Annotated in this window: 55 protein-coding genes and 1 pseudogene (1 of these 56 running past the window's edge); 30 read left to right on the forward strand and 26 right to left on the reverse strand. The window is 63.3% G+C overall.

The annotated features are described in order from the left end of the window. Both BGP85_RS05655 and BGP85_RS05660 read right to left on the reverse strand, forming a co-directional pair. Positions 1-637, reverse strand: the 5' portion of a protein-coding gene (locus BGP85_RS05655) for a hypothetical protein (protein ID WP_181004457.1). It extends 212 nt beyond the left edge of the window; only the first 637 of its 849 coding nucleotides appear in the window; the start codon lies at positions 635-637; the stop codon falls past the left edge of the window. A gap of 341 nt (positions 638-978) precedes the next feature. Then, positions 979-2,649, reverse strand: a complete 1,671-nt coding sequence (locus BGP85_RS05660; protein WP_258035842.1) for a hypothetical protein — start codon at positions 2,647-2,649, stop codon at positions 979-981. A 570-nt stretch (positions 2,650-3,219) separates the two neighbouring features. Between BGP85_RS05660 and BGP85_RS05665 the strand changes: the two genes are divergently transcribed. Together BGP85_RS05665 and mqo are read left to right on the forward strand one after the other, a co-directional pair. After that, complete coding sequence (locus BGP85_RS05665; protein ID WP_027918621.1) at positions 3,220-3,411, forward strand: DUF4223 family protein; 192 nt, start codon at positions 3,220-3,222, stop codon at positions 3,409-3,411. A 338-nt stretch (positions 3,412-3,749) separates the two neighbouring features. Next, on the forward strand, positions 3,750-5,387 hold the full coding sequence (gene mqo, locus BGP85_RS05670) for a malate dehydrogenase (quinone) (protein WP_103446301.1): 1,638 nt from the start codon (positions 3,750-3,752) through the stop codon (positions 5,385-5,387). Positions 5,388-5,435: 48 nt separating this feature from the next. Here the strand turns inward: mqo and BGP85_RS05675 are convergent, their stop codons facing one another. From BGP85_RS05675 to BGP85_RS05695, 5 genes are read right to left on the reverse strand one after another with little or no spacing between them, the layout of a single operon-like run. After that, positions 5,436-5,879: a hypothetical protein gene (locus tag BGP85_RS05675; RefSeq protein WP_103446302.1), complete on the reverse strand. Its 444-nt coding sequence runs from the start codon at positions 5,877-5,879 to the stop codon at positions 5,436-5,438. Positions 5,880-5,905: 26 nt separating this feature from the next. After that, a complete protein-coding gene (locus BGP85_RS05680) occupies positions 5,906-6,226 on the reverse strand; it encodes an AzlD domain-containing protein (protein WP_103446303.1) in 321 nt (106 codons plus the stop codon). Beyond that, complete coding sequence (locus BGP85_RS05685; RefSeq protein WP_258035843.1) at positions 6,205-6,906, reverse strand: AzlC family ABC transporter permease; 702 nt, start codon at positions 6,904-6,906, stop codon at positions 6,205-6,207. The genes BGP85_RS05680 and BGP85_RS05685 overlap by 22 nt, the downstream gene beginning before the upstream one ends. After that, entirely contained in the window at positions 6,903-7,385 is a 483-nt protein-coding gene (locus BGP85_RS05690; protein ID WP_103446304.1) for a GNAT family N-acetyltransferase, read from the reverse strand. Before BGP85_RS05690 ends, BGP85_RS05685 begins: the two co-directional genes overlap by 4 nt. After that, positions 7,369-8,115 carry a 2OG-Fe dioxygenase family protein gene (locus BGP85_RS05695; RefSeq protein ID WP_103446305.1) on the reverse strand — a complete coding sequence of 249 codons (747 nt, stop codon included), beginning with the start codon at positions 8,113-8,115 and terminating at the stop codon, positions 7,369-7,371. Before BGP85_RS05695 ends, BGP85_RS05690 begins: the two co-directional genes overlap by 17 nt. A 203-nt stretch (positions 8,116-8,318) precedes the next feature. Between BGP85_RS05695 and BGP85_RS05700 the strand changes: the two genes are divergently transcribed. After that, positions 8,319-9,188 (forward strand): LysR family transcriptional regulator, encoded by an 870-nt coding sequence (locus tag BGP85_RS05700; RefSeq protein WP_103446306.1) that lies wholly within the window; start codon positions 8,319-8,321, stop codon positions 9,186-9,188. Positions 9,189-9,265: 77 nt separating this feature from the next. Next, positions 9,266-9,499: pseudogene (locus BGP85_RS05705) on the forward strand (helix-turn-helix transcriptional regulator); the annotation flags it as partial. A gap of 96 nt (positions 9,500-9,595) precedes the next feature. On the opposite strand, the gene BGP85_RS05710 reads toward BGP85_RS05705, so the two are convergent. Further along, entirely contained in the window at positions 9,596-9,931 is a 336-nt protein-coding gene (locus BGP85_RS05710; protein WP_103446307.1) for an ArsR/SmtB family transcription factor, read from the reverse strand. 48 nt (positions 9,932-9,979) lie between these two features. Between BGP85_RS05710 and xenA the strand changes: the two genes are divergently transcribed. Then, the gene (gene xenA / locus BGP85_RS05715; RefSeq protein WP_103446308.1) at positions 9,980-11,071 is read left to right on the forward strand and encodes a xenobiotic reductase XenA; all 1,092 of its coding nucleotides are present in this window, start codon (positions 9,980-9,982) and stop codon (positions 11,069-11,071) included. A gap of 46 nt (positions 11,072-11,117) precedes the next feature. Here the strand turns inward: xenA and BGP85_RS05720 are convergent, their stop codons facing one another. Further along, on the reverse strand, positions 11,118-12,221 hold the full coding sequence (locus tag BGP85_RS05720; RefSeq protein WP_103446309.1) for a DmpA family aminopeptidase: 1,104 nt from the start codon (positions 12,219-12,221) through the stop codon (positions 11,118-11,120). Positions 12,222-12,251: 30 nt separating this feature from the next. Beyond that, positions 12,252-13,601, reverse strand: coding sequence for an APC family permease (locus BGP85_RS05725; RefSeq protein WP_103446310.1), 1,350 nt, complete (start codon positions 13,599-13,601; stop codon positions 12,252-12,254). A gap of 219 nt (positions 13,602-13,820) precedes the next feature. On the opposite strand from BGP85_RS05725, the gene BGP85_RS05730 reads away from it, so the two are divergent. Then, entirely contained in the window at positions 13,821-14,594 is a 774-nt protein-coding gene (locus BGP85_RS05730) for a helix-turn-helix transcriptional regulator (RefSeq protein ID WP_374755312.1), read from the forward strand. A 22-nt stretch (positions 14,595-14,616) separates the two neighbouring features. Here the strand turns inward: BGP85_RS05730 and BGP85_RS05735 are convergent, their stop codons facing one another. The 5 genes from BGP85_RS05735 to BGP85_RS05755 form a co-directional block, all read right to left on the reverse strand. Next, positions 14,617-15,864, reverse strand: a complete 1,248-nt coding sequence (locus BGP85_RS05735; RefSeq protein WP_103446312.1) for an NAD(P)/FAD-dependent oxidoreductase — start codon at positions 15,862-15,864, stop codon at positions 14,617-14,619. A gap of 2 nt (positions 15,865-15,866) precedes the next feature. Beyond that, positions 15,867-17,444, reverse strand: coding sequence for an aldehyde dehydrogenase (NADP(+)) (locus BGP85_RS05740; RefSeq protein ID WP_103446313.1), 1,578 nt, complete (start codon positions 17,442-17,444; stop codon positions 15,867-15,869). 166 nt (positions 17,445-17,610) lie between these two features. Next, positions 17,611-18,558 carry a dihydrodipicolinate synthase family protein gene (locus BGP85_RS05745; RefSeq protein ID WP_103446314.1) on the reverse strand — a complete coding sequence of 316 codons (948 nt, stop codon included), beginning with the start codon at positions 18,556-18,558 and terminating at the stop codon, positions 17,611-17,613. Between the two features lie 43 nt (positions 18,559-18,601). Continuing rightward, the gene (locus BGP85_RS05750; RefSeq protein WP_103446315.1) at positions 18,602-19,528 is read right to left on the reverse strand and encodes a 4-hydroxyproline epimerase; all 927 of its coding nucleotides are present in this window, start codon (positions 19,526-19,528) and stop codon (positions 18,602-18,604) included. A 23-nt stretch (positions 19,529-19,551) separates the two neighbouring features. Continuing rightward, positions 19,552-21,162, reverse strand: coding sequence for an APC family permease (locus tag BGP85_RS05755; protein ID WP_103446316.1), 1,611 nt, complete (start codon positions 21,160-21,162; stop codon positions 19,552-19,554). A gap of 380 nt (positions 21,163-21,542) precedes the next feature. Here BGP85_RS05755 and BGP85_RS05760 point away from each other — a divergent pair, with 380 nt between their 5' ends. Further along, positions 21,543-22,325 carry an AraC family transcriptional regulator gene (locus BGP85_RS05760; RefSeq protein ID WP_103446317.1) on the forward strand — a complete coding sequence of 261 codons (783 nt, stop codon included), beginning with the start codon at positions 21,543-21,545 and terminating at the stop codon, positions 22,323-22,325. Here BGP85_RS05760 and BGP85_RS05765 read toward each other — a convergent pair. Beyond that, entirely contained in the window at positions 22,313-23,200 is an 888-nt protein-coding gene (locus BGP85_RS05765; RefSeq protein WP_103446318.1) for a LysR family transcriptional regulator, read from the reverse strand. The two genes, BGP85_RS05760 and BGP85_RS05765, sit on opposite strands and share 13 nt — an antisense overlap. A 140-nt stretch (positions 23,201-23,340) precedes the next feature. On the opposite strand from BGP85_RS05765, the gene moaB reads away from it, so the two are divergent. After that, positions 23,341-23,880, forward strand: coding sequence for a molybdenum cofactor biosynthesis protein B (gene moaB / locus BGP85_RS05770; protein ID WP_103446319.1), 540 nt, complete (start codon positions 23,341-23,343; stop codon positions 23,878-23,880). 87 nt (positions 23,881-23,967) lie between these two features. Here moaB and BGP85_RS05775 read toward each other — a convergent pair whose 3' ends face one another. Then, entirely contained in the window at positions 23,968-24,867 is a 900-nt protein-coding gene (locus BGP85_RS05775; RefSeq protein WP_103446320.1) for a bestrophin family protein, read from the reverse strand. 20 nt (positions 24,868-24,887) lie between these two features. Further along, positions 24,888-25,892 (reverse strand): GTP 3',8-cyclase MoaA, encoded by a 1,005-nt coding sequence (gene moaA / locus BGP85_RS05780; protein WP_103446321.1) that lies wholly within the window; start codon positions 25,890-25,892, stop codon positions 24,888-24,890. A 268-nt stretch (positions 25,893-26,160) separates the two neighbouring features. Between moaA and BGP85_RS05785 the strand changes: the two genes are divergently transcribed. Beyond that, positions 26,161-28,491: an FdhF/YdeP family oxidoreductase gene (locus BGP85_RS05785; protein ID WP_103446322.1), complete on the forward strand. Its 2,331-nt coding sequence runs from the start codon at positions 26,161-26,163 to the stop codon at positions 28,489-28,491. A 56-nt stretch (positions 28,492-28,547) separates the two neighbouring features. Here the strand turns inward: BGP85_RS05785 and BGP85_RS05790 are convergent, their stop codons facing one another. Further along, positions 28,548-29,009, reverse strand: coding sequence for an Lrp/AsnC family transcriptional regulator (locus tag BGP85_RS05790; protein WP_103446323.1), 462 nt, complete (start codon positions 29,007-29,009; stop codon positions 28,548-28,550). A gap of 125 nt (positions 29,010-29,134) precedes the next feature. Between BGP85_RS05790 and BGP85_RS05795 the strand changes: the two genes are divergently transcribed. Continuing rightward, positions 29,135-30,319, forward strand: coding sequence for a trans-sulfuration enzyme family protein (locus BGP85_RS05795; RefSeq protein ID WP_103446324.1), 1,185 nt, complete (start codon positions 29,135-29,137; stop codon positions 30,317-30,319). A gap of 106 nt (positions 30,320-30,425) precedes the next feature. Here BGP85_RS05795 and BGP85_RS05800 read toward each other — a convergent pair whose 3' ends face one another. Next, entirely contained in the window at positions 30,426-30,662 is a 237-nt protein-coding gene (locus BGP85_RS05800; RefSeq protein ID WP_103446325.1) for a YdcH family protein, read from the reverse strand. A gap of 117 nt (positions 30,663-30,779) precedes the next feature. Between BGP85_RS05800 and BGP85_RS05805 the strand changes: the two genes are divergently transcribed. From BGP85_RS05805 to BGP85_RS05825, 5 genes are all read left to right on the forward strand, one after another. Continuing rightward, positions 30,780-31,145: a 5-carboxymethyl-2-hydroxymuconate Delta-isomerase gene (locus BGP85_RS05805; RefSeq protein WP_103446326.1), complete on the forward strand. Its 366-nt coding sequence runs from the start codon at positions 30,780-30,782 to the stop codon at positions 31,143-31,145. Positions 31,146-31,312: 167 nt separating this feature from the next. Then, on the forward strand, positions 31,313-32,950 hold the full coding sequence (locus tag BGP85_RS05810; RefSeq protein ID WP_103448209.1) for a phosphoethanolamine transferase: 1,638 nt from the start codon (positions 31,313-31,315) through the stop codon (positions 32,948-32,950). Between the two features lie 89 nt (positions 32,951-33,039). Next, the gene (gene rnd / locus BGP85_RS05815) at positions 33,040-34,173 is read left to right on the forward strand and encodes a ribonuclease D (protein WP_103446327.1); all 1,134 of its coding nucleotides are present in this window, start codon (positions 33,040-33,042) and stop codon (positions 34,171-34,173) included. Then, positions 34,170-34,463 (forward strand): YcgL domain-containing protein, encoded by a 294-nt coding sequence (locus BGP85_RS05820; RefSeq protein ID WP_103446328.1) that lies wholly within the window; start codon positions 34,170-34,172, stop codon positions 34,461-34,463. Before rnd ends, BGP85_RS05820 begins: the two co-directional genes overlap by 4 nt. Positions 34,464-34,465: 2 nt before the next feature. After that, entirely contained in the window at positions 34,466-35,398 is a 933-nt protein-coding gene (locus BGP85_RS05825) for a D-2-hydroxyacid dehydrogenase (protein WP_103446329.1), read from the forward strand. 114 nt (positions 35,399-35,512) lie between these two features. Here BGP85_RS05825 and BGP85_RS05830 read toward each other — a convergent pair whose 3' ends face one another. Next, positions 35,513-36,106: a nitroreductase family protein gene (locus tag BGP85_RS05830; protein WP_103446330.1), complete on the reverse strand. Its 594-nt coding sequence runs from the start codon at positions 36,104-36,106 to the stop codon at positions 35,513-35,515. 146 nt (positions 36,107-36,252) lie between these two features. Here BGP85_RS05830 and BGP85_RS05835 point away from each other — a divergent pair, with 146 nt between their 5' ends. Both BGP85_RS05835 and BGP85_RS05840 read left to right on the forward strand, forming a co-directional pair. Further along, positions 36,253-36,702: a YcgN family cysteine cluster protein gene (locus BGP85_RS05835; protein WP_060510309.1), complete on the forward strand. Its 450-nt coding sequence runs from the start codon at positions 36,253-36,255 to the stop codon at positions 36,700-36,702. A gap of 40 nt (positions 36,703-36,742) precedes the next feature. Beyond that, a complete protein-coding gene (locus BGP85_RS05840) occupies positions 36,743-37,951 on the forward strand; it encodes a hypothetical protein (RefSeq protein ID WP_103446331.1) in 1,209 nt (402 codons plus the stop codon). Positions 37,952-38,009: 58 nt separating this feature from the next. Here the strand turns inward: BGP85_RS05840 and BGP85_RS05845 are convergent, their stop codons facing one another. Then, positions 38,010-38,351: a DUF2892 domain-containing protein gene (locus BGP85_RS05845; protein WP_103446332.1), complete on the reverse strand. Its 342-nt coding sequence runs from the start codon at positions 38,349-38,351 to the stop codon at positions 38,010-38,012. Between the two features lie 462 nt (positions 38,352-38,813). On the opposite strand from BGP85_RS05845, the gene BGP85_RS05850 reads away from it, so the two are divergent. From BGP85_RS05850 to BGP85_RS05870, 5 genes are all read left to right on the forward strand, one after another. Further along, positions 38,814-39,530: a GntR family transcriptional regulator gene (locus BGP85_RS05850; protein ID WP_103446333.1), complete on the forward strand. Its 717-nt coding sequence runs from the start codon at positions 38,814-38,816 to the stop codon at positions 39,528-39,530. Positions 39,531-39,590: 60 nt separating this feature from the next. Continuing rightward, complete coding sequence (locus tag BGP85_RS05855) at positions 39,591-40,910, forward strand: NAD(P)/FAD-dependent oxidoreductase (protein ID WP_103446334.1); 1,320 nt, start codon at positions 39,591-39,593, stop codon at positions 40,908-40,910. A 182-nt stretch (positions 40,911-41,092) separates the two neighbouring features. Continuing rightward, positions 41,093-42,421 carry an MFS transporter gene (locus BGP85_RS05860; RefSeq protein WP_103446335.1) on the forward strand — a complete coding sequence of 443 codons (1,329 nt, stop codon included), beginning with the start codon at positions 41,093-41,095 and terminating at the stop codon, positions 42,419-42,421. A gap of 75 nt (positions 42,422-42,496) precedes the next feature. Beyond that, positions 42,497-43,390: a dihydrodipicolinate synthase family protein gene (locus BGP85_RS05865; protein WP_103446336.1), complete on the forward strand. Its 894-nt coding sequence runs from the start codon at positions 42,497-42,499 to the stop codon at positions 43,388-43,390. Between the two features lie 13 nt (positions 43,391-43,403). Further along, the gene (locus tag BGP85_RS05870; RefSeq protein ID WP_103446337.1) at positions 43,404-44,894 is read left to right on the forward strand and encodes an aldehyde dehydrogenase; all 1,491 of its coding nucleotides are present in this window, start codon (positions 43,404-43,406) and stop codon (positions 44,892-44,894) included. A gap of 87 nt (positions 44,895-44,981) precedes the next feature. Here BGP85_RS05870 and BGP85_RS05875 read toward each other — a convergent pair whose 3' ends face one another. After that, entirely contained in the window at positions 44,982-45,452 is a 471-nt protein-coding gene (locus tag BGP85_RS05875) for an RNA methyltransferase (RefSeq protein ID WP_079229290.1), read from the reverse strand. A gap of 85 nt (positions 45,453-45,537) precedes the next feature. After that, the gene (locus BGP85_RS05880; protein ID WP_060510327.1) at positions 45,538-45,909 is read right to left on the reverse strand and encodes a YajD family HNH nuclease; all 372 of its coding nucleotides are present in this window, start codon (positions 45,907-45,909) and stop codon (positions 45,538-45,540) included. A gap of 132 nt (positions 45,910-46,041) precedes the next feature. Between BGP85_RS05880 and BGP85_RS05885 the strand changes: the two genes are divergently transcribed. Further along, on the forward strand, positions 46,042-46,320 hold the full coding sequence (locus BGP85_RS05885) for a hypothetical protein (protein ID WP_103446338.1): 279 nt from the start codon (positions 46,042-46,044) through the stop codon (positions 46,318-46,320). An 18-nt stretch (positions 46,321-46,338) separates the two neighbouring features. Here the strand turns inward: BGP85_RS05885 and BGP85_RS05890 are convergent, their stop codons facing one another. Beyond that, entirely contained in the window at positions 46,339-48,381 is a 2,043-nt protein-coding gene (locus BGP85_RS05890; RefSeq protein WP_103446339.1) for a S9 family peptidase, read from the reverse strand. 91 nt (positions 48,382-48,472) lie between these two features. Between BGP85_RS05890 and BGP85_RS05895 the strand changes: the two genes are divergently transcribed. Genes BGP85_RS05895 through BGP85_RS05905 form a run of 3 tightly spaced genes read left to right on the forward strand, consistent with a single transcriptional unit; the run spans position 48,473 to position 50,291 of the window. Beyond that, on the forward strand, positions 48,473-48,973 hold the full coding sequence (locus BGP85_RS05895; protein WP_103446340.1) for an MFS transporter: 501 nt from the start codon (positions 48,473-48,475) through the stop codon (positions 48,971-48,973). A gap of 13 nt (positions 48,974-48,986) precedes the next feature. Further along, positions 48,987-49,760, forward strand: coding sequence for a class II glutamine amidotransferase (locus tag BGP85_RS05900; protein ID WP_103446341.1), 774 nt, complete (start codon positions 48,987-48,989; stop codon positions 49,758-49,760). Between the two features lie 9 nt (positions 49,761-49,769). After that, on the forward strand, positions 49,770-50,291 hold the full coding sequence (locus BGP85_RS05905) for a DUF2937 family protein (protein ID WP_103446342.1): 522 nt from the start codon (positions 49,770-49,772) through the stop codon (positions 50,289-50,291). Between the two features lie 4 nt (positions 50,292-50,295). Here the strand turns inward: BGP85_RS05905 and BGP85_RS05910 are convergent, their stop codons facing one another. Continuing rightward, positions 50,296-51,207, reverse strand: a complete 912-nt coding sequence (locus tag BGP85_RS05910) for a LysR family transcriptional regulator (protein ID WP_103446343.1) — start codon at positions 51,205-51,207, stop codon at positions 50,296-50,298. A gap of 129 nt (positions 51,208-51,336) precedes the next feature. Between BGP85_RS05910 and BGP85_RS05915 the strand changes: the two genes are divergently transcribed. The 4 genes from BGP85_RS05915 to BGP85_RS05930 are packed head-to-tail and all read left to right on the forward strand — an operon-like array spanning position 51,337 to position 55,009. Continuing rightward, positions 51,337-52,623 (forward strand): MFS transporter, encoded by a 1,287-nt coding sequence (locus tag BGP85_RS05915; RefSeq protein WP_103446344.1) that lies wholly within the window; start codon positions 51,337-51,339, stop codon positions 52,621-52,623. 9 nt (positions 52,624-52,632) lie between these two features. Then, entirely contained in the window at positions 52,633-53,412 is a 780-nt protein-coding gene (locus tag BGP85_RS05920; protein WP_103446345.1) for a 5-oxoprolinase subunit PxpA, read from the forward strand. Next, positions 53,409-54,095 carry a 5-oxoprolinase subunit PxpB gene (gene pxpB / locus BGP85_RS05925; RefSeq protein ID WP_103446346.1) on the forward strand — a complete coding sequence of 229 codons (687 nt, stop codon included), beginning with the start codon at positions 53,409-53,411 and terminating at the stop codon, positions 54,093-54,095. The genes BGP85_RS05920 and pxpB overlap by 4 nt, the downstream gene beginning before the upstream one ends. Continuing rightward, entirely contained in the window at positions 54,092-55,009 is a 918-nt protein-coding gene (locus BGP85_RS05930; RefSeq protein WP_103446347.1) for a 5-oxoprolinase subunit C family protein, read from the forward strand. The genes pxpB and BGP85_RS05930 overlap by 4 nt, the downstream gene beginning before the upstream one ends. Positions 55,010-55,035 lie beyond the last annotated feature (26 nt).

The following is a 55,035-nucleotide window of genomic DNA, read 5'->3' on the forward strand; positions in this document are numbered from 1 at the left end:
AGAACATGTCGAGCTTTCGATGCGTGGACTGATGAAGCTTTAGGTACTCGCCGTTGACGAACGCTTCGGCCTCTTGTGCTCCGGTGAGGCCATCCTTGTCAGCGATCTGGTTGAGCTCGACGATGCTGAAAATTCGGCCTTTCCGACCTGACTTCGATTCGTGAGAGGCATACTGACGGCCGTAAATCGCCACCAATACGCGAGCGAGGTCGACTTTCCGGTCGTCTTGGAGTTCGAAGGGCTGGCCTCCGAGAGTCCGGAACCTGTGTTCCAGGGCGAAAAAACCGTAGTTCTCATCCCGCATATTCCAGTGCAGGAACCTGCAGCTGCTGTGCTGCCGAAGGAAATCGAAATATCCTGCGAGCATCGCCTTTTCCAGCTCGGGGAAGTTTTCGTTGATCTTGTCAAGGCAATTCTGAAGCTCGGCTGCCTTGTGAATGGACCACGATCTGGTCTGAGCCGACTGCAGATTACGGACCGCGATCGAGGTTACCCTGGTGGAGCCGCCCGTGGAGTTCTCGTAGAAGGACTCGCACGAGTAGTGCACCACGTACACCTGCTGCGAATTATCGTATAGATCCTCAACCAGCTTCCGGTTCGCTGCTCGTTGTTTGACCCGCGCTACCTCAGAACCCATGCCTCACACCGCTCCATCGTTGGTGGCCTCGCCGAGAATGGGCAGACAGCCAGCTTTTTAACGGGTGAGATCCTACCAATTTCCCTGGGGGAATTTTGGGGGAATCGCTCCCCCGAACGGTGTGGAGTTCTGCTACGTTAACATGCGTTGAAGTCCTTGATTTTACTGGGTTGGGAAAAATGATCCCAAAAAAATATAGTCTCGAAAACGGATTCGAAATCCGTTGTACTGGCAACAGTACCTAGGGTTCAAATCCCTATCTCTCCGCCATACAAGATGAAGCCCCGCAGATTAACGTCTGCGGGGCTTTTTCGTTTCCAGCGCTTTAGCTGCGTTTCAAGTTACCAAGGCGTTGGTTCCAGCGCGCCGACACCGGTAGGGGTGGTGCTGCCTTCGCCATTGCGCAGGAATGCCAGGTGCCAGAAGTCGTTGGGTACAATCTCGTCACCTGGCTTGACGTTTTCCGGGAAGATGAACTCGAACACCGGTGCCACGTACTGCCCGGCAGTCAGGCCGTTGGCGACGGTCAGGCGGCCGGCGTTCTGCAGGCAGCTATCGACCCCAGGTTGCGGCAGGGTATTGGTGGGCACGCACAGTGAGCGAGCGACCACCCGCAAGGTACGGCTTGGCTGGCTGAGCAGGCCGGTCGGTGCCTTGGAGGCACGCAACCGTGCGCGCTGTGGCTGGGGGCCAACGTTTTGCGTGGTGATCCCGCCGGAAGCGCCGGCACAGGTAGCCGCCAGCACGCTGGCAGGGTCGCATTCCCCCGTCATTTCAAACGGCGTGATCCAGCGGTTGCGTTGTACGCCGGTGGCAGGGTCGACATCGATCAGGTAGATGTCCACCGGGGTCTTGACGTCGGTCGTCTCGGCTTCGAGGAAGATCCGGTCCTGGGTTTCCTGAGCTGCACCGTTGACTGCGACCGCGGCCGGGTCAGCAGTGCCGACGCCGAATTCGCCAATGGCCAGATAGCTGGGCTGAGAGCCCGGCTGGGTGTAGATGCCGAGGTTGGCCTCGATGGTGTGGGCGGAAATGAAGTCCGGCACACCGGCCGTGTTCGATTTGAACAGTGTGCCGGAGTAGGTGATGAAGTCGCCGACTTCAAACGGTACCTGTTGCGTCGGGTCCGGGTCGGTTGCGGTCCGGGTCGGGTCACTGAAGCGCTTCATGACGAACTGGCTGCAATACAACTGGCCTGCCTTCGGGGGTGTCAATTCACCTGAGGCAGGCAACGCCACGCCAGCCTGGGCAAAGTTGCGGCAGTTGTTGGTGGTGGTCGGTGTCACCACTTTAGGCCGGTTTTTCTGTGGGCAGAGCGGGTCGTCACCGGTACGAGGTACGCACATTGGGTAACCCGTTGCCGCGTGAATGGTCGGGTTGGCGTCATCTACCGAGAAGCGCGCGTCGGGGCTCTGGGCCCGACCGAAACGCCCGTTGGGGTCGTTGATCTGCAAGACGGTCGGTTGCGGCGAGTTGGTACTCGTTACTTCTATGTTCCCAGTGGTCTGATCAATCCTGCTGATATAGCCACTGCCGACCTGGGCCGATTGCTGGGAGACAAAGATCAGCCCGGCAATTTGTTTGCCGGCGACGGAGTTGCCGACAACATGCACTTCAAATGAAGGATAAGTAGCCGGTAGTTGTTTAAGACCCAGCGGGCCGCCCTGTACGAACTCGGCCCAAGTGAGTGTATTGGCGGGCATCTGGATGACCGAGTTGCAGGGCACGGTAATGGTTGTGCCGTTGACCACTACCGTACCGCCCAAACGGTTCGGGTTGCTGGTATTCGGGCAGTTGCTATTGCTGCTGTCGACAGTCATGTCCTGAATGAAGCCGGTAATGTCGAAGCCATGGATAGCCAAGGGGTCGACGAAAATCGGGTCAGGTAACGTGGGCGTAGTGAAGGGGGATGGCGTCCCCTTGACAGGCTTGTCAGTCCCACCCTTGGCCCAGGCGTCGCCAGGCCCGGCAATACTCAATGCCAGGGCGGCGACTACGGCCCCGGCAAGCACTGCCGGACGAGCGACAAGCGTGCTGAGCCGCGTTAGAGCGGGGACTGCTGCTGAAGTTTTTAATCCTGCAGGTGTGCTCATAATGGTCTCCGAAATGCTGCCAGCCTCTTTGCAAGCATTCGATCTACCGTTAGAGGGCTCGTGTTGCACGAACGCCTGTGCAATAACTACGGAGCGAGACGGATATCGAATAAACGGCTCGCCTGGATTTCCGAACTAGGGATTTCCATCGATCTCGAGCGGCGATGTACTGGCCGGTTCCGGACATGGTCGCGAGAGGAAGTTCCTTGAGCCATAACGGTCAAAGCACGGGTTGTGCCAGTGCCAGGTTGAAATGGCGAACCCCGGAAAAACTGTTACCAATTGTAAAAAATTTATTCACAACCCATCTTTTTAACAATTGGGCAGCCCAGTTGTGGGGGTGCAACGCCAGAATTGGGTGGTGGGGGCGTGGACGGGCGCGACCCATAGGTTCGATGGCTTGCGGCTACTTGGATCCAATGCCTGAGTTCTGTATCATCCCGCCGCCATCAGAAAGATGGCCGAAGATATGCATTTAAAGGACTTAGTATGAAAAAGCTGTTCAAGGCCACTGTCGCCGTTGCTGTAGTATCCGGCGTTGCCCTGCTGTCGGGCTGCACTGGCCAAGTCTACAACCAGCAGAAAAACTGCTCGTACGACTACCTGTTCCACCCTTCGGTTTCCATCTCCAAGGTCATCGGTGGTTGCGGCCCGATCGATAAACTGCCTCAGCAGCAGTAAGCCTGGTGATCCCCAGATCTCGCCGCTAGCGGCCTGATCCGAAGCCCCCGGTCATGCAGATGGCCGGGGGTTTTTGTTGGCTGAAGGGTTTGCGAAAAGCCTGACCCCGCTGAGACAACCCGCCGCGTTGACCCCTGGCCGCCAATTTGTTTGTGCTGGCATTTCGGTTACAATCGGCGAAACGATTCAGCCTTGTCGGTCAATTCGACAAAAGCCTGAGTCGTTTTCTGGTTCTCTGGCTGCTGAACAATCATCAATAACAAACCTGCGCTGAAGGACATGGAACACTTTGGGCCAGCCACAGGCCCACCCTCCGTTCTACTGACTGGAATTGATCAATGTTCAAGAAAGCTGGCAAGACCTTGCTGGGTCTGGCTGTCGCTGCGAGCTTCATGCAAGCGCACGCCGCAGAAACCAAGAAAGTCGATGTGCTGCTGGTTGGCGGCGGCATCATGAGCTCCACCCTGGCCGTGTGGTTGCACGAGCTGGAGCCAAGCTGGTCGATGGAAATGGTCGAGCGCCTGGACGGCGTCGCCGAAGAAAGCTCCAACGGCTGGAACAACGCCGGTACCGGCCACTCCGCGCTGGCCGAGCTGAACTACACCCCGGAAGACAAAGACGGCAAGGTCAACATCTCCAAGGCCATCGAAATCAACGAAGCCTTCCAGATTTCCCGCCAGTTCTGGTCGTGGCAAGTTCGCCAGGGCGTGCTGAAGAACCCGCACTCGTTCATCAACACCACTCCGCACATGAGCTTCGTGTGGGGCGATGACAACATCAAGTTCCTCAAGAAGCGTTACGATGCGCTGCAGGCCAGCCCGCTGTTCCGCCCGATGCAGTACTCCGAGGACCACGCGCAGATCGCCAAGTGGGTCCCGCTGATGATGGAAGGCCGTGACCCGAACCAGAAGCTGGCGGTCACCTGGACGCCCATCGGCACCGACGTCAACTTCGGCGAAATCACCCGCCAGTTCGTTGGCCACCTGCAGACCCAGAAAGGCTTCGACCTGAAGCTGTCCAGCGAAGTGCAGGACATCACCCGCAACAAAGACGGCTCCTGGCACGTCGAGTACAAGAACCTCAAGGACGGTACCGAATCGGCCACCGACGCCAAGTTCCTGTTCATCGGTGCCGGCGGCGGCGCGCTGAAGCTGCTGCAGAAGTCGGGCATTCCTGAAGCCAAGGAATATGCTGGTTTCCCGGTGGGCGGTTCGTTCCTGGTAACCGAAAACCCGACCATTGCCATGCAGCACATGGCCAAGGCCTACGGCATCGCCTCGACCGGCGCGCCACCCATGTCGGTACCGCACCTGGACACCCGCGTGCTGGACGGCAAGCGCGTGATCCTGTTCGGCCCATTCGCCACCTTCTCGACCAAGTTCCTGAAGAACGGTTCGTACCTGGACCTGCTGAGCAGCACCACCACCCACAACGTGTGGCCGATGACCAAGGTCGGTATCGACCAGTACCCGCTGGTCGAATACCTCGCCGGCCAGCTGATGCTGTCGGATGACGATCGCTTCGAAGCCCTGCGTACCTACTTCCCGAACGCCAAGAAGGAAGACTGGAAACTGTGGCAGGCTGGCCAGCGTGTGCAGATCATCAAGCGTGACGAAGAGAAGGGCGGCGTGCTGAAGTTGGGCACCGAAGTGGTGGCTTCCCAGGACCGCACTATCGCCGGCCTGCTGGGCGCCTCGCCAGGTGCTTCGACCGCCGCGCCGATCATGCTGAACGTGCTGGAAACCGTGTTCAAGGAAAAGGTCGCTACCCCTGAGTGGCAGGCCAAGATCAAGGAAATCGTACCGAGCTACGGTACCAAGCTGAACGACTCGGCGGCGGCCACCCAGAAAGAGTGGAACTACACCGCTGAAGTGCTGCAGCTGGAGAAGCCACCGGTGATCGACGACAGCGTCGGCACCGCCGTGGCGCCGAGCAAGCCGGTTGAAAGCAAGCCAGAGAACGACATGGCGCTGTAATCAGGCGATGTGGATCACAAAGAGCCACGGGTGATCCCCGTGGCTTTTTTATTGCGGTTTCGGCAGGGGACTGTCGATGGCGAGCTCCTGCAGCACCTCGGTCAGATCGAGGTCCACGGCCAGCGCCAGGAAACTTACGTCACCTGCATCGCTGACGGGGAATACCTTCGCTTCGGTGGCAGCCCTGAGCACCACCTGATCGCCGTGCATGATGTGCAGTTCCGAGCCATCGGGCATTTCCAGCTTCAAGCTGCCCGAGGTGGCGAAGAGCAGCAGATCGTTGCCCGGGCTCAAGTGTGCAGCCGCACGCAGGTGGCGATACTCGGCAATCCAGCCATCGCGCAGGAACGTCTTGCTCAAGGCATAGGCCAGCGAGCATTCCAGTGACAGGTCAGCCATTTCATCGATCACCCGGTCGCGTGGAACCTGGGGCATCAGGCGGGAAAATTCACTCAGATTGGTCAGCGTGACTTTCCGGCGGGCAAGGCTCATAGCGGTTTCCTTCTCAGATCCGGGCCTCAAGCCAGCAACGTGATCGCCACATGCCCGGCGACACCGGCACACACGCTGTAGATCAGGCTGCGCGACCAGTACGCGACAATGACCACCGGAATCGCTGCCAGCAGGTCGGCATTCAGGCCCAGCAGCGAGCCGTCCTTGGCCACCAGCAAGGCGGGTACGGTGATGCTGGCGATGATTGCCACCGGCAGGTATTCAATGACGTCATTGAACCACTTGGGGGAGTTCTCCATCTTCAGCAGAAACGGTGTCGCGCGGGTGAGGTAGGTGATGGCGGCCATCAGCATCACCGCTGCGATCAGGTAGTTCTTTTCAGGCATAGCCCTGCTCCACAGCCAACGGCGGTTGCGATGAATACGTTCAAGGGCGAGGGCGCAAACATGTTCAGCAGGCAGGTGGTCACGATCACCACCAGGGCGATGACGGCTTTGGTGAAGGTGCTGCACAGCGATATCAGCACGAAGATCATCATGGCCGTCAGGGCATAGTCCAGCTTGAACTGGGAAAACCGGTTCAAGGCATCCGATGCCACCGCGCCAAACACCGCGCCGGCGATCCAGCTGGCATGGCAATAGGTATTGAACTGCAGCAAATAACCCGGTGAGGTCGGCTTGCCGTTCTCCAGGCGTTGGCTGTGAAAGGCAAAGGACTCATCGGTCAGGCCGAATGCGTACAGCAGCTTCTGCGGCTTGCTGATCGGCAGTTGCGCGCTGCGTTTGGACATGTACATCGCCATCAGCATGTGCCGCGAATTGATCAGCAAAGTCGACAAGGCGATGGTGATCAGCGGTGCGCTGGTGGTCATCAGTGCCAGTGCGGCGAACTGCGCCGCACCGGCGTAGACGAACAGGCACATGGCGGCCGGCAGCCACAAGGGCAGGCCGGCGTTGATGCACATGACACCAAACACGAAACTGACGACGAAATAGCCGGTAACGATCGGCAGGGCGTCGACCAGGCTTTCCTTGCGCGAGGTGGTTAGCAGCACCGACGAGGTCACAGGTCGACCTCGCAGGTGATTTCACCACGGGTTTGCAGGAAACCTTGCTTCTGCCAGAAGCTCAGTGCGTTGGTGTTGTCATTCTCGACGAACAGAAACACCCGACGAATGCCGTGCTGGCGGAAATCGCTGAGTATCGAGTTGGCCAATGAGGTGCCGATCCTGCTCTGGCGATAGTCCGGCGCCACCGCCATGTGATTGATGGTGCCCCGTGTGCCCATCAAGCCCCCTGCGACCGCACCGACGATGGTGCCAGTGTGGTTTTCAGCCATGTAGCAGTAGGTATGCTCCGAGCCGAGCAAGCCTTTGAGCAGCCCCTCATCCTGCCAGTCGCAGAATGAGGTCTCCTCGAAGCGACGGAAGAAGTCGACGATCTTGCGGGCATGGAAAGGCGTGGCTTTCTTGATGCTCAGGCCATTGATGTGTTCACTCGGAAACAACTTCGGCACCGGGCCGATGTAACTAGTCGATAATGTCATGCTCGCTGCCCGGTCGAGAGAAGGAAATTGCAATGATCTGCCGATAGCCCATTTCCGAAGGGCTCGGGTTGATCGCCGGAGTGACATAGTGTTGCAGTTCGCGGTCGAGGAAGTAAGTGGTGTCGAGAATGTTCAGGTAGGTGCCGGAGTCGATCACATTCGACTGTTTGTCATAGATGTTGCTGGTAGCGCCCTCGACGTTGTGACGGCCCCAGAAGTGCACGCCGCTGAACGGATAACCGTCGCAGTGAATACCTTCAGGGGTAATTTCGATCTGCGCCCCCGGTTTGATTTCGATACGGATCTGGTGCACTTGGCACTGCCAGGTGACCGTGTGCAGTTCTTCAGGCAATACCGCCTTGTACACGTCGAAATCCAGGCGAATCAACGCGCGCAGAATCGGTGAGTTGAACACATCGGCACTGATGTCATCGAAATGACGTGCCATGCCACCGACATAGTTGTTGTGCGCTTCGGATTGTTCGTAGGCGCGGTGATTGAGTTGGCACAGTTCGCCGGTGACCGGGTTGAAGTCGAAGTCGCTGTAACGGCGATAGCGGGTGCCTTTTTCGGCCTGGCCGTAATAACGGTCGACGCCCATGGTTTCCCAACTTTTGGAAAACTCGACAAACTCGTTGAAGCCCCCGTTCAACACATAATCGCTGCCCAGGACGTTAACGGTCTTGTTTTGTCGCAGGGCCGTATCGATGTTTCTATTCAGTGTCAGCATGGCAAATCTCTTTTTATGTAAAAGCTGCCAAAAATCTAACAGTTGAATCGCCCGCCGAAACTTCACTTTTTTTTGACGTGCCTCAACCGTTGCTTGCTACCCAGACGGCGTGCACCGTTATCGGGCAGACAGTGCTGGCGGTTGTGCGATATCCTCATGCCTTTCGTTGACGGCCTGCGTCAACGGAACGGGAGGGAGAGTGAATGGACATCAAGGTGCTTAAAAACATCGTGACCGTAGCCCGCACGGGCTCTATCACCGATGCGGCCGAACAGGTACACGTCACGGTCCAGGCCTTGGCTGCTCAGTTGAAAAAGCTCGAAGATCATTGCGGCTTCAAATTGTTCGACCGGACCAACAAAGGGGTATCGCTGACCCAGGAGGGCATGGGCATCCTGCCGCATGTCCTGGAAATCGTGCGTTCATCCGAGCGCATGCAGTTGAAGATCAATCAGCTGCGCCAGAGCCGCAACCAGCGCCTGCCGTTGCGGGTTGCCTTGAACAGCACGCTGTCGATGGAAATCAACCAGCAGATAATGGGCGCCGTGGTCAGCAAGTTGTCTGGCTACAATCCGATCTTCAGTTGCTCGGAGTCGCCCGACAACCTGGTCAAGCTGGCCAAGGACGAAGCAGACATGGTGGTGGTGCTGGGCGACAGCATGGGTGAAAACTACCATTCGGTACCGCTGAAGGGCTTGCGCATCGAAGTCGTTGCCTCGTCAACCAGCAATGACCGCTCAGCGCCGTGCGCGGTGATCAAGCCTTTGCCGGAATGCCCGTATCATTCGATCTTTACCCGCTTCGCCGAGCGCCGGCCAGGCATGCTGGACGGGGCAACCGTGTTCCATTCCGGCAGCGAGATCGTCAGCGTATCGATGATCAAGAGTTTTGGCGGCGTGGGCGTGCTGTCGCGGGCGGTTGCCGAGGCCAATGACCTGTTCATCTGGCCGGGTTTCTCCGACTTTCTCGATGTTTACCTGGTCATGAAAGAACCGTGGATCATCGAAGAGGAGTTCCCGCTGTTCTGCGCGGTCCCCACACCCATCCGTAGCCTGGACGCCATCAGCGCCTGACCTTGCTGCGCCGGGCGCATAAGCCACGGGAAGCCTCTCGTGGCGCAGATCGACCAGCTGGCCGACGGTGACTAGGCGAGCACATGAATGCGCCGGGGTATGAGGCCGAAGTGTTCTTCCGTTCTTCAGGCGAGCCGCAGATTGTGGCGCACAACTGCGTGTTTCATCATCTGGCCAAGGCGCATCCGGTGGTGTGTGAGCTGGACCTGGCCTTGATCGGCACGCTTGGCGGCGCCGAGGCAAGTCATGAGGAATGCATGCTCAGGGGCGGGCAGGTGTGTCGCTTTGCTCTGCGCAAGGATCAGCATTGAGGTTGCCTGTACCGGCCTCTTCGCGGGGCAAGCCCGCTCTTATGTGATCCCTTGTAGGAGCAGGCTTGCCCCGCGAAAGGGCCGGCACAGGAAAAATCAGTTCTGCCGTAGAATGCAGTCAAGCAACCCAGGAAACCGCTCGCCCAGCATTTCGCTGCGCAGCGAATTCATGTGGGTGGTGCCGACATTGCGGGTATGCACCAACCCCGCATCACGCAACACGCGGAAATGGTGCGACATGCTCGACTTCGGCCGCCCGCCATCGAGCTCGCCGCAGCTGGCCTCGGCCACGCCGGCCAGGTGGCGGACGATGCCCAGGCGCACCGGGTCGCTCAGGGCGTAGAGTACGCGCTCGAGAATCAGGTCTTCAGGGTTGGGGTGTTGGTAGGCTCGCATGGCCGACATGATAACGGGGGTTTCATTAATTGCCATAGTTCGATTATGATCGAACAATCGTATCCAGATGATCCGGAGCTGCCCATGTCTGCCCTGTTCCAACCCTACACCCTCAAAGATGTCACTTTGCGCAACCGCATCGCCATCCCGCCGATGTGCCAGTACATGGCCGAGGACGGCATGATCAACGACTGGCACCATGTGCACTTGGCTGGCCTGGCCCGTGGCGGTGCCGGCCTGCTGGTGGTCGAGGCCACCGCCGTGGCGCCGGAAGGGCGCATTACCCCCGGTTGCGCCGGGATCTGGAGCGACGCCCATGCCCAGGCCTTCGTGCCGGTGGTGCAGGCGATCAAGGCCGCAGGCTCGGTGCCGGGTATCCAGATTGCCCACGCCGGGCGCAAGGCCAGCGCCAACCGCCCATGGGAAGGGGATGACCACATCGCCGGCGACGATACCCGCGGCTGGGACACCATTGCGCCGTCGGCCATCGCCTTTGGCGCGCACCTGCCGAAAGTACCGCGCGCGATGACCCTGGACGACATCGCCCGGGTCAAACAGGATTTCGTCGACGCCGCGCGCCGTGCGCGTGATGCCGGTTTCGAGTGGATCGAGCTGCATTTCGCCCACGGCTACCTGGGGCAGAGCTTCTTCTCCGAGCACTCCAACCAGCGCACCGATGCCTACGGTGGCAGCTTCGACAACCGCAGCCGTTTCCTGCTGGAAACCCTGGCCGCTGTGCGTGAGGTCTGGCCGGAGAACCTGCCGCTGACCGCGCGCTTTGGTGTGCTGGAGTATGACGGTCGCGATGAGCAGACCCTGGAAGAGTCGATTGAACTGGCGCGCCGCTTCAAGGCGGGCGGGTTGGACCTGCTGAGCGTCAGTGTCGGTTTCACCATTCCTGAAACCAACATTCCTTGGGGCCCTGCATTCATGGGCCCGATTGCCGAGCGCGTTCGTCGTGAGGCAGGGCTGCCGGTGACCTCGGCGTGGGGCTTTGGCACGCCGCAGCTCGCCGAGGAAGCGCTGCAGTCACGTCAGCTGGACCTGGTATCGGTTGGCCGTGCGCACCTGGCCGACCCGCACTGGGCGTACTTCGCAGCCAAGGAGCTGGGCGTGGACAAGGCCTCCTGGACCTTGCCAGCACCGTATGCGCACTGGCTCGAGCGTTATCGCTGAGCCTTGAACCAGCCCCACAGGCACTACCGCGCTTGTGGGGCGCAGGTTATTCGCCGATGCGCCAGCCAACCTGGCGCATCGCGCTCAGCAAGCGTTGCCCACCCAACCCCGGCACCAGCACCCCATCCGCTGTAAGCATGTCTTCGCCTGCAACCAGTGCGTTGACGATCGCCTCCTCCACCGCCTCAGCCGCCGCCATGAAAAGCGGCGTGATATGGTCATTGGCGAGCATCTGTACCGGCTGACTGAATGGCACCCCTTTGCGTCCATAGGCCGCAGGGGGAAGTTGCTGGTCGGCAGTGGAAAACGCCACGAACAGATCGCCGCTGGCATCTTCGGTACCGCCCCCGGTCCGGGCGATGCCGATCGAAGCCCGCTGCGCCAGACGCTGGCACTGGTGGGGTAGCAACGGGGCATCGGTGGCGATGATCACCACGATCGAGCCCATGCCCGGCTCGCCCCGTTCGGCGAAGGGTGAGGGGATCTCGTCGAGCACCCGGCCGACCGGGTAGCCATCGACCCGCAGCTCCCGCCGCTGGCCGTGGTTGGCCTGCAACAGCACGCCCACCGTCCAGCCCCCCTGGTCAGGTGGCAGGCGCCGTGAAGCCGTGCCGATACCACCCTTGAACTCATGGCAGATCATGCCGGTGCCACCGCCCACCGCACCTTCGGCAACTGGCCCGGACTCGGCGCGGGCCAGCGCTTCGTTCACCTGGTCGGGCCCTACGTGCTGGCCCCAGATATCGTTGAGCAGGCCGTCGTAGGTCTCCAGCACCACGGGCATGCACCAGTACACTGAAGGGTCGGCCAGGGTGTCGCGTTCTGCGGTGATCAGTGCGTCGCGCACCACCCCGACACTGTGGGTGTTGGTGATGGCAATCGGGGTAGTCAGCAGGCCGGCTTCGCGGATCCACTCAAGGCCTGTGGCGTCGCCGTTGCCGTTGAGTACGTGGACCCCGGCAAAGCAAGGCGCCAGGCGGGCCGCTGCCGGGCGTGGCTGGATCACCGTCACGCCGGTGCGGACCTGTTTGTCGGCACTGTCGGCCATCAAGGTGCTGTGGCCGACTCGGATGCCGGGTACATCGGTGATGGCGTTGAATTGACCGGGCACGCCATGGCCCAGGGTGATACCAAGTTGACGAGCGCGCATAAGGACTCCTGTGGGTCAGAGCGTTGTGAGTCAGAGCTTCTGGAAGGCTGGGCTGAACTTGCCGTAGGTGCTGTAGAGCATCACCGAGACGGCCAGCAGTACAAGAATGATGAGAATGTCACGAAGGGGGGCGCCAAGCAGGCCGCTGAGCAGCAGGTAACCCGCGCCGACCACCGCCAGCAGCGCTGGCGCCGGCCACAAGGGCATGCGATAGGGGTGTTCGCGGTCGCTGCGCAGCACACGGCTGAACAGAGCGCACAGCGCGACCGCCAGGTACACCATCAGGAGCAGCAGCACGGTGAACGAGGTCATCTCTTCCAGATTGGAGCTGAAGCTCAGGGCAGCGGACGGTATGGCCAGCAGCAGGGTGGCCAGCCAGGGCGAATCCCAGCGTGGGTGGATGCGGGTGAACAGGCGGTTCAGGGTAGGCGTCCACAGCTGATCGCGGCCACTGCTGAAGATCACCCGGCCAGACTGGATGACGATGGCGATGATGGCATTGAAAACCGAAAGGAAAATGCCCGCGCTCACTAGCCGTGACAGCGTCGGGTTGCCGTGGGCGTTGAGCAGGTAGCCGATCGGGTCGCTGCTGGCCAGCATCGCCTCCAGCGATGGCGCGCCCAGCAACAACGCGCAGATGGGTATCAGCTCGATGGCCACCACCAGCGCCAGGGACCAGAGCACTGCCCGATGGGTGCTGCGGCCACCGTCCTTCATGTCTTCGGCCAGTACCACGGCGGCGCCGAAGCCGTTGTAGGCGAACAGGGCCGTGCCGATCGAGGCGAACACCAGCGCCCAGGGGGTAGCGCTGAGCAGGCCGTGGTCGATGTGCTGGGGCGTGATCAACACGCTCAGCGGCAGGCTCACGTTACCCAAGCCCAGCGCCACGATGACCAGCACCGCGGCCATTTCGCATAACAGGAACACGCCCGTGACCCAGGCGTTGAGGCGGATATTGAGGATGCCGAGGGCATAGCTGCCGGTGACGATCGCCAGGGCCACGGTCTGGGTATCGAAGGCCGTGCCCAGGGCGTTGTTCAGGTAGGTCGCGGCCCCGGTGGCCAGCACCGGTGGAGTGAACAGCAGCGAGACCAGCACCGTGAGGAAGGTGGCGTAGCCGGCTATGCCGCCGAACACGCGCTTGGCATACACATACTCGCCGCCAGCAGAACTGTGGGCCCGGCCCAGCTCGGCATAGCACCAGGCGAACATCAGTGCCAGCGCTGCTGCCAATACGAAGGCCAGCACGGCACCGCTGCCGGCCTGGGCAATGGCGAAGGGTGCAATCACGAACACGGAACTGGCCGGAGTCACCGCCGAAACGGTGATCGCGACCACATCGAGCATGCCCAGGCTGGGCTTTAGCGCACTGTCGTGCATGTCGTTTTCCTCGAATTGTTATTGGGGGTTGAGGCAGTGACGAAAGGCGCGAACACCCGCGGATGGGGTGCTGCATGGGCTGCAATCTAGGCCTGGTGCTGTGGCCGGCCAATTACCATTTGGGGTTACGCCCCTTGACGCGGGCGCTGCAAAGGAGGGAAATCGCATCACCTTTTCAGGGGAGCCGGCACGGTGCACAACGTTTTTCATGAAGTCGGCATGCATGCCAATCTTGGCCGTACCATCGAACAGATCGGTCAGCCACGCTTCTGGAAGCAACTGATCCTGTTGCTGCATCGCTGGTTGCCGTTCGATAACGCCCTGGCGGCGTACTACCCCGGCAGCGGTACCCCCGTGGTGCTGGAAGAGCACGATGCAACGCCGCAGGCAGGGCCGGTGGCAATGTCCTTGTACCTGAGCGGGCTGTATCAGCTCGACCCGTTCTACCTGGCGTGCCAGGACGGTGTGGGCAGTGGCCTGTATCGGCTCGACGAGGTGGCGCCGGACCAGTTCCACCAGAGCGAGTACTACATCAGCTGGTTCCAGGCCCATGTGCTGGCGGATGAGGTGCAGTTCATCCTGCAGCTCCCAGGCCAGGGCGCGCTGAGCTTGTCGCTGGGGCGGGGGGAGGCCTTTGATGACGAGCAGTGCGGCTTGCTGGCGATGCTCTGCCCGTGGGTGCTGGCGCTGATGCAGCAACATTGGCAGGCCGGTAGCAAGCGCGTGCTGGCGCAGGATGAGCCGGTGGCGGTGCAGGTGCGTGATGCCCTCAGCCAGTTCGGCGCTGGGGTGTTGTCCGAGCGCGAGCTGGAGATTGCCCGGCTGATCTTGCGCGGGTTTTCCTCGAAGGCCATGGCCGAGCGCCTGGCGATTTCACCCGAGACGATCAAGGTTCATCGTCGCCACCTGTATGCCAAGCTGGATATCTCTTCACAGCCAGAGCTGTTTTCATTGTTCCTGCAATCGTTGGGGCACGACCCGCAGCACCCTTGAGTGCCGAGCGTACCCCTGCGCATCAGAAGCGATCCAGCCGGTAGGCCCCCAGGTCGGGGGCGCTGGCCTGCGCAGCCAGATGCCCCACCCATTCCGCGGTCACCGCTGCCTGGGTCAAGCCCAGATGCTGATGCCCGAACGCCAGCAGCACCCGCCCATCACACACCCGGTCGATCACCGGCAACGAGTCCGGCAACGATGGCCTGAAACCCATCCATGGCGTCGCGCCTTCAACGCTCAGGTCCTGGTGGAACAAGCCCTTGCTCAACCGGTGCAACTGCCACGCCCGCTGCATGCTGGGCGGTGCATCGAGGCCGGCGAACTCTACCGTGCCGGCCAGGCGCAACCCGCCAGCCATGGGCGTCATGATGAACTTGCGCTCCAGCGAGGTGACCGCGAACGGCAGGCGCTGCTGCTCCTGCGGCAGCATCAGGTGATAGCCGCGCTCGGTGTCCAGCGGTACGCGCTTGCCGGTCAGCGCTGCCGTCAGCTGTGCAGAATGTGCGCCGCAACTGAGCAGCACCTGGCGCGCCTTGAACGTCCCCTGGTCACTGGCCAGTCTGACCCCGTCGCCCTGCACTTGCCCACCCGAAACCCGCGCCTGGACAAAACGCACACCGCTGGCTTTGGCCGCCTCGAACAGCGCGCAGACCACCTGGTACGGGTCGATGAAGTGCCCGGTACGCGGGAAGAACAAACCGCCCAACAGCGCAGGGTTCAGTTGCGGCGCTGCCTCGCGCACGTGCTCGGCCGACCAGAAATCCACCGCCACGTCCTGTTGCTGCATGCGCGCCTGCAAGGCTTGCAACGCCTGACGCGACTCGGGCCGCTCGAACACCAGCAACGAGCCATCTGCCTTGAACAGCTCGCTGCGCCCGATCGAGCCCAGCAAGCGCTGCCAGGCCCCCAGGCTGCCTTCGTTCAATGCCCGGATACCGGCCACGCTGCGCCGGAATGGCGCCGGGCGCAGGTTGAGCAGCAGCCGGGTGAACCACGGCATGGCCTTGGGCAGGTACTTCCAGTCCAGGCGCAGCGGGCCCATCGGGTCGAGCAGCATGCGCGGCAGGCGCTTGAGGATCGACAGGTCGGCGATCGGAAACACCTGCTCGGTGGCCAGGTGCCCGGCGTTGCCGTACGAGGCACCCTGGCCGGGCGCCTGCTGATCGAGCAGCAGCACCCGACGGCCCTGGCGGGCCAGTTGCAGGGCGCAGGCCACGCCGACGATGCCGGCGCCGACCACAGCGATATCGGTTTCAGGGGTGTCGACCATGCTCAGGCTTCCCGCTGACCGTCGAGCAAGCGCCGCAGCTGCAGCGGGTTGCCGTGCTTGAGTGCCTGCGGCAGCAGGGCATCGGGGAAGTCCTGGTAGCACACCGGGCGCAGGAAGCGCAGGATCGCCGCCGTGCCGACCGAGGTGGTGCGGGCATCGGAGGTGGCCGGGAACGGCCCGCCGTGGACCATCGCATCACACACCTCGACACCGGTCGGCCAGCCGTTGACCAGGATGCGCCCGGCCTTGCGTTCCAGGGTCGGCAGCAGGGCTTGGGCGCTGTCGATGTCGGCATCGTCCAGTTGCAGCGTGGCGGTCAGCTGGCCCTCAAGGTGCTCGGCCACCTGGCGGACCTGCTCGTCGCTGGCGCAGGCCACCACCAGCGAAGCGGCGCCAAACACCTCGGCCTGCAACGCTGGGTCGCTGAGAAACGCTTCGGCCTGAGTCACGAACAGCTGCGCCTGGCATTGGTTCGGCCCTTGCTGCGCCTGGCCGCTGGCGGCTACCGTAGCGTTGGCGTTGTTGACCAAGGCGCCGACGCCAGCGGCATAGGCGCTGGCAATGCCCGGGGTGAGCATGGTCTGCGCGGCAGCCTGGCGCACATGTTCGCTGGCCGCCTCGATGAAGCGCTGTAGCGCCGGCCCCTGGCGGGCGATCACCAGGCCTGGATTGGTGCAGAATTGCCCGGCGCCCTGGGTCAGCGAGGCGACGAAGCCTTGTGCCAGTGCTGCGCCACGGGCCTGCAGCGCGGCGTCGAAGAGAAACACCGGGTTGATCGAGCTCATCTCGGCATACACCGGAATTGGCTCCGGACGTGCCTGGGCCGCCTGGCACAGAGCAATACCGCCGCTGCGCGAGCCGGTGAAACCGACCGCTTTGATGCGTGGGTCGCTGACCAGAGCGATGCCGACCTCGCGGCCGGCACCATACAGCAACGAGAACACGCCCTCAGGCAGGCCACAGTGTTTGACCGCGCGGGCCACGGCCTGGCCGACCAGTTCGCTGGTGCCAGGGTGCGCGGCGTGGGCCTTGACCACCACCGGGCAACCGGCGGCCAGTGCCGAGGCGGTGTCGCCGCCTGCCACCGAGAATGCCAGCGGGAAGTTGCTGGCGCCGAACACCGCCACCGGGCCCAGGGCCACCTGGCGCTGGCGCAGGTCGGCGCGCGGCAGCGGCTGGCGTTCGGGCAGGGCATTGTCGACCCGCACATCGAGCCATTCGCCGCTGCGGACCACCCGGGCAAAGGTGCGCAGTTGCGTGCAGGTGCGACCACGTTCGCCCTGGATGCGCGCTTTGGGCAGGCCGCTTTCGGCCACGGCGCGGTCGATCAGTGCATCGCCCAGCGCTTCGATTTCGCTGGCGATGGTTTCGAGGAAACTGGCGCGCTGTTCCAGCGCGGTTTCGCGGTAGGCGTCGAACGCCGCCCAGGCCAGTGCGCAGGCCTGGGCCACGTGTTCGCCGGTGCCGCCGGCATAGGCGGGTTCGAGGGCCTGGTTGGTGGCCGGGTCGATGGCGCGGATCGCGTCGCGGCTGCCGGGTACGGCGCGCTGGCCGATCAGCAGGTTGCCTGTCAGGGTCATGGGGCGTCCTTCTTTCAGGAGAAGATCTTGAAACTGAGGTGATCCCTGTAGGAGCGGCGGTGCGGCGATCCGACTTGCCCCGCGAAGAAGGCGACGCGGAGCATCGCACCGGCTTTGCCGGTGTTCGCGGGGCAAGCTCGCCTCTACACAGGGCGTGCGTTGTTTCTTATGCCAAGTTCTGCTCAGCCGACCAGTTGGCGTACCACTTGCGGAACAGCGCGTACTGCTGCTCGGCATAGTTGCGCTGGGCATCGGTGAGCACGTCGGTTTCGTTGAAGTGCAGGCTGTACTCGGTGTCGCCGTTGAGCACCATCAGGTGCTTGTAGTACAGCACCAGGTCGCAGCCTTCATCGAACGACGACAACACCGCCAACGCTGCTTCCAGTTCGCGTGCCAGGCGGCGGGCCTTGGCGTCGCCCTTGGCGGCCTGCTTGCTCAGGCTCACCAGCTGCAGCACTTCACGCGGCAGGGCGTTGCCGATACCGGTGATGGCACCGGTGGCGGCGCAGTTGACGAAGCCATGCACCACCTGGGTGTCGACGCCGACCATCAGGGTCACGTCGTCATCCTTCGAGGTGATGTGCTCGGCGGCGTAGCGCAGGTCGGCACCGCCGCCGAACTCCTTGAAACCGATCAGGTTGGGGAATTCGCGACGCAGTTCGAAGAACAGGTCGGCGCGGGTGGCGAAGCCGTAGTAGGGGCTGTTGTAGATCACCGCCGGCAGCTTCGGCGCGGCGGCGAGAATGGCCGAGAAGTGGTGTTTCTGGGCGATCAGCGAAGCACCGCGGCTGAGCACACGGGGGATGACCATCAGGCCGGCGGCACCCACCTTGGCGGCGTGGGCCGCGTGGGCGACGGCTTCGCGGGTGTTCACCGCACCAGTGCCGACGATGGTCGGGATGCCGGCGGCCACCAGGCGGGCCACGCCTTCCTGGCGTTCGGCTTCGGTCAGCAGCGGCCAGTCGCCCATCGAACCGCAGTAGACCACGGCGCTCATGCCGGCTTCGATCAGCTCGCGGCCCTTGCGCACCAGGGCGTCGAAGTCCGGCTTGCGCGCGGCGGTGCATGGGGTCATCAGGGCAGGCATGGTGCCGGTGAAGATGTTGTCAGTCATTGTTGTCACTCCTGGCGATATTCAGTGGTTTAAAAAGCCGGGTTCAAATGCCCCAGGCGAATGGATCCTGTTCGTCGATCAGCAGGGTGCTGTCGGCGGTCATGTAGGCGCGGCCGGTGATGAACGGGCGAATGCGCTCGCCGTCGCGCTCGTAGCGGCCGTGGAACTGGCTGCCGGTGATGCTGGCCTGGACCCAGGTCTGGCCTTCCTCAAGCTTGCCGTCGGCGGCCAGGCACGCCAGCTTGGCGCTGGTGCCGGTGCCACAGGGCGAGCGGTCGTAGGCCTTGCCCGGGCACATGACGAAGTTGCGGCTGTCGGCATGGGCGTCGTCGGCGAACAGTTCGACATGGTCGATCGGCGCACCGTGCTCGCCGGTGATGCCTTGGGCGTCGAGGGCCTTTAGCATGGCCCAGGTGTACTCGGTGAGGGCTTCGCGGTTGTCCAGTTCGATGCGCTGGCCGTGCTCGGAGACCAAGAAGAACCAGTTGCCGCCCCAGGCGATGTCGCCGCGCACCACACCATGGCCGGGCACCTCCACCGCCACTTGCTGGCGATAGCGGTAGGACGGCACGTTGCCGACGGTGATGGCGCCGTCTTCATGCAGGGTGGCGCTAACTTGGCCGACCGGGGTGTCAATCTTGTGCACGCCGGGTTCGATCAGGCCCAGGTGCTGCAGCGAGGCCACCAGGCCGATGGTGCCGTGGCCGCACATGTTCAGGTAGCCGGCGTTGTTGAAGAAGATCACCCCGCAAGTGGCGTCGGCCGATACCGGTGGGCAATACAGCGCGCCGACCAGCACATCGTTGCCGCGCGGTTCCAGCAGGCAGGCACGGCGCCATTGGTCGTGCAGCTCGCGCAATTCGTCGCGCTGCTCGACCATGCTGCGCCCCTGCAGCGGCGGGAAGCCTTTCATTACCAGGCGGGTTGGTTCGCCGCCGGTATGCGAGTCGATGACGTGAATCTGTTTCATGGGCTTGTCCATTGCTGATGGGATCAGGAGGCGACGGCAGGGCGGCCGCTGTAGGTTTCAGCCGAGGCTTCGCTTTCATCCTCGCCTTCCAGGTGCACCAGGTGAGCCGGCACGCCGGTGGCTGCGCCCCAGTAGTAGATGCCCAGGGCGCAGACGGCCACGGCCAGGGTGTCGAACGGGTGGCCGAGCACGCCCAGGCCGCCGAAGCTGCCCAGCCACGACAGAAGGATGGTCACGGCGTAGAAGCCGATCAGCCAGGCCGCCGAACGCACTTGCTGGGCCAGCGACAGGTGCTGGGTCGGGACGAAGCGGCCGCACAGCAGGTACAGCACGAACATCACGATCTGCAGGGCCAGCAGCCAGGACACGGTGCTCCAGCCCGACCAGTAGACGATCAGTGCGGCGATGATGAACGACAGCGGGCCGAGCACGCTCATGCCCTTGACCCGGAATGGGCGTGGCATGTCTGGCGCATTGCGGCGCAGGGCGGCGACGGTGACCGGCGCCACGGCGTAGCTCAGGACCAAAGCGGCGGACACCACGTTGATCAGCGCTTCCCAGGAAGGGAATGGCAGGGTCCAGAACACCGACAGGGCGAAGGTCAGCCACAGCGCCGGGCGCGGGATGCCCGACTCGGCGTCGATGCGGGTGAAGTACTTGAAGAAGGTGCCGGTCTGCGCCCAGCCATAGACCACGCGCGGGGTGGCGTTCATGTAGATGTTGCCGCAGCCGCTGGGGGAGATCACCGCATCGGCAACCACCAGGTAGGCCAGCCAGCCCACGCCAAGGGCCAGGGCGATGTCACGGTAGGGCAGGGCCAGTTCCTTGGTCACCGCGGCCCAGCCGTTGGTGAGCATTTCGGTCGGCACGCTGCCGAGGAAAGCCAGTTGCAGCAGGGCGTAGATTGCGGTGGACAACAGCACCGAGAGGATCAGTGCGATCGGGATGGTGCGCTGCGGGTTCTTCACTTCGCTGGCCACCGAGATGATCGGCGTCAGCCCCAGGTAGGCGAAGATGATGCCACCCGCCGACACCGCCATTTCCACGCCAGACAGGCCGAACGGGGCGAAGCCCTGGACCTCGAAGTTTTCTGGCTTGAAGAAGGTGAACAGCACGCCGATCACCAGCAGCGGGACGATGAACTTGAACACGCTGACCAGGTTGTTGGCCTTGGCGAAGGTCTTCACGCTGCGGTAGTTGAGAAAGAAGAACAGCCCCAGCAAGGCGAACTGCACCAGCCAGCCGAGCACCGTCGGGTCGCTGGAGCCGGCCTTGGTCAGCTCGGGGAACCAGGCTGCGGCGTACTGGCGCGAGGCGACCACTTCGATGGCGATCAGGCTGGAGAAGGCGATCAGGGTGATGAAGCCCATCAGGTAGCCGAGCAGCGGGCCGTGCGAGTAAACCGGGTAGCGCACCACGCCACCGGCCCGCGGCAGGGCGGCACCAAGTTCGCAATAGACGATGCCCAGCAGCAACACGGCGAAGCCGCCGAGGAACCAGGAGAGAATACCGGCCGGCCCGGCGATGGCCGAGACGTGGCTGGCGGCGAACAGCCAGCCGGAGCCGAAGATGGCGCCGAGGCCGATGAAGGTGAGGTCGAGCAATGACAGCTGTTTCTTGAATTTGCCTGACATGGGTGCGCCTTTTTGTAGGTTTTGGATAGGCAGGTCTGATGTCACGTGATGCGGCTTTTTACGGCCGCGCTCTTGTAGGTCTTGGGCGGCTTGCGTGGGGCATAGAGTGGACCTGAACGGGGCGGGGGTTCTTGATGGTTTTCTGCAGGCGGGATGACGAAATCGGCACAGTTGTAATAAATACTGGCGCAGAAGCCGGTTGAATGATTAGGCTGCAGGCCTTGCTGTATAAGGGGTTTAGAAGTTTTTTTGCATTGATGGCCCTTTCGCGGGGCAAGCCCGCTCCTACAGGAAATGCACAAGACCAAAGGGCAGTGGTGTACCTGTAGGAGCGGGCTTGTCCCGCGAAAGGGCCAGTAGCATCAACCAAGAGCATGCAGATGACACAAGACTCCCTGGCAACCCTGTACCAGTCCCTAGACCAGCACCGTCCGGCCACACTCGAAGCCCTGCTGGCCGGTGTTTCGCTGCTGCTACCGATCCTCGACGCGATCCCCAACGCCGCGATCTTCATCAAGGACCCGGCCGCCCGCTATGTGCTTGCCAACACCACCCTGGTCCAGCGTTGTGGCCTCAAGCGTCTGCAGCCGCTACTGGGCAAGACCAGCGCCGAGGTGTTCCCGGCGCAACTGGGCCCCGGCTACACCGAGCAGGATCGCCGGGTACTCAAGGATGGGCTGGTGCTGGAAGATCAGCTCGAACTGCACCTGTACGGCAGCCGTGAACCGGGCTGGTGCCTGACCCACAAGCGCCCGCTGCGCAATCCGGCGGGCGAGATCATCGGCCTGGTGGGCATCTCCGTCGACCTGCAGTCCGCCGCCGACACCCACCCCGCCTACCAGCGCCTGGCGGCCGTGGACGAGCACATCCGCCGGCATTTCCACCAGCCGATCAGCATGAGTGAGTTGACCCGCATCGCCGGGATTTCCGTGGCGCAGCTGGAGCGCTACTGCAAGCGGGTGTTCCACCTCACCCCGCGGCAGATGATCCACAAGGCACGCCTGGAGCACGCCCATCGGCTGTTGCATTCGGAATTGCCGATCACCGAAGTGGCGCTGCGCTGCGGCTACACCGACCACAGCGCGTTTAGCCGCCAGTTCAAGCAATTGACCGGTTTCACTCCGCGTCAGTACCGCCAGGCAACGGCGAATCAGGCGGATTGAAACAGCCGTTTGGCTTCGTCGAAGCACTGCTCGGCAATCGCCGAGCGTGGCTCGCTGCGGCGCAGCAGCAGGCCGACCGGGCTGTGAATGCTGGCGTCGGTGATCGGGAGGATGCGCATGTGTTCACTGAGGTCTTCCAGGCCGCAAGCGAGCGGCATGATTGCGCAGCACACGCCGGTGTTGATGGCCTGCACCAGCTGGAAGGTCGAGTCGCTTTCCAGCACGGCATTGGGCTCGAGGCCGCGGCTGCGGAAGCTCAGGTCCAGTGACTGACGGTAGTGCATGCCCTTGCTCAGCAGGCCCAGGGGAATGTCGGCGAGTTCGTCCCAGCGCAGGCAATCGGTGTCGAACTGGAAGTGCTGGGTGTCGAACAGCAGGCCCATGGTGGTGGTGCCCAGTTCGATCACTTCGAAGAAGTTGGCGTTGACCTGGTCGAGGTAGCAGATGCCCAGGTCGAGCTGGTTGCGGCTGAGGCCGTCCATGATCTGCTCGGTGCTGTGCGAACTGAGCTGGAACTGCAGTTCGGGGTACTTCTCGCGCAGCGGCAGCAGCAGGTGCATGGGGTTGAAGCTGGCCAGCGGCACGGTGCCCAGGCGCAGGCTACCGACCACTTGGCCACGGCAACTGGCGGCCTCGGCCTGCAGGCCGTCATGGGCGGCGAGCAGGGTGCGGGCCCAGGCCAGGATGCGCTCGCCTGCCTCGGTGAAACCCTCGAAGCGCTGGCCGCGCTTGACCAGCACCAGGTCCAGTTCGTCTTCCAGGTTGCGCAGGCGCATGGACAGGGTCGGCTGGGTGATATGGCACAGCGCCGCCGCCTGGCCGAAGTGGCGGGTCTGGTCGAGGGCGATGAGGAACTTGAGCTGCTTGATGTCCATGGAAGTGCCTGGGGTCTGTTTGTGCAGACCTTAACCCACGTCTGCGATAGATGTCATTGATCGGCCGGTTCGCCATTTCGATTGGACGCTGATCAGGCTTGCCTCTAGCGTGACGACAATGCCATTCAAGGAGCTTCACCGTGCGCGTCCAACCTGATGCGGTTTTCGTACCGCTGAATATCGCCGTGCTGACCGTCAGCGACACCCGTACCTACGACAACGACACCTCTGGCGATCTGCTGGCCAGCCGCTCGGTGGAGGTCGGCCATCGCCTGGCGGCGCGGGCGCTGCTCAAGGACGACCTGTACAAGATCCGCGCCCAGGTGGCGACCTGGATCGCCGATGACGACGTGCAGGTGGTACTGATTACCGGCGGCACCGGTTTTACCGGGCGTGACAGCACGCCGGAGGCAGTGCAGTGCCTGCTGGATCGGAGCGTCGATGGCTTTGGCGAACTGTTCCGCGCCTTGTCCATTCTCGATATCGGCAGCTCGACGGTGCAGAGCAGGGCGCTGGCGGGGATTTCCAACGGCACCCTGGTGTGCTGCCTGCCCGGCTCGACCGGTGCTTGCCGTACGGCCTGGGAAGGCATTCTGGTGGAGCAGCTGGATGCGCGGCATCGGCCCTGTAATTTCGTGAAGCATCTGAAGCCTATCGAAGCCTGCGAAAGCCGCGGTTAGCCCATACCGGCCTCTTCGCGGGACAAGCCCGCTCCTTCTGAGGGATGTGCTTGCCTGTAGGAGCGGGCTTGTCCCGCGAAGAGGCCATCAGCTCAATACATGATCCACCGGCAGCAACACCGGTGGCAGCGGCTCGACCCCCAGGGCCCCCAGCACATCCCGCTCCACCGTGCGCACCATGGCATCCATCGGCAGGTCGTTTTCATCCCGCCCGAACGGGTCCTCCAGTTCGTTGCCAATCGCATCCAGCCCGAAGAAGGTGTAGCCGACAATGGTGGTGAACAGTGGTGCCAGCCAACCCAGCGGCTCGGCCAGCGCAAACGGCAGCAACAGGCAGAAGATGTAGATGGTGCGGTGCAGCAGCAGGGTATAGGGGAACGGCAGTGGCGAGCCCTTGATCCGCTCGCAGGTGGCCTGCACCTCGGTCAGCCCGGCCAGACGCTGCTCCAGCAGGGTGTAGCGCCATTCGCTGATCTGCCCTTGCTCTGCCAGCCGCGAGCAGTGGCTGCCAATGTCGCGCAGGATGCCATCGCACACGTTGTGCGCGGCCACCGGAGCAGCCGCGTTCAGCCATGAGCGTGTGGCGTTCACTTCGTCCTCGTTGCGCAGCCGTGCATTCAGCCCATGGGCAAACCCGCACAGGCTGCGCAACAGCTCGGCGCGCAGTTTCTCGTCGGCGATCACCACGCTCTCGCGCACGAACGAACGGGTTTCAATGATCAGCTTGCCCCAGGCCTTGCGCCCCTCCCACCAACGGTCGTAGCAGGCGTTGTTGCGAAAGCTCATGAAGATCGACAGCGACAGGCCAAGCAAGGTGAACGGTGTGGCGCTGACCGGGTAGAAGAAAGCCGGAAAGTGCCGCTCGACCAGCACGATCAGCGCGGCGAGCAAGGTCACCATCAGGCAGCGCAGGGCAATGCGCTTGACGATCGAGCCCTTGAGGGTGAACAGCACGCGCAGCACATCGGGGCGGGGATGGACGATCATGGAGATCCAGAGGCAGCCGATCAGCCGCCGGTCATGTTCATGAAACGCAGGATCTGCACCTCGCCACCGACTTCGAAATGATGGCGGTAGGGCTTGAGGTGCAGTGAGTCACGGATGGCTTTGTCCAGCCGTGCCGCATCGCCGGGGTGGGCGCGCAGCACCTGCTTGAGGTCCATCGAGTGTTCGTTGCCCAGGCACAGCAGCAGGCGGCCTTCGACGGTCAGGCGCACGCGGTTGCAGGTGGCGCAGAAATTGTGGCTGTGCGGCGAAATGAAACCGACCCGGGTGCTGGCGGCTTCGGCCAGGCGCCAGTAGCGCGCCGGACCTTGGGAGGATTCTGTGGATTCGATCAGGGTGAAGTGCTCGGCCAGGCGCTCGCGCACCTCATCGCTGGAGCAGAACGACTCGCCGCGCTCATGTTCGTTGATCACCCCCAACGGCATCTCTTCGATAAAGGTGATGTCCAGCTCGCGGTCGATGGCGAAGCGCACTAGGTCGACCAGCTCGTGGTCGTTACGGCCCTTGAGCACCACGCAGTTGAGTTTGGTGCGCTGGAAGCCGGCCTGGCGTGCGGCGTCGATGCCGGCAATCACCTGATGCAGGTCACCCGTGCGGGTCAGTTGCTTGAAACGCTCGGCGTCGAGGCTGTCGAGGCTGATGTTCAGGCGGGTGACGCCGGCGTCGAACAGCGGCTGGGCCAGGCGCCCGAGCTGCGAGCCGTTGCTGGTCATGCACAATTCACGCAGGCCGGGCAGGGCGGCAATGCGCCCGCACAGGTCGACAATGCCCTGGCGTACCAGCGGCTCGCCACCGGTGAGGCGGATCTTGCGGGTGCCGAGGGCGACAAAGCGCTCGGCCACCTGGAACAGTTCTTCCAGGCTGAGGATCTGCTGGCGCGGCAGGAATTGCATGTCTTCGGCCATGCAGTACACGCAACGGAAGTCGCAGCGGTCTGTGACCGACATCCGCAGGTAGTCGATTTTCCGGTTGAAGCCGTCGATCAGGGCCCTGCTGTTCTGTTCCACGTTGGCGCTCGAAAGGAAGTGGGGGCTACAGGATCCAAGCTATAGCCTGTGGCCAGCCCCGTCAAATCGCTTTCCCTGACTGCTTGATCAATGTCCTCTATCACGGCTGCAGGCCAGGTGCGGCAAGGGCTACAGGGCATGATCGAGGGCGCTTATCGTGCCGTAAGGTATTTCGATTGGACGGCTCTGGGCCGGGCTCCATAGGCTGGAAAAAACACCGGGCAGATCGAATCGGTGAACATTTCCATGCCGCGTGAGGATTGACCGCATGAGCCAGGACCAACACATCAGGGACTACAAGGGCCCCGCCGCCGGCTGGGGCGCGCTGAAGAGCGTGACCAAGAGCTGGCTGGGCAGCGAGAACGCCTTCAAGAACCTGCGGGCCATGCTCAAGACCAACCAGAACGGTGGCTTCGACTGCCCGGGCTGCGCCTGGGGCGAGTCGCCGGAAGGCGACATGGTCAAGTTCTGCGAAAACGGCGCCAAGGCGGTTAACTGGGAGGCCACCGGCCGCTCGGTCGACCCGGCATTCTTTGCCAAGTACAGCGTCAGCGCGTTGCTCGACCAGACCGACTACTGGCTCGAATACCAAGGCCGCCTGACCCACCCGATGCGCTACGACGCGGCCACCGACCACTACGTCGAAACCAGTTGGCAAGAGGCTTTCGAGCTCATCGCCCAGCACTTGCACGCGCTCGACTCGGCCGACCAGGCCGAGTTCTATACCTCAGGCCGGGCCAGCAACGAGGCGGCGTTCCTTTACCAGCTGTTCGTCCGCGCCTACGGCACCAACAACTTCCCTGACTGCTCGAACATGTGCCACGAAGCCAGCGGCGCCGGCATGTCGGAAACCCTCGGGGTGGGCAAGGGCACCGTGGTGTTCCATGACCTGGAACTGGCTGACGCGATCTTCGTCATCGGCCAGAACCCCGGCACCAACCACCCGCGCATGCTCGAACCGCTGCGCGAGGCGGTCAAGCGCGGTGCCCAGGTGGTGTGCTTCAACCCGCTCAAGGAGCGTGGCCTGGAACGCTTCCAGCACCCGCAGCATCCGTTCGAAATGCTCAGCAACGGCTCCGAGCCGACCACTAGCGCTTACTTCCGCCCGGCCCTGGGCGGCGACATGGCAGCCATGCGCGGTATCGCCAAGTTCCTCTTGCAGTGGGAACGCGAAGCCCAGTCCAAGGGCGAGCCGGCGGTGTTCGACCATGCCTTCATCGCCGAGCACACCAGCGGCGTCGATGACTACCTGGCGGCGGTGGATGCCACCTCCTGGGCGCACATCGTCAAGCAGTCGGGCCTGACCCTGGCCGAGATCGAGCTGGCCGCGCGCATGTACCGCAAGGCCGAGCGGGTCATCATGTGCTGGGCCATGGGCGTCACCCAGCATCGCCATTCGGTGGCGACCGTGCAGGAAATCGTCAACCTGCAGTTGCTGCGCGGCAACGTTGGCAAGCCCGGTGCCGGCCTGTCGCCGGTGCGCGGCCATAGCAACGTACAGGGTGACCGCACCATGGGCATTGACGAGAAGCCCAATGCGGCGCTGCTCGATGCCATCGAAAAACGCTTCAAGTTCCGTGTGCCGCGCGGCCACGGGCACAACGCGGTGCTGGCGATCAAGGCCATGGAAGAAGGGAAGGCCAAGGTGTTCGTCGCCCTGGGCGGCAACTTCGCCCAAGCCACGCCGGATACCCCGCGCACCCACGCGGCGCTGCGCAACTGCGCGCTGACCGTGCAGATCTCCACCAAGCTCAACCGCTCGCACCTGGTCACCGGGCGCGATGCCCTGATCCTGCCGTGCCTGGGCCGTACCGAGATCGATATGCAGGCCGAGGGGCCGCAAGGCGTGACGGTGGAAGACACCTTCAGCATGGTGCATATCTCCAACGGCCAGCTGCGCCCGCGTTCGCCGCACATGCGTTCGGAGCCTTGGATCATCGCCGGCATGGCCAAGGCCACCTTGGGCAACCAGCCGATCGACTGGGAGTACGCGGTTGCCGACTACAACCGCATTCGCAGCATGATCGCCGACGTTATCCCGGGCTTCGCCAATTTCAACCAGCGCCTGCAGCACCCGGGTGGCTTCCACCTCGGCAACAACGCGGCGGACCGAAACTTCCGCACGGCCACACGCAAGGCTCGCTTCATGCCCCACGCGCTACCGGAGGAACTGGTCAACGCCAAGGTGCTGGCACGCGGTGACAAGCCGGACCTGATCCTGCAGACCATGCGTTCGCACGACCAGTACAACACCACGTTGTACGGGCTCGATGACCGTTATCGCGGGGTGTTCGGCCTGCGCGAGGTGGTGTTCGTCAGCGAAGCGGACATCCGCCGCCTGGGCTTCGAGCCGGGCGAGCAGGTGGACCTGGTGTCGCTGTGGGAGGATGGCGTGGAGCGGCGGGTGTCGGGCTTCCGCCTGGTGCCCTATGACATTCCGGATGGCCAGGCAGCGGCTTATTACCCCGAGACCAACCCGCTGGTGCCGCTGGAGAGTTATGGCGAGGGGACTTACACGCCGACGTCCAAGTTCATTGCGATCAAGCTGGAGAAAGCCAAGGCCGGAAATCGGATCGGGGCGGTGCTCGCTTCGGATTGATGGGCTGCCTGGGCCGGCCTCTTCGCGGCTTTAGCCGTAAAAGGGCCGGCTCCGATTCAGGGTCGATGCACCGGAAAGGCCGTGGTGTATTTCATCTGCTCCATGGCAAAACTGGAGGTGATGTTCGACAGCCCATCGGTGCTGGTGATCAGCTTCTTGTAGAAACGGTCATACGCTGCGATGTCGCCCACCACTACCCGCAGCATGTAGTCCCAGTCCCCGGACATGCGGTAGAACTCCATCACTTCCTCGAACCCCTTCACCGTCGTCGCGAACTGTTCCAGCCAGGCGCTGTCGTGGCGCTGGGTCTTGAGCTGGACGAATACAGTCAGCCCCAGCCCCAAGCGCTCGGGGTCGAGCAGGGCGACACGGCCGAGGATGTAGCCTTCTTCTTCCAGGCGCTTGACCCGCTTCCAGCACGGCGTGGTCGATAGGTTGACCGCTTCGGCCAGGTCCTTGAGCGAGATCGAGGCGTCGCGCTGCAAGAGGGTGAGGATGTGTTGGTCGAAACTGTCCATGGCAGGGCAAAACCATCGAGAAAAATTTTCCCCAGATTACCTCAGGCCTAGGAAATTTTCCTGAATTGCGCCGGCATTGCCGGCACGCCAGGTTGTTGCCATAGTTGCAGGCTTGAATCCTGCCAATGGGCCCGACCATGTCCGATAAGCCGCGTAATTTCGCCACCCGTACCATTCACGCCGGCGAGCAGTTCAGCGTTGCCGACAACGCCATCTTCCCGCCCATCTATACCGCCAGTTCCTACATCAAGCGCAGCCTCGACGATCACCCCGAATACGCTTACAGCCGTGTCGGCAACCCGACCCGGCATGCCTATGAAAGCTGTGTTGCCGCGCTGGAGGAGGGTGTCGGTGCGGTGGCCTGTGCATCGGGTGTGAATGCCACCGCCACGGTCCTGGAACTGCTGCCCAAGGACGCTCACGTGGTGGTGATGAATGGCGTATATGGCGGCACCTTTCGCATCCTCGAAGACTACCGCGGGCGTACTTCGGGCCTGACCACTACCTATGTCGACCTCAATGATGTCGAGGCGTTGGCGGCCTCGATCAAGCCAGAGACCCAGCTGATCTGGATCGAGTCACCGACCAACCCGTTGCTGCACCTGGTGGACATCAAGGCGGTGTGCGACCTGGCCCGTGCCCGCGGCATCCTCACCTGCATCGACAACACCTTCTGCTCACCGTGGAACCAGCGCCCGATCACCCTTGGCGTGGACCTGGTGATGCACTCGGCGAGCAAGTACATCGGCGGCCATTCAGACCTCACCGGGGGCGTGGTGGTCGCTGCCAATGACCAACTGCTGGCGCGGTTGCGCAAGATCAGCATGGCGGTAGGCGCGATCCAGGGGCCGTTCGACTGCTACCTGGCCCTGCGTGGGCTGAAGACCCTGGATGTGCGCATGGAGCGCCAGTGCGCCAATGCGCTGCAGGTGGCGCGCTTCCTCGAAGGCCACCCGCAGGTCGAGCAAGTGTTCTACCCGGGGCTGGAAAGCCACCCGCAGCACGACCTGTGCAAGCGGCAGATGCGCGCTGGCGGAGCGGTGGTGGCGATGAAGGTCAAGGGCGCTGATCGGGCGGCGCTCAACCGGCTGGTCGAGTCCCTGCAGATCTTCGTGCTGGCCGACTCGCTGGGCGGTGTGGAGAGCATGATCAACCACTCCTGGAGCATGTCGCACAACTCGTTGAGCCCGGCGCAGAAGGGCGAGATGGGGATCAGCGAGAACCTGTTGCGGTTGTCGGTGGGGATCGAGGATTACCGCGACCTGATCGAAGACCTGGATGGAGCCTTGAAGGCTTCAGCTGCGGTGTAAGGGCTGCTGGCCCTATCGCGAGCTGCGCTCGCTCCTACGGGGAATGTGTAATCCTGTAGGAACGAGCGCAGCTCGCGATGAGGCCGGTGACTTCAAAACATGACTATCAGGATTTCGGCGGATGGATGATCCGTTCGATCTTGTCCTTGAGCAGCAGCCTTTCCTTGCGCAGGCGGTTGACCGCCTCGTCGTTGGTGCCATTGGCCTCGGCGGCCAGCACCTCCTTGTCCTTGGTGTTGTATTCCTTGTGCAGCTTGTGAAGGTCCTGGTCCTTGTCTATGAGCGCCTGGAATGCGTCAGCGGTAACGTGCAGGTCAGCGAGCAGATCGTGCGGAACTGGCATTTCTTCACCTCTGTCAGGGTTGTCGGTAAGGTCCTGACCTTTGAGGATAGCCGCCTTTGCGCAGGTGGGGGACTGGGGTAGGCTGTCGCATCCTTTCCCGTGCCTGGAACCTGCGCCATGCCTCACTTGAACCTGGAATACAGCGACAACCTGCGCGAACTCAACGTCGATGTGCTGTTGCTGCGCCTGAACCATGCCCTGGTCGGCAGTGGCCAGTTCGCCGACGAGGCCGACATCAAGAGCCGTGCCGAGGCCTTCAGGCAGTACCGGGTCGGCACCGCACCGGGTGAGCGGGCCTTCGCCCATGTGCGCCTGGCCATCCTCAGCGGGCGGTCACCCGAGGTGAAGCAGCAGTTGTCGAACGGCCTGCTCGAGGTGTTGCGCGAATCCATCCCGGCCCAGGCCGGTATGGACATCCAGCTGTGCGTCGAAGTGCTCGACATCGATCGCGAACCCTATGCCAAGGCACGTCTGCACGGCTGAACAAATGCTGAATGAAGTTAATTTAATGTAAAAAAATGCATCGGCTTACGAATTTGTTACCGTCTTTTTCACGAAAAATTGATGGTGCGCTTTCTAGAGTTCGCCCGACTTTCCCACGGTGCCTTCCGGCCTGGGGGGTTGATAACCACTCTTGATTGCGAATGCCGATGCTCAACTTCAAATCCCTGCGGACTGAATGGGTCACGCTGTTGGCCAGCGTTTACCTGCTGGTCGGTCTCAACATGTTCCTCTGGAAGCACCTGCAAGAGGTGGTACCCGCCGGGGTATCGGGGCTTTGGCTGAGCCTGGCGTTCGCCGTGCTGATGCTCTTCGCGTTCAACCTGGTATTGACGCTGTTCGCCTTCCGTTATGTATTGAAGCCGCTATTGATCGTGCTGTTCGTGAGTGGGGCGGGTGCCGCTTACTTCATGAACCAGTATGGCGTGCTTATTGATGCCGGCATGTTCCGCAACATGGCCGAGACCAATGTTACGGAAGTGCGCGACCTGATGTCGTTGAAGTTCGCTGCCTATATTCTTTTGCTCGGCGTATTGCCGTCGGTACTGCTGTGGAAAGCGCAGATCGCCTACCGCCCGTGGCCCCGCGAGCTGCTGGGCAAGCTGGTGGTCAGCGGGGCCTGCGTGGTGGCACTGGGCTCGGTGGCCCTGGTCAACTATCAAGGGCTGTCGTCGCTGTTTCGCAACCACCACGAACTGCGCCTGATGCTTACCCCGAGCAATGTCGTCGGCGCGACCATCGGTTATGTCAACGAGCGCGTCGGTACCGCTGCGCGTCCGTTCCAGAATTATGGCGAAGATGCCAAACGCGATGCCGCCTGGCAGAAACACGAGCGCAAATCGCTGACCGTGCTGGTGGTCGGTGAAAGTGCGCGGGCCGATCACTTCGGCGTGCTGGGCTATGAGCGCGATACCACCCCGAACCTGGCCAAGGAACAGGGCTTGGTGAGTTTCTCCGATGTGCATTCCTGCGGTACCGAAACCGCCGTTTCGGTGCCATGCATGTTCTCTGGCATGAAGCGCAAGGAATATGATGCGCGCGTGGCGAAGAACCGCGAAGGGCTGCTGGACATCCTCCAGCGTGCCGGCCTGGCCGTGCAGTGGCGCGACAACCAGTCGGGGTGCAAAGGCACCTGCGACCGCGTGCAGTTCATCGACGTCAGCAACCTCAAGGACCCGCAGCTGTGCGCCAGCGGCGAATGCCATGACGAAGTCCTGTTGCAGGGCCTGGGCGAGCTGATCGACAACCTCGACAAGGACACCGTGCTGGTGCTGCACCAGATGGGCAGCCACGGCCCCGAGTACTTCAAGCGCTACCCCAAGGGCGACGAGCGCTTCACCCCGGTTTGCCAGAGCAATGCGCTGGACCAGTGCAGCGAGCAGGAAATCATCAACGGCTACGACAACACCCTGGCCTACACTGACAAGGTGCTCTCCTCGCTGATCGACACCCTGCGCAGCAAGCAGGACAAGGTCGACACGGCAATGATCTACCTGTCCGACCATGGCGAGTCGCTGGGTGAGTACAACCTGTTCCTGCACGGCACCCCGTATGCCATTGCCCCCGAACAACAAAAGCACGTGCCATTGCTGACCTGGTTCTCCGACAGCTACAAAGAGGACTTCGGTATCGACACCGACTGCCTGGCCAAGCTCAGCGATGCACCGCTGTCGCAGGACAACCTGTTCCACTCGATGCTGGGCCTGCTGCAGGTGCACACCGAGGTCTACCAGCAGTCGCTGGACATGTTTGCCAGCTGCCGGCCGTGGTTGGCCGCCCAGCGCTGAGGCCGTTCATCTAGTCCAGGGATGGCGCAGGTTTCACCACCAGGGCCCGCGCCGTATATACTGCGCGCCAATGTTTGTGGGAGAGCCTTGTGGCCATCGAAATTCACTGGATCCGTGACGACCAGACCCTGGCCGAACACTGCCGCAAGTGGCGTGAACTGCCCTTCGTGGCGCTCGACACCGAGTTCATGCGGGTCGACACCTTCTACCCGAAAGCCGGCCTGGTGCAGGTCGGTGACGGGCAGCGGGCTTTCCTCATCGACCCGCTGCTGATCGGCAACTGGCAGCCGCTGGGCGAACTGCTCGACGACAGCAACGTGGTCAAGGTGCTGCACGCCTGTAGCGAAGACCTCGAAGTGCTGCTGCGCCTGACTGGCAAGCTGCCGCAACCGTTGTTCGACACTCAGCTGGCGGCCGGTTACCTGAACCTGGGCTTCTCCATGGGCTATTCGCGCCTGGTGCAGGAAGTGCTGGGCATCGAGCTGCCCAAGGGCGAAACCCGCTCTGACTGGCTGCAGCGCCCGCTGTCGGAAACCCAGGTCAGCTACGCCGCCGAAGATGCCGTGCACCTGGCCGAACTGTTCACTGCCCTGCAGCCGCGCCTGTCCGACGACAAGTACGCCTGGGTGCTGGACGACGGCGCCGAGCTGGTGGCCGCCCTGCGCCGTGAGGTCGAACCCGAGATCCTCTATCGCGACGTCAAGCTCGCCTGGAAGCTGGGCCGCCAGCAGTTGGCGGTGCTGCGCGAACTGTGCGCCTGGCGCGAGCGCGAAGCACGCAGCCGCGACGTGCCACGCAACCGCATCCTCAAGGAACACTCGCTGTGGCCCATGGCCAAGGGCCAGCCGGACAACCTTTCGGCCTTGGCCAAGATTGAAGAAATGCACCCGCGCACCATCCGTCAGGACGGCGCCTTCCTGCTCGAGCTGATCAAGCGCGCCGGCAGCCTGCCGCCCGAACAGTGGCCTGAGCCGCTGCCTGAGCCGCTGCCGATCGAAGCCGCCGGCATCCTCAAGCGCCTGCGCGCCATCGGCCAGGCCGAAGGCGAGCGCCTGGGGATCGCCCCGGAGCTGATGCTGCGCAAGAAGGCCCTGGAAGCCCTGCTCAAGAGCGGCTACCCCAACGGCCCCTACCAACTGCCCGATTCGCTGCGCGGCTGGCGCCGTGAGCGGATGGGCCAGGCCCTGCTCGACGACCTCGCAGGCGCCGGAGACAAGCAATGAAACGTATCTGCTCGATCTACAAGAGCCCACGCAAGAACGAAATGTACCTCTACGTGCTCAAGGCCGAAGGCCTGGAGCGGGTGCCAGAGGCGCTGCTGCCGTTTTTTGGCAAGCCGGTGCATGCCTTCGACCTGGTGTTGACCCCGGAGCGCCAACTGGCCCGCGAAGACATCGCCAAGGTGCTGGAAAACCTCGAGACCCAGGGTTATCACTTGCAGATGCCACCGGCCGAGGACGAGTACATCGAGCACTTGCCCGAAGAGCTGCTGCGCCGTAACGACCCGGTCTGATCATGCGTGTACTGATCGCTGAGCATGATCATGCTCGATACGCCGAGCTATTGCGCGAGGCAGCGCCGCAGCTGGAAATCCTGACCAGCAGCGATTCCGCCGAACTGGCTCGCCAGGCACCGCAGTGCCCGGTATGGCTGGGCCAGCCGGATTTGCTGGCGAGCCTGCTGCGCCAGGGGCACAAGCCGCAATGGATGCAGTCGACCTGGGCGGGCATCACGCCGTTGCTGGCCGAGGGCCTGCCACGAGATTACCGCCTGACTCGCGCAGTGGGCATATTCGGCCAGGTGATGGCCGAGTACATGCTCACCTACATGCTCGGCCACGAGCGCGAGGTGCTGTCGCGCCTGGTCAGCCAGGTCGAGCGACGCTGGGATGACCGCCCGGGGCGCACTCTGGAAGGGCGCAAGGTGCTGATCGTCGGTACCGGCGATATAGGTCAGCGGGTGGCAGAGTTCCTCGTGCCGTTCGGCGTGAGCCTTTATGGCATCGCCAGCAGCGCCCGTGAACAGGCGCCGTTCGTCGAGGTCGCGGGGCTGGTGGATTTGCCGCGCATGGTCGGGCAGGTGGATTACGTGCTCAACCTGCTGCCGGACACGCCGGCCACCCACGACTTGTATGACGCGGCGCTGTTCCAGTGCTTCCAGCCCACGGCGCTGTTCATCAACGCCGGGCGCGGCGCGGCGGTGGTCGATGCCGACTTGGTCGAAGCGTTGAAGGAGGGGCACCTGGCCGGGGCGGTTATCGACGTGTGCCGACAGGAGCCGCTGCCGCAACGGCATCCGTTCTGGACCGCCTGGGGCTTGTTGCTGACCGGGCACAGCTCGGCGCCGACCTCGCCGGCGGCGATGGTGCGGTTGTTTGCCGGGAATGTGCGGGCGTACGCAGAGGGGCAGGGGTTGCGCGGCGAAGTCGACTTCGCCCGGGGTTACTGATCTCTTTGGCCTGTACCGGCCTCTTCGCGGGACAAGCCCGCTCCTGCAGAGGTACGCTACCCCCTGTAGGAGCGGGCTTGTCCCGCGAAGAGGCCAGTACAGGCTGTACAAGCCTTACAGGCTGAAATCGCCCTCAGCCGCCAGCTCGCTCAGCGGCCGACGCGGGCTCGGCACTTCACGCGCCTGCAGCGCCTCGTCCAGGCTGGCCTTGTCGCCCAGCTTGCCGATCGCCACCATGGCATGCAGCTCATAACCTTCCGGAATCTTCAGCTCCTGGCGTGCCAGTGCCTGGTCGAACCCGGCCATGCCGTGGGTGTGCCAGCCGCTGATGCTGGCCTGCAGGGCCAAGTGGCCCCAGGCGGAACCGGTGTCGAAGGTGTGCCACAGCGCCGGCTTTTCTTCGGTCGCGCCCGGCGCCGCGAAAGTGGTCTTGGAAATGATCAGTACCAGCGCCGACGCCTGCTGCGCCCAGCTGCGGTTGAAAGGCACCAGCAGGCTAAGATAACGCTCCCAACTCGACGTATCGCGGCGTGCATAGAGGAAGCGCCACGGCTGAGAGTTGTAGGCCGACGGCGCCCATCGTGCCGCTTCGAGGAAGCTCAGCAGGGTCTCTTCGCTGATCGGTTCGGCGGTGAAGGCGCGTGGCGACCAGCGGTTGATGAACTGCTCGTTGATGGCGTAATCGGCAATGCGGGGGGTGGCGCTCATGGCTGCTCCTGCAATTGGATGGCAAAGCACGCACGCTACTGCGTCCGCCTGGCACTGACAAGCGGTCTGGCGTTGCCGAAGGCCAGGCTCTAGACTGGCGCCGCCGCGCACCGCGGCCACCAAGATGACTGCAGGAAACCCGTGTGATGATCGCTGACAGCGCGCCGTTCTGGCGGCGCAAGACCCTCGAACAACTCAGCCCGCAAGAGTGGGAGTCGCTGTGTGATGGCTGCGGCCTGTGCTGCCTGCAAAAGCTTGAGGATGAAGACGACAACAGCGTCTATTACACGCGCATCGCCTGCAAGTTGCTCGACCTCGATACCTGCCAGTGCAGCGACTACCCCAACCGCTTCGCCCATGTGCCCGATTGCATCCAGCTCACCCCGGGCAAGGCCGACCAGTTCAAATGGCTTCCGAGCACCTGTGGTTACCGCCTGGTCAGCGAGGGCAAGGACCTGCCCGAGTGGCATCACCTGGTGTGCGGTGACCGCAAACAGGTGCATGAACAGCGCATATCGCAATCGGGGCGTATGCTCAGTGAACATGATGTGGACGAAGACGACTGGGAAGACCACCTGATTTTCCGCGCCAGCTGAACGGCGCCCCCGTCGCCTCTGAGGAACAAGGAGTTTCGGTATGCGTTGCCAGTGGTTGTTGCTCCTCGGGCTTGTGGCCTGTTCGCCGGCTTGGGCGAAAAAAGTCGACCTCGATTATCAGGTGCGCCTGCTGCCTGCCAATGGCCAGGCCGAAGTGCGCCTGACCCTGGCCGAAGGCAGTGCCGTGCGCAGCCTGGACTTCGACCTGGGCAAGGCCGACACCTATAGTGGCTTCCAGGCCGATGGCCAGTGGCAGCAACAGGGCGAGCGCGGCGTATGGCACCCGGCGACGGGCAAGACCAGCCTCAGCTACCGGGTGAAGCTGGACCAGAAAATGCGCAGCGGCGCCTACTCCTCACGCATCACCCCGCATTGGGCGCTGTTCCTCGGCGATCAGCTGGTACCGCCTGCGCGCCTCGACCAGCAGGACGGCACCGAGCTGGTGGCACGCCTGACGGTCGATTTGCCTGAAGGCTGGAAGAGCATCGAAACGTCCTGGCCACGCATCGGCAAGGACAAGTTCCGCATCGACAACGTGTCCCGCCTGTTCGACCGCCCGACCGGCTGGATGCTCGCGGGCGACCTTGGCAGCCGCCGCGCCCGCCTGGGTGAGACCGACGTGACCGTGGCCGCGCCGGTAGGGCAGGGCATGCGGCGGATGGACAGCCTGACCTTGCTGACCTTCGTCTGGCCGCAATTGCAGGCGGTGTTCCCGCGCAACCCGGCCAAGCTGCTGCTGGTGGGGGCCCGTGATGGCATGTGGCGTGGGGCGATGGCTGCCGACGGTTCGATCTACCTGCACAGCAGCAGGCCGATGGTCAGCGAGAATGGCAGCAGCCCGTTGCTGCGCGAGCTGGTGCAGCTGTTTGCGCAGATTCGAGTGCGCGACAACAGCGACTGGCTGGGGCAAGGCCTGACCGAGTACTACGCAACCGAGCTGTTGCGCCGTGCTGGCGGCATCAGCGATGACCGCTACGAGGTGTGGCAGGCACGTCTGCAGAAGCTGGGTGGCAAGGTCACCCAGCTGCGTGCCGAGCATGCCAGCCCGGCGCAGGTGGCCCGCGGGGTGATGGTGTTACAGGCGCTGGACAAGGAAATCCGCATCCATACCCAGGCCAAGCGTTCGCTGGATGATGTGACCCGGGCGCTGATGCGCCTGCCCAGCGTGAGCACCGAAGAGTTCGTGCAAATCAGCGAGAATGTGCTGGGGCGCCGGTCCGACGTGCTGCAGAGCAAGGCCCTGCGCTAGCCTGCACCGGCCTCTTCGCGGTTTGACACGCGAAAAGGCCGGAACTGGCAGAGCAGATTCAACTGCCAGTCAAAGGATCCTTGCCGGTCACGCTCACCCCTCGGGTAGCCGCCTCGGCATTGGCCCTGAGCACCTCCAGCTCCGCTGCACTGCGCTCGATATCCGAACGCAAGCGGTTGTATTCCCGCCGATGCCTCTGCCACCAGGCCTTGGTCGAGCAATGCCCGCTGACCCCACGGGCCACCGCCAGGCCGCCTACCACCATCTGCAGCAGCCCGATCAGCCCTCCGTGGCGCAGCCCTTTGCTGAACATCAGCGCACCGCCAGCAAGTGACCCGGCGCGTTCCAGGCCATGAACATTGTGCTCCCGTGACCCGGGGGCGGAATGGATATCGAGCATGGCAAGCCCTCCTTGTGGAATGTAAGTAGCTGACCCGCCTGAGGCGGCTGGCGTTCATTCGCTGTGTCGTCGGATGGTTGTGCTGGCGCTGGGGACTGGTCATTCCCATTGGGTACCGCGGTGACGCCCTGGGCTACATCCAGTGCACCTCCAAGGTGGGCGTACCTCGTCATCGTGTTCGGGCTGGGGCGAAGAAAGCCATCTGCCTGCAGGTGGCTATTTTGTTTGTTTCGGGTTCTTTGCGGGGCACATTTGTCTGGTTTGGATAATTACCTGTCCGGTTTGGCAATGCAGTCTCCAGGGTGTTTAATCTCACCTCTGAAAAGCCCTCAAACCCCTTGAAACAAGGGCCCTTAGAGATTTCACCGTCCATCGAAAATGCTGTAGACACATTGTCTAACAGTGACCTATAGTCGTTATACAAATAGTAGACATAGCGCTATGACAACAAAGAAGGCCGCCATGAAAGCCACCGTCCAACCACTCGCTGCAGAAGTGCCGCAGGACCGCAAAGCCGTCCTTGCCGAAGCGCTGCGCCGCCGGATCCTCAGCATGGAACTGGCTCCGGGCGCGGTGGTGGACGAACTGGCGTTGTGCGACGAGTTCGGCCTGTCGCGCCCCCCGGTCCGTGAGCTGCTGCGCCAGATCGCCGCCGAAGGCTACATCGAGCTGGAAGCCAACCGCGCACCTCGCGTCGCCGCCATGAACCACGAATCGCTGCACAGCTTCTACGTTGCCGCGCCGCTTATCTACGTTGCCACCACCCAGCTGGCCGCCACTTACGCCAGTGCCGACGAAATCGAAGTGCTCAAGGCCATCCAGGCCAAGTTCCGCCAGGCCATCGAACAGCGCGATGTGGAAAACCGCGTGCTCTACAACGACGCCTTCCACCTGGAAATCGGCAAGATGGCGCACAACGATTACCTGATGCCAAGCCTGCGCCGCCTGCTCATCGACCATACCCGCCTGGGCAAGATTTTCTACCGCCATCCGACTACCGACGACATGCAGCGGGACCTCGAGATCGCCTGTGAGCAGCACGAACAGATGATCGAGGCCATCGAGCGCCGTGATGCGCAGACCGCCGGCCAGCTGGCCCGCGAGCATATGGAGCTGTCGCGTCGGCGCATGGCCGAATACGCCGCACCGCAAGGGCTGGATGTACCGATTCAGATATGAATTACCCGGTCGTCGCCACCAGCGCTGACCACCCGTCGAAACAAGAACCAGGTTAGTGACATGACAAGAATAAGTTCGTTACCTGCCGATGATGCCACCTGTGGTTGGTATCACCTGAGCAAACCCCGCACGCCAAGGCCGGCCCACAGTGGCCACAGCCAGGCGCGCTGGGTGGTGGTCGGCGCCGGCTTTACCGGCCTGGCCGCTGCGCGGCAGCTGGCAACGAACTTCCCGGGTGACGAGATCGTACTGATCGAGGCCCAGGAGGTCGGTTTCGGCACCTCCGGGCGCAATGCCGGTTTTGCCATCGACCTGCCACACGACATTGGCGCCGAGGACTACATCGGCGACATCGGCACCGCCAAGACCATCCTCAAGCTCAACCTGGGTGGCCAGTCGTACCTCAAGGAACTGATCAAGCGCTACGATATCGAGTGCCAGTTCCGCCATTGCGGCAAGTACCAGGCCGCTATTGAAGACCGTGGCATCGCCGTGCTGGATGCCTACCGCCGTGGCCTGGACAAGCTCGGCCAGCCCTATGAAGTGATCGAAGGGCGGGACCTGCCCGAGCACATCGGCACCCACTTCTACCGCAAGGGCCTGTTCACCCCGGGCACGGCACTGCTGCAGCCTTCGGCACTGGTCAAAGGCCTGGCCGACAGCCTGCCAAGCAACGTTTCCCTCTACGAACACACACCGATCAGCGACGTCGAATACGGCGACAAGGTCGTGCTGCGCCATGCCAATGGCTCGATCACCGCCGACAAGCTGGTGCTTACCACCAATACCTTCGGCATGAGCTTCGGCTTCCTCAAGGGCCGCATGCTGCCGGTGTTCACCTACGGTAGCATCACCCGCCCGCTGACCGAGGACGAACGGGCGCGCCTGGGCGGCAAGCCCTTCTGGGGTGTAATCCCGGCCGACCCATTCGGCACCACCATGCGCCGTACCGTCGACAACCGCCTGCTGATCCGCAACAGCTTCAGCTACAACCCGGACGGGCGCAGCAACCGCAAATACCTGGAACGCTTCGTCGAGCGCCACCGCGAATCCTTCGCCCGGCGCTTCCCGATGTTGCCCGGCGTGAACTTCGAATATACCTGGGGCGGTGCACTGGCCTTGTCGCGTAATCACATGGGCTTCTTCGGCAAGTTGGCGCCGAATGTGGTGGGCGCATTGTGCTGCAACGGCTTGGGCGTTACCCGTGGCACCGTCACCGGCAAGTTGCTGGCCGACTGGCTGGCGGGTGACAAGCACGAACTGATCGAGTTTCTGCTCAATGCCCCCGGGCCTTGTGCGAACCCGCCGCAGCCCCTGGTTTCTCTGGGCTTGAACGCCAACCTGATGTGGGGGCAGTTCCGCGCTGGCAAGGAAAGCTGACCGTTCTTTGAAGTAGACAGGAAGCAACTTGATGCCGGTGGTTATTTGCCGGCACGGGCGCCCTTTGCCCGAATTTGATGATCGACATGCGTAGTCCGGTCACCCGGGGCTGAATGTGGTTTTCAGTTTCGCGGATGCGCTCGCCTTGAATATGTGCAAGCAAGAAGAGGTAGGAACTAACAATGACAAGTCCGAATCTTTCGATTGAAGAAGTACCGATCAACAACTTCCACCAGTTGCTGACTTTGCGTTCCGGTGGCGGTTCGTTCGTCGATGGCTACGTGCTGAGCATCATCGGTGTGGCCATGGTGCAGATGTCCGCCGGCCTCAACCTGACCAGCTTTTGGCAGGGCATGATCGCCGCCTCGGCATTGATCGGCATCTTCTTTGGTGGCTTCTTTGGCGGCTGGCTGACCGACCGCCTGGGCCGCAAACGGGTGTTCTTCGTCGGCCCGGTCCTGTTCATGCTGGCTTCGGTCGCGCAGTTCTGGGTGGAGTCGGCGCTGGCCTTGTTCCTGTTGCGCTTCGTGATCGGCATCGCGGTGGGCATCGAATACCCGGTGGCGACTTCGCTGTTGGTGGAGTTCCTGCCCAAGAAGAACCGCGGCCCACGCCTGGCCACCCTGACCGTACTCTGGTTCGCCGGCGCCGCCACGGCCTACATGGCCGGTGAAGCGATCCTGCGTCACGGTGGCGACGACGCCTGGCGCCTGGTGCTGGCCAGTGCCGCAGTGATTGGCGCACTGCTGTTCGCCATCCGCCTGGGCACCCCGGAATCGCCGCGCTGGCTGATCAGCAAGGGCCGTTCGGCTGAGGCCGAGCAGGTGATCAAGCAAGTCTACGGCAACGGTTTCGGCCTGAAGAACCTGCCCGAGGAACCCAAGACCCGCAAGCTGTCGTTCCTCAGCCTGCTGCACTCCGGCTACGGCAAACGCATGTTGTTCGTCACCATGTTCTGGACCTGCTCGGTGATCCCGGTGTTCGCTGTCTACGCTTTCGCTCCGAAAGTCCTGGGTGCGCTGAACCTGAAAGGGGACTGGGCGGCGATCGGCTCGGTGGCCATCACCTGCCTGTTCGTGGTCGGCTGCATCATCGGCACTCGCCTGCTGAACACCCTCGGCCGGCGCACCACGCTGCTGCACAGCTTCTTCTGGTCGGGGCTGGCACTGCTCGGCCTGGGGGCCTTCAGCAACGGCAACGAGATGCTCATCCTCGTGCTGTTCGGCGCCTACGCCTTGTTCATTGGCGGTGCCCAGGTGCTGCAACTGGTCTACCCGAACGAACTGTTCCCCACCGAGATTCGCGCTGGCGCCGTGGGCGTAGGCACCTCGATGTCGCGGATCGGTGCCGCCGTCGGCACCTGGCTGGTGCCTATCGCTCTGGATAGCTACGGCATCGGCGCAACCATGTATGCCGCTGCCGCCGTGACGTTCGTCGGTCTGGCCTTCTCGGTTGCCCTGGCCCCGGAAACCCGTTCGCTGAACCTGCAACAGGCCGCTTCGCTGGGCTGAGTTGACTGACAACCCGCCACGGCGTCGATCCGTCGTGGCCTTTACAGCACTGATCAACGCACTGGAGAACCTACCGTGAAATTCGAAGGCATCTACACCCCGGCAATCACTCCGCTGGCTGCGGACGGCTCGATCAACAAGGCGGCGTTCGCCGAAGTGCTCGAATACCTGGTCGAGTCGAAGATCCATGGCGTCATCATCGGCGGCTCCACCGGCGAGTACTACGCCCACACCGCCCAGGAGCGCATCGAGCTGGCCGCCCAGGCCAAGGACGTGCTCAACGGCCGCCTGCCACTGATCGTCGGCACCGGTGGTATCCGCACCGAAGACGCCGTGGCCTTCGCCCAGCACGCCAAGGAAATCAAGGCTGACGCGCTGCTGGTCGGCACCCCGCCTTATGCGCTGCCGACCCAGCAGGAAATCGCCCTGCACGTCAAAGCGGTCGACGCCGCCGCCGGTCTGCCGATCATGCTCTACAACTACCCAGGCCGCATGAGCGTGAACATGGGTGAAGAGTTCTTCGACGCCGTGGCCGACGTGAAGAACATCGTCGCCATCAAGGAAAGCTCCGGTGACATGGCCCAGCTGCACCGCCTGGCCATCAAACGCCCGAACATCCAGCTGTCGTGCGGCTGGGACGACCAAGCCCTGGAATTCTTCGCCTGGGGCGCCAAGAGCTGGGTCTGCGCCGGCTCCAACTTCATCCCGCGCGAGCACGTGGCTCTGTACGAGGCCTGCGTGATCGAGAAGAACTTCGACAAGGGCCGCAAGATCATGGCCGCCATGATGCCGCTGATGGACGTCCTCGAAGGTGGCAAGTTCGTCCAGGCGATCAAGAACGGCGTTGCCCTGAACGGCCTGAAGACTGGCGGCGTGCGCAAGCCACTGTACGACCTGGATGACGCCGAGAAGGCCGAACTCAAGCGCGTGGTCAGCGAACTGAAGGCCACCATCGCCCAGATCAAATAAGGAGGCTGGAAAAATGGCCGATTTGCTGAGCAAGGAACAATACGCGGCCATCGCCGCCGACCTGCAACTGCGCACCCAGGCGTTCATCGACGGTAAATTCCGTGATGCCATCTGCGGTCGCACCTTCGTCACCACCAACCCGGCCACCGGCAAGCAGCTGGCTGAGGTCGCTGCATGCGACGTCAACGACGTCAACGTTGCGGTGGCTGCGGCCAAGCGCGTGTTCGAACAGGGCACCTGGTCGAAGATGCAGCCGAACGACCGCAAGCACGTGCTGCAGAAGTTCGCCCAGCTGCTGGAAGACAACGCCCACGAACTGGCGGTACTGGAAGCGCTGGACAGCGGCAAGCCGGTCAGCGAGTGCCAGACCGTGGACGTGCCGGAAACCATTCACACCATCCGCTGGCACGCCGAGCTGATCGACAAGATCTACGACGCCACGGCCCCGACCGGCAATGCCGCCGTGACCCTGGTGGTGCGTGAAGCCATTGGCGTGGTCGGCCTGGTGCTGCCGTGGAACTTCCCGCTGCTGATGCTGGCGTGGAAAATCGCCCCGTCGCTGGCCGCCGGTTGCTCGATCGTGGTCAAGCCGGCCAAGGAAACCACCCTCAGCGCCCTGCGCGTGGCCGAGCTGGCCCATGAAGCTGGCATTCCTGCAGGCGTGTTCAACCTGGTGCCTGGCGGTGGCCGTGAAGTGGGCGAAGCCATTGGCCGCCACATGGACATCCCGATGGTCAGCTTCACCGGTTCGACCGACACCGGCCGCCTGTTCCTGAAATACGCCGCCGAGTCCAACCTCAAGCGCATTGTCCTGGAGCTGGGTGGCAAGAACCCAGCCGTGGTCATGAACGACTGCGAAGACCTCGACGAAGTGGCCCAGTTCGTCACCGCCGGTGCGTTCTGGAACATGGGTGAGAACTGCTCGGCGTCCTCGCGCCTGATCGTCCACAAGGACGTCAAGGACGAGCTGCTGGGCCTGATCGCCAAGCACCTGAAGGACTGGAAACTGGGCGACCCGCTCGACCCGGACAACCGCCTGGGCGCGATGGTCAGCAAGTCGCACTTCGAAAAGGTGAAGTCGTATCTGGAATACGCTGCCGAGCAGAAACTCAGCATCGTTCAGGGTGGCGAGACCGAGGAAGGCGTGTTCGTGCAGCCGACCATCGTCGACAACGTTGGCCGCGACAACAAGCTGTTCGTCGAGGAAATCTTTGGCCCGGTGCTGAGCGTGACCAGCTTCGAGACCCTTGACGAGGCGATCGAGCTGGCCAACGACACCGTCTACGGCCTGGCCGCCTCGGCCTACACCGGCAGCCTGCGCAATGCGCTGCGCCTGTCGCGTGAAATCCGCGCGGGCGTGGTGACGGTCAACTGCTTCGGTGAGGGTGATGTCACCACGCCGTTTGGTGGCTACAAGGAGTCTGGCTTTGGTGGGCGCGACAAGTCCATCTGGGCCCATGACCAGTACACGGAGCTGAAGACCATCTGGATCAACGCTTCGTGATCTGAGCAAGACCGGTGCTGTTCTGACGGAGCTCAGCACCTGACCGCCCTTGCAGTTTTACTGCAAGGGCGGTTTCTTATTTGTCTTTTATTTGAATTTGGGACCCGAACGGGTATTCAGCCCTTTGGCCATGCGGTCATACAGCACCACATTCACCGTCGCCGCCAGGTTCATGCAGCCTTCGGTGGGGATGTAGATGGTCTCTTCACACCAGCCCCGCACTTCCTCGCTCAACGAGCCATCCTCAGGCCCGAAGATATAGATCGCCCGGTCCGGGTGGGTGTATTCAGGCAGCGGCCGTGCGCCGTCCACCAGCTCCACCGCCACTGGCGTGCACCCCAGGGGAATGATGCGTTGCAGGTCGTCGATGCCGATCAGCGGAATGTCGTAGTGCACCCGCTTGGTGTCGGTGACGAAGTCACGCGCGCGCTCATAGCGCTTGCCGGTGTAGAACACCGAGTTGACGCCGTAGCAACCCGCTGCGCGCATTACCGAACCGACGTTCTCCGCAGACTTGGGGTTGAACAGGCCGATGCAGCTGTACCGTTTGTTTGCCACGTGCCGGGGCCCTTCGCGAAAAAAAGAGCGCGATTATACGGGCTTGCCGGCAGCGGCGGGGATTTGCAGACAGCAGTCGCGACGATCAGTCTTTCTTGAGCATGCCTGCCAGCCCGGCGAACGGGTTGTGGGTGGCCTTGGCGATGCTCGGGGTGCTGGTCGAGCCTTCGCTGAAGTACTGCTGGTCGGTGTAGCGCGAGTGCTCGTTGTCGTGGCAGTACAGGCACAGCAGCTCCCAGTTGGAGCCGTCCTGCGGGTTGTTGTCGTGGTTGTGGTCACGGTGGTGCACGGTCAGCTCGCTCAGGCGCTTACCGGCGAACTCGCGGGCACAGCGGCCGCACACGTGCGGGTACATTTTCAGGGCCTTGTCGCGGTAGCCCATCTCCTTGTCGCGCTTGGCGTCGGCGAGGATGCGATCGAGGCGGGCGGTGGCGGCGGAGGTGGAAGCCGAACTCATGGTGTTTCCTTTGTTCTGATCAGGCAGATGACGGTTATGCCATTGAGTCTAGCGCGCTTGCAGGCCAGGCGGACAGGCGAAAACTCGAATATCGGCGTAGCCTGTAGAGAGGTTCCCGACAGGAGGTTGCTGATGTTCCACGCGATCCTCGCCGCGCTGCTTGTCGCCGCCATGCCCCTGGCCGAAGCTGCAGGCACGCCACCACGGCTGAACACCCCGGTACCCGGTGCGCCGGGCACGCCGACGCCCACGCCTTACCCGCAGATCACCCCGAGCATGCCACCCAAGGCCTACGACAGCACACCGGGTGCGCCGCTGCTGCCGCCGATGCCGGTACCGGGGCCGCCGAAGGACCAGGACTTGCCCGGCCTGCACCAGGATCCACCGAAACCTCCAGCGCAGAAACCCTAACGGCGAACCCAGGAAGACTCACTCCACCCCCAACTCCCCAAACACGAACGCATATTCCAGCGCCACATCGCGCAGCCCCTGGTACCGCCCGCTCATCCCGCCATGCCCGGCGCCCATCTCGGTCTTGAGCAACAGCAGGTTGTCGTCGGTCTTGCGCGTACGCAAACGGGCGACCCACTTGGCGGCTTCCCAGTACTGCACGCGGCTGTCGTTGTAGCCGGCCACCACCAGCATTGCCGGGTAGGCCTGGGCGCTGACATTCTCATAGGGCGCATAGGCCTTGATGCGCGCGTACACCTCGGGCTCCTCGGGGTTGCCCCATTCGTCGTACTCGGTGACGGTCAACGGCAGTTCGGGGTCGAGCATGGTATTGAGCACGTCGACGAACGGTACCTCGGCGATGGCGCAGCGGAACAGTTCCGGGCGCAGGTTGAGCACCGCACCCATCAGCAGGCCGCCGGCGCTGCCGCCGCTGATGGCCAGGCGCTCTGGCGCGGTCACACCCTCGGCGATCAGGTGTTCGGCGCAGGCGATGAAATCGCTGAAGGTGTTGTGCTTGTGTTCCTGCTTGCCAGCGCGGTACCAGGCTTCACCCAGCTCGCCGCCGCCGCGCACGTGAGCGATGGCAAAGGCCACGCCGCGTTGCAGCAGGCTCAGGCGGGCGTGGGAGAACCACGGGTCAAGGCTTTCGCCGTAGGCGCCATAGCCATACAGGTAGAGCGGCACGGTCTTGCCCTGATCTTCGCGACGGCGCACCAGGCTGATCGGCACCTGGGTGCCGTCTGGCGCCGTGGCCCACAGGCGCTGGCTGACGTAGTCGTCGGCGTCGAACTGGCCGAGCACCGGCGTCTGCTTGAGGACTTCCTGGGCTCCCGTGGCCAGCTCCAGCTGGCGCACCTGGGCCGGGCGGTTGAGCGCTTCATAGCGCAGGCGCACGCGGCGGCTGGCGAACTCCAGGCTGTCCTGCACGTACAGGCTGTAGGCTGCGTCGGGCAATTCGACCCGGTAGGGTGCCAGGCCCTGCGGGCGTACTTCGATGATCGGCAGGCCGCCTTCACGCAGGCTCAGGGTCAGCGCGTCGGCATTCAGGCTCAGGCCCTCGAGCATGATGTCGTCGTGGTGCGGCACCAGCACCTGCCACTGGTCGCGGCTGGGGACCGGGGTGGCCGGGGCATGGCAGAGGGCGAAGTTGATACCGTCCTGATTGGTGCGGATGAACCAGCGCCACTGGCCGTCGAGCTGGCCGTGGTCAGGGAAGTACTCATGGCCCTCGACCCTTGGCGCCAGGCAGGTGAATGCCGCCTGCGGCGTTGCGGCGTCGAGCACCCAGGCCTCGCTGGTGGTCTTGCTGTTGAGCAGCAGTACCAGCTGGCGCTCGGAACTGGTGCGGTAGCAGTGCAGGAAGAAGCGCCCGTCGGCCTCTTCGAACACCGTGGTCGCGTCGGCCTCGCCAAGGGTGTGGCGGCGCAGGCGGCAGGGGCGATGGGTATCGTCCAGCTCGGCGAAGAACAGCGTCTGGCTGTCGTTGGCCCAGGTCATGCTGCCGTCGCAGTCGTCGAAGGGCAGGGCGGCCAGGTTGCCGCTGGTCAGGTCCTTGACGTACAGGCTGTAGATTTCGTCGCCGCTGGTATCGAGGCTGTAGGCCAGCAGGCGGTGGTCGGGGCTGACACTGAACGCGCCCAGCGACAGGAAGCCGCCGTTGGCCAGGGCGTTGGGGTCGAGCAGCAGTTGCTCCTGGCTTTCATCGACCGTGTTGGAATCGTCCGCCGGGCGCGGGCAGCGGTAGTGGCGCGGGTACTCGTCGCCCGCGGTGGTGCGGGTGTAGTAGAGGTACGGGCCCCAGGGCGAGGGCAGCGACAGGTCGGTTTCGAGGATGCGGCCCTTGATCTCTTCGAACAACTGCTCGCGCAGGGCGGCCTGATCGGCCAGGCAGGCCTCCTGATAGGCGTTTTCCGCCTGCAGGTAATCGAGCACTTGCGGGCTGTCGCGCTGCTGCAGCCAGGCATAGGGATCGGCGGCCTGGTCCTGGCGGGCAATGGGGGGCTGGGGCTTGGTTGGCATCGGGGATCTCTTGACCGGGACAGGGAGACGCTGTCTGCGCCCTGAAAAGTGTTTATCATAGGCATCTCTTTGCCTGGCTTGCACGAACACCATGATCGAGAACGACTACACCTTCGCCTGGGGCCTCTATGCTGTCGCCGCCCTGGGCTGCCTGCTGGTGGGCTTCAAACTCACCGGCTGGATGTGGCGCTGGCTGCGTGAACCGCTGCGGGTGATCCTGGCAGTGCTGCTGCTGACCCCGACCATCGTCGACCCGGTCAAGGACAGCTTCGCCCCGGCGATCGCCATCACCGCCCTGGACCTTGCGTTCAAGGTCGGCAACAACGCCTGGCGGGCGATCTCCGATTTCGCCATGTACGGCATGATCGCCTTCGCCTTGTACATTGTCTTCGTGCTGATCCGCTGGCCGTTGGAAAAGCGCGCCCGCGAGCGCCGCGCGCAGGCCGAAGCCGCCGCCCAGCGCCGTGCCGTCGAGGACACTGCAGTCACGGCTGGCGCGCCAATGGCAGCCGAGCGCCATGACCGTTACCGCGACGACCCGCCACCTGCCGCACCGAGCGGTGGCCGCGGCCGGGTCGAGCCACGCCTGTAAGCGGAGACACCCCATGTGCGAACTGCTGGGCATGAGTGCCAACGTCCCCACCGACATCGTCTTCAGCTTCACCGGCCTGATGCAGCGCGGTGGGCGTACTGGCCCGCACCGCGACGGCTGGGGCATCGGTTTCTACGAAGGGCGCGGCCTGCGCCTGTTCCAGGACCCGGCCGCGAGCAGTGAATCGGAAGTCGCCAACCTGGTGCAGCGCTATCCGATCAAGAGCGAAGTGGTGATCGGCCATATCCGCCAGGCCAACGTCGGCCGGGTGTGCCTGTCCAACACGCACCCGTTCGTCCGCGAAATGTGGGGCCGCAACTGGTGCTTCGCGCACAACGGCCAGCTTGGCGACTTCAAGGGCGAAGCGACTTTCTATCGCCCGGTGGGCGACACGGACAGCGAGGCCGCCTTCTGCGACCTGCTCAACCGCATCCGCGCGGCCTTCCCCGAGCCGGTCGAGGTGGAACAGCTGCTGCCGGTGCTGGTCGAAGCCTGTGCCGAGTATCGCGGCAAGGGCGTGTTCAACTGCCTGCTCAGCGACGGTGACTGGCTGTTCTGCTTCTGCTCGACCAAGCTGGTACACATTACCCGGCGTGCGCCGTTTGGTGCCGCCCGCTTGAAGGATGTCGACCTGATCGTCGATTTTCACACCGAGACCACCCCCAATGACGTGGTCACAGTGATCGCCACCGAGGCCTTGACCGAGAACGAGACCTGGCGGCGCTACGAACCCGGCCAATGGGGCCTGTGGCGGCACGGCGAGTGCGTTGTGCAAGGCCAGAGCTAAGGACGCTGCATGTTCAGAAGTTACCTGCGGTTGCTGCTGTTCACCTTCGGCCTGCTGGCCGGTATCCAGGTGCCTGGGCTGGTCAAGGACTACAGCCAGCGGGCCGAGGCGCACCTGTTCGAATCGCGCCAGGCGCTGGATGGCTTCAAGCAGACTGCCGAGCGCTTCTTCAACGGTGATCTGCAGGCCTTGGTGCGGCATTACCGGACCAGTGACGACCCGGTGTTCCTCAGTGATGCCAATAGCATCGAAAGCCTGCTGATTCGTAATCAGCTGCTGGAAGACGAATGGCAGGCGCTGCAAGGCTCGTGGGTGAGCCGGACCTGGCATGTGCTGGTGCAGCCGGAGCCGCAGCTGCGCGAAGAGACGCTCAAGGGCTACAGCTACCAGATTCTGCTGGTGCCCGAGGCGATTGGCTGGGGCGTCGGGGCCGGGTTTGTGCTGGCTTTCGTGGTCGAGAGCCTGCTGCTGGGGATTGGCTGGGTGATTCTTGGCGGGCGGCGCGGGGCGGTGAAAGAGAGCTGGCGCTGATTTTTCAGACCAGCACAATCCGCTGCCCACCCACATCACGCGCATAGCGCGCCAGCACCTGCCGACACACGCCGACCACCTCATCGACCAATGCCACCCCGGTCTGCCAGGCCACCACCAGCTCCAGGCTCGGCGGTGGCTGCAAGCCTTCCAGCAGCACCAGCTCACCCCGGCTCAACTCCGCATCCACCAACGCCGGTGGCAAGGCGCCAATCCCGAAACCATCACGCAGCAACCGGGTAATCGCCGCCACCGAATTCACGCAGTTCAACCGCGGTGTCTCGGCCCCGGCACTCTGCAGTAGGCTGAGTACCTCCTGGTGCGGCCGAGAGTTTTTCGAGAAGGTGACAATCCGCTCACGGCCCAGCTCGGCCAGCGAGGCGAAGTCGCGCTGGTACACCGAGCCTGCCGCCACCACCCAACCCATCGGGTAGCGCGCCAGGTCCTGGCTGCGGATCGATTGCTCGCGCAGCAGGTCGGTCTGCAGGATCACGTCGAGAAAGCCCTTCTGCAGCTGCTCGCGCAGGTTCAGTGCGGTGTCGGCGACCAGTTCGATCTCCACCTGCGGGTAGCGCTCGGTCAGTTCCGCCACCAGCGCGCTCATCCAGGTGTGAATCACCGTGTCCATCACCCCGACGCGAATGCGCCCGACCTTGGCCCGGTCGCTGTCCAGCGACTGCTTCATGGCCTTGGCCGTGTCGAGCATGCGCTCGGCGTACTCCAGCACCTTGCTGCCTTCCGGCGTCAGGCTGACACCCCGGGAGTCGCGCAGCAGCAGTTTCACCCCAAGGTCGGCCTCCAGTGCAGCAATGCGGCTGGACACCGAGGCTTGGGTGGTGAACAGCTTCTCGGCGGTAAGGCGAAAGCTCTTGAGGCGGGCGACCCAGACAAAGGTTTCGAGGAAGCGAAGGTTCATGATCAGTTTTTCTTGTTCCAGACCGGCGGTTTTTCTCGTTGGACTCAGGCAGCACGGCCTCTGAACATGACACCCAGGCCGCGACGCTCGACGTCGCCCATAAAACAATACCAACAAGCCGAGGCAAGCATGAACCCAAGCGGCGTGCAGCAGCAGGTGCAATCCCCCCCTTCGACTGGGCCGTTCGCCTGGTACCGTGACATCGACCAACAGCAACGGCGCACATTCTGGAGCTGCAAGATCGGCTATGGCCTGGACGGCATGGACACGCAGATGCTCAGTTTCGTCATCCCGACGCTTATCATGCTGTGGGGCATCAGCACCGCAGAAGCCGGGCTGATCCACACCAGCACGTTGATCGCCTCGGCCGTCGGTGGCTGGGTCGCCGGCATCCTCTCCGACCGCATTGGCCGCGTGCGCACCCTGCAGCTGACGGTGCTGTGGTTCGCTTTCTTCACCTTCCTCTGCGGTTTCGCCCAGAACTATGAGCAGCTGCTGATCGCCCGCACCTTGATGGGCTTCGGTTTCGGTGGCGAGTGGACCGCTGGCGCCGTGCTGATCGGCGAGGTGATTCGGGCTCAGGATCGCGGCAAGGCAGTGGGCATGGTGCAGTCGGGCTGGGCCATTGGCTGGGGGCTGACGGCGATCCTGTATGCGCTGCTGTTCTCCTGGCTGCCAGCGGAACAGGCCTGGCGCGCGCTGTTCCTGCTGGGCCTGGTGCCGGCGATCTTCGTGATCTTCGTCCGCCGCCTGGTCAAGGACCCGGAGGTGTATCGCCAGGCCAAGGCCGGGGAAACCGCCGAAGCGCCGTCGCATTTCTACGAAATCTTCGCCCCCGGCATGCTCTGGACCACCATACGCGCCTCGCTGCTGACCACCGGCGCGCTGGGTGGCTACTACGCCATCACCTCGTGGTTGCCGACCTTCCTCAAGAACGAGCGCGGCCTGAGCGTGCTGGGCACCGGCGGCTATCTGGCCATGGTGATCGTCGGCTCCTACATCGGTTATGTGGTCAGCGCGTACCTGTCCGACCTGCTGGGGCGCAAGAAGAACTTCATCCTGTTCGCCGTGGGTTCGTTCATCATCGTGCTGCTGTATACGCAGATGCCAGTCAGCGACGGCGTGATGCTGTGGCTGGGCTTCCCGCTGGGCTTCTTCGCCTCGGGCATCTTCAGCGGCATGGGCGCGTTCCTGACCGAGCTGTTCCCGACCCGGGTGCGTGGCTCGGGGCAGGGCTTCTGCTACAACATCGGCAAGGTCATCGCAGCCTTGTTCCCGCTGCTGATCGGCCTGCTTGGCGAGAAGATCCCCCTGGGCCTGGGCATCGGCGTGTTCTCTGCAGTGTCCTATGGCGTGGTGATTGTGGCAGCGCTGAGCCTGCCGGAAACACGCGGCAAACAACTTCAGGCGCGCTAAGGTAGGCCTATGACCATCGACACGGGAGCACGTCAGGTGAAACCCCTGCTACTCAATTGCGACATGGGTGAAAGTTACGGCAGCTGGCGCATGGGCCTGGATGCCGAGGTGATGCCCTACATCGACTGCGCCAACATCGCCTGCGGCTACCACGCCGGCGACCCGAGCATCATGCGCCGCACCGTGGCCATGGCGCTGGAGCACGGTGTGACCATCGGCGCGCACCCGGCCTATCCGGACCTGGTCGGCTTCGGCCGCCGCTCCATGGCCTGCAGCCCTGAAGAAATCCGCGACCTGCTGCATTACCAGATCGGTGCCCTGGATGGCATCTGCAAGGTGCTCGGCGGCCGCGTGGCCTATGTGAAGCCCCACGGCGCGCTGTACAACGACATGATGGCCGACCCGCTCAAGCTGCGCACCGTGCTGGAAGCCGTGGCGGCCTATGGCAGTGGCTTGCCGCTGATGCTCATGGCCACAGCTGACAACAGCGCGGCCCAGGCCCTGGGCGATGAAGTCGGCGTGCCGCTATGGTTCGAAGCCTTCGCCGACCGCGCCTACACCGCCAGCGGCCACCTGGTCTCGCGGCGTCTGCCGGGCGCGGTGCACCATGACTCGGCGCTGGTGGTCGAACAGGCCCTGCGCCTGGCCCGTGGTGAAACGCTGGTGGCGGATGATGGCAGCGCGCTGCAACTGGCCGCCAGCACCCTCTGCGTCCATGGCGACAACGACAGCTCGGTAGCGGCCGTGCGGCAGATCCGCCACGCCCTCGATGCGCTGGAGGTGCGATGAAGCTGCGTATCGAAGTCGTGGCCATCGACAGCCTGATGGTGCGCCTGTTCGACCGTATCGACGAAGCCAACATGCCCTGGATGCTCGCCGCCAGCCAGCGTCTGAGCGCGGCGTTCGGCGAGCACTTGGTAGATCTGGTGCCGTCCTACACCACGCTGATGGTGCAGTTCGATCTGCCACCGGGTGAGGCGCGGGCGCTGATCACCCAGGCGCTGGAGGGCTTGAAGCCGGACACCGGCAGCGCGGGGCGGCGCCATGAAATCCCGGTGTGGTACGACGCTAGCGTCGGCCCGGAACTGCCTGTGCTCGCAGCGCGCAGCGGGCTGAGCGAAGCGGAGGTGATCCACCTGCACAGCGAGCGCGAGTACCCGGTGTTTGCCCTGGGTTTCGCCCCCGGTTTCGGCTTCATGGGGCTGGTCGACGAACGCCTGGCCAGCCCGCGTCTGAGCACCCCGCGCAAGCGTGTGGCGGCCGGCAGCGTGGGTATCGCCGAACGCCAAACGGCGGCTTATCCCGCAGTGTCGCCGGGAGGCTGGAACCTGATCGGGCGCACCCCGGTACGCCTGTTCGACCGCGAACGTGAAGGCTACAGCCTGCTGCAGCCGGGCGACCGGGTGCGTTTCGTGGCGGTGTCGCGTGACGAATTCCTGGCCCTGGGCGGTGATGTGGAGGCGCAAGGATGAAGCAGTTGAAGATCGAGGCCAGTACTGCCCTGTGCCAGTTGCAGGATGCCGGGCGCTTTGGCGTGCGGCACTTGGGCGTGACCCAGGGTGGGGCGCTGGATTGGGTGGCAATGCACTGGGCCAACTGGCTGCTGGGTAACCCGCTGGCAGCGCCGGTGGTCGAAGTTGCGCTGGGTGGTTTTGCGCTGGTGGCCGAGCAGGATTGCGTGCTGGCGCTGGCCGGGGCTGACCTGGAGGCACAGGTGGATGATCAGCCACTGCTACCGTGGCGCAGCTTCGTTCTGGCTAAAGGGCAACGCTTGGCCCTGAAGCAGCCAAAGCAAGGTGTGCGGGCGTATCTGGCAGCTCCGGGCGGGTTTGTCGGTGAGGATGTGCTGGGCAGCTGTGCCACGGTCGTGCGCGAGGAGCTGGGGGGGATTGATGGGCGAGGGTCAGCGCTGGGGAAAGGGCAGGTTCTCACTTTTGCCGGTGGTTCGCCGGCCTTGCGCGAAGTACCGGCGGCCATGCGCCCGAGCTATGTGGCCAAGCCTGTGCTCGACCTGGTGATGGGCGCGCAGATCGGTGATTTCAGCGGGACCAGTCTGTTTGAAGCGTTCAACCGTGACTGGACGCTGGACAGCCGCGCCGACCGCATGGGCATTCGCTTATTGGGGCCAGAGCTGGTCTACCAGGGGGCGCCAATGATTTCCGAAGGGATCCCGCTGGGGGCGGTGCAGGTGCCACCAGACGGGCAACCGATCGTGCTGCTCAATGATCGGCAGACCATTGGCGGGTATCCGCGACTGGGAGCAGTGACGCCGTTGGCGTTGGCGCAGCTGGCGCAGTGCATGCCGGGGGCGGTGGTACGGTTCAGGGCGGTGGTGCAGGACCAGGCTTGGCGCGAGCAGCAGGTTTATCTGGGCCGTTGGTTGTAAGGCCACGGGCCCTTTCGCGGGACAAG

It is taken from the genome of Pseudomonas putida, assembly GCF_002906855.1.
Taxonomy (GTDB): domain Bacteria; phylum Pseudomonadota; class Gammaproteobacteria; order Pseudomonadales; family Pseudomonadaceae; genus Aquipseudomonas; species Aquipseudomonas putida_N.

Excerpts from the sequence above, each read along its gene's own strand:
- BGP85_RS05920 (WP_103446345.1), top strand. The coding sequence starts at position 52,633 with ATGACCATCGACACGGGAGCACGTCAGGTGAAACCCCTGCTACTCAAT.
- BGP85_RS05775 (WP_103446320.1), bottom strand. The coding sequence starts at position 24,867 with ATGATCGTCCATCCCCGCCCCGATGTGCTGCGCGTGCTGTTCACCCTC.
- BGP85_RS05765 (WP_103446318.1), bottom strand. The coding sequence starts at position 23,200 with ATGGACATCAAGCAGCTCAAGTTCCTCATCGCCCTCGACCAGACCCGC.
- BGP85_RS05830 (WP_103446330.1), bottom strand. The coding sequence starts at position 36,106 with ATGAGCGCCACCCCCCGCATTGCCGATTACGCCATCAACGAGCAGTTC.
- BGP85_RS05785 (WP_103446322.1), top strand. The coding sequence starts at position 26,161 with ATGAGCCAGGACCAACACATCAGGGACTACAAGGGCCCCGCCGCCGGC.
- BGP85_RS05895 (WP_103446340.1), top strand. The coding sequence starts at position 48,473 with ATGATCGAGAACGACTACACCTTCGCCTGGGGCCTCTATGCTGTCGCC.
- BGP85_RS05735 (WP_103446312.1), bottom strand. The coding sequence starts at position 15,864 with ATGGTCGACACCCCTGAAACCGATATCGCTGTGGTCGGCGCCGGCATC.
- BGP85_RS05730 (WP_374755312.1), top strand. The coding sequence starts at position 13,821 with ATGCATGCCAATCTTGGCCGTACCATCGAACAGATCGGTCAGCCACGC.
- BGP85_RS05680 (WP_103446303.1), bottom strand. The coding sequence starts at position 6,226 with ATGCCTGAAAAGAACTACCTGATCGCAGCGGTGATGCTGATGGCCGCC.
- BGP85_RS05665 (WP_027918621.1), top strand. The coding sequence starts at position 3,220 with ATGAAAAAGCTGTTCAAGGCCACTGTCGCCGTTGCTGTAGTATCCGGC.
- BGP85_RS05745 (WP_103446314.1), bottom strand. The coding sequence starts at position 18,558 with ATGACTGACAACATCTTCACCGGCACCATGCCTGCCCTGATGACCCCA.
- mqo (WP_103446301.1), top strand. The coding sequence starts at position 3,750 with ATGTTCAAGAAAGCTGGCAAGACCTTGCTGGGTCTGGCTGTCGCTGCG.
- BGP85_RS05890 (WP_103446339.1), bottom strand. The coding sequence starts at position 48,381 with ATGCCAACCAAGCCCCAGCCCCCCATTGCCCGCCAGGACCAGGCCGCC.
- BGP85_RS05835 (WP_060510309.1), top strand. The coding sequence starts at position 36,253 with ATGATCGCTGACAGCGCGCCGTTCTGGCGGCGCAAGACCCTCGAACAA.
- BGP85_RS05720 (WP_103446309.1), bottom strand. The coding sequence starts at position 12,221 with ATGCGCGCTCGTCAACTTGGTATCACCCTGGGCCATGGCGTGCCCGGT.
- xenA (WP_103446308.1), top strand. The coding sequence starts at position 9,980 with ATGTCTGCCCTGTTCCAACCCTACACCCTCAAAGATGTCACTTTGCGC.
- BGP85_RS05710 (WP_103446307.1), bottom strand. The coding sequence starts at position 9,931 with ATGGCAATTAATGAAACCCCCGTTATCATGTCGGCCATGCGAGCCTAC.
- BGP85_RS05675 (WP_103446302.1), bottom strand. The coding sequence starts at position 5,879 with ATGAGCCTTGCCCGCCGGAAAGTCACGCTGACCAATCTGAGTGAATTT.
- BGP85_RS05700 (WP_103446306.1), top strand. The coding sequence starts at position 8,319 with ATGGACATCAAGGTGCTTAAAAACATCGTGACCGTAGCCCGCACGGGC.
- BGP85_RS05690 (WP_103446304.1), bottom strand. The coding sequence starts at position 7,385 with ATGACATTATCGACTAGTTACATCGGCCCGGTGCCGAAGTTGTTTCCG.
- BGP85_RS05855 (WP_103446334.1), top strand. The coding sequence starts at position 39,591 with ATGACAAGAATAAGTTCGTTACCTGCCGATGATGCCACCTGTGGTTGG.
- BGP85_RS05790 (WP_103446323.1), bottom strand. The coding sequence starts at position 29,009 with ATGGACAGTTTCGACCAACACATCCTCACCCTCTTGCAGCGCGACGCC.
- BGP85_RS05750 (WP_103446315.1), bottom strand. The coding sequence starts at position 19,528 with ATGAAACAGATTCACGTCATCGACTCGCATACCGGCGGCGAACCAACC.
- BGP85_RS05820 (WP_103446328.1), top strand. The coding sequence starts at position 34,170 with ATGAAACGTATCTGCTCGATCTACAAGAGCCCACGCAAGAACGAAATG.
- BGP85_RS05725 (WP_103446310.1), bottom strand. The coding sequence starts at position 13,601 with ATGCACGACAGTGCGCTAAAGCCCAGCCTGGGCATGCTCGATGTGGTC.
- BGP85_RS05800 (WP_103446325.1), bottom strand. The coding sequence starts at position 30,662 with ATGCCAGTTCCGCACGATCTGCTCGCTGACCTGCACGTTACCGCTGAC.
- pxpB (WP_103446346.1), top strand. The coding sequence starts at position 53,409 with ATGAAGCTGCGTATCGAAGTCGTGGCCATCGACAGCCTGATGGTGCGC.
- BGP85_RS05885 (WP_103446338.1), top strand. The coding sequence starts at position 46,042 with ATGTTCCACGCGATCCTCGCCGCGCTGCTTGTCGCCGCCATGCCCCTG.
- BGP85_RS05880 (WP_060510327.1), bottom strand. The coding sequence starts at position 45,909 with ATGAGTTCGGCTTCCACCTCCGCCGCCACCGCCCGCCTCGATCGCATC.
- BGP85_RS05740 (WP_103446313.1), bottom strand. The coding sequence starts at position 17,444 with ATGACCCTGACAGGCAACCTGCTGATCGGCCAGCGCGCCGTACCCGGC.
- BGP85_RS05810 (WP_103448209.1), top strand. The coding sequence starts at position 31,313 with ATGCTCAACTTCAAATCCCTGCGGACTGAATGGGTCACGCTGTTGGCC.
- BGP85_RS05695 (WP_103446305.1), bottom strand. The coding sequence starts at position 8,115 with ATGCTGACACTGAATAGAAACATCGATACGGCCCTGCGACAAAACAAG.
- BGP85_RS05930 (WP_103446347.1), top strand. The coding sequence starts at position 54,092 with ATGAAGCAGTTGAAGATCGAGGCCAGTACTGCCCTGTGCCAGTTGCAG.
- BGP85_RS05755 (WP_103446316.1), bottom strand. The coding sequence starts at position 21,162 with ATGTCAGGCAAATTCAAGAAACAGCTGTCATTGCTCGACCTCACCTTC.
- BGP85_RS05845 (WP_103446332.1), bottom strand. The coding sequence starts at position 38,351 with ATGCTCGATATCCATTCCGCCCCCGGGTCACGGGAGCACAATGTTCAT.
- BGP85_RS05840 (WP_103446331.1), top strand. The coding sequence starts at position 36,743 with ATGCGTTGCCAGTGGTTGTTGCTCCTCGGGCTTGTGGCCTGTTCGCCG.
- BGP85_RS05900 (WP_103446341.1), top strand. The coding sequence starts at position 48,987 with ATGTGCGAACTGCTGGGCATGAGTGCCAACGTCCCCACCGACATCGTC.
- BGP85_RS05760 (WP_103446317.1), top strand. The coding sequence starts at position 21,543 with ATGACACAAGACTCCCTGGCAACCCTGTACCAGTCCCTAGACCAGCAC.
- BGP85_RS05915 (WP_103446344.1), top strand. The coding sequence starts at position 51,337 with ATGAACCCAAGCGGCGTGCAGCAGCAGGTGCAATCCCCCCCTTCGACT.
- BGP85_RS05805 (WP_103446326.1), top strand. The coding sequence starts at position 30,780 with ATGCCTCACTTGAACCTGGAATACAGCGACAACCTGCGCGAACTCAAC.
- BGP85_RS05850 (WP_103446333.1), top strand. The coding sequence starts at position 38,814 with ATGAAAGCCACCGTCCAACCACTCGCTGCAGAAGTGCCGCAGGACCGC.
- BGP85_RS05860 (WP_103446335.1), top strand. The coding sequence starts at position 41,093 with ATGACAAGTCCGAATCTTTCGATTGAAGAAGTACCGATCAACAACTTC.
- BGP85_RS05825 (WP_103446329.1), top strand. The coding sequence starts at position 34,466 with ATGCGTGTACTGATCGCTGAGCATGATCATGCTCGATACGCCGAGCTA.
- BGP85_RS05870 (WP_103446337.1), top strand. The coding sequence starts at position 43,404 with ATGGCCGATTTGCTGAGCAAGGAACAATACGCGGCCATCGCCGCCGAC.
- BGP85_RS05910 (WP_103446343.1), bottom strand. The coding sequence starts at position 51,207 with ATGAACCTTCGCTTCCTCGAAACCTTTGTCTGGGTCGCCCGCCTCAAG.
- BGP85_RS05905 (WP_103446342.1), top strand. The coding sequence starts at position 49,770 with ATGTTCAGAAGTTACCTGCGGTTGCTGCTGTTCACCTTCGGCCTGCTG.
- BGP85_RS05795 (WP_103446324.1), top strand. The coding sequence starts at position 29,135 with ATGGGCCCGACCATGTCCGATAAGCCGCGTAATTTCGCCACCCGTACC.